The 56,727-nt window shown below is 53.7% G+C and carries 57 protein-coding genes (1 of these 57 only partly in view); 39 read left to right on the forward strand and 18 right to left on the reverse strand.

What is annotated here, in order from left to right:
- Positions 1 to 97: 97 nt before the first annotated feature.
- Positions 98 to 1,324 carry an MFS transporter gene (locus C162_RS04630; RefSeq protein ID WP_200869183.1) on the reverse strand — a complete coding sequence of 409 codons (1,227 nt, stop codon included), beginning with the start codon at positions 1,322 to 1,324 and terminating at the stop codon, positions 98 to 100.
- Between the two features lie 23 nt (positions 1,325 to 1,347).
- On the reverse strand, positions 1,348 to 2,526 hold the full coding sequence (locus C162_RS04635) for a serine hydrolase domain-containing protein (protein ID WP_235218352.1): 1,179 nt from the start codon (positions 2,524 to 2,526) through the stop codon (positions 1,348 to 1,350).
- A gap of 172 nt (positions 2,527 to 2,698) precedes the next feature.
- Between C162_RS04635 and C162_RS04640 the strand changes: the two genes are divergently transcribed.
- The 5 genes from C162_RS04640 to C162_RS04675 all read left to right on the forward strand — a co-directional run bounded on the left by C162_RS04640 (position 2,699) and on the right by C162_RS04675 (position 7,375).
- Positions 2,699 to 3,157, forward strand: a complete 459-nt coding sequence (locus tag C162_RS04640) for an Lrp/AsnC family transcriptional regulator (RefSeq protein ID WP_036691783.1) — start codon at positions 2,699 to 2,701, stop codon at positions 3,155 to 3,157.
- Between the two features lie 140 nt (positions 3,158 to 3,297).
- On the forward strand, positions 3,298 to 3,618 hold the full coding sequence (locus C162_RS04645; RefSeq protein ID WP_036692208.1) for an ArsR/SmtB family transcription factor: 321 nt from the start codon (positions 3,298 to 3,300) through the stop codon (positions 3,616 to 3,618).
- Positions 3,619 to 3,641: 23 nt separating this feature from the next.
- Positions 3,642 to 4,154 (forward strand): SRPBCC domain-containing protein, encoded by a 513-nt coding sequence (locus C162_RS04650; RefSeq protein ID WP_036691785.1) that lies wholly within the window; start codon positions 3,642 to 3,644, stop codon positions 4,152 to 4,154.
- Between the two features lie 268 nt (positions 4,155 to 4,422).
- Positions 4,423 to 6,153, forward strand: a complete 1,731-nt coding sequence (locus C162_RS04660; protein ID WP_036691790.1) for an Imm51 family immunity protein — start codon at positions 4,423 to 4,425, stop codon at positions 6,151 to 6,153.
- A gap of 850 nt (positions 6,154 to 7,003) precedes the next feature.
- Positions 7,004 to 7,375, forward strand: coding sequence for a RidA family protein (locus C162_RS04675; RefSeq protein WP_036691799.1), 372 nt, complete (start codon positions 7,004 to 7,006; stop codon positions 7,373 to 7,375).
- A 106-nt stretch (positions 7,376 to 7,481) separates the two neighbouring features.
- Here C162_RS04675 and C162_RS04680 read toward each other — a convergent pair whose 3' ends face one another.
- Positions 7,482 to 8,615 carry an SMP-30/gluconolactonase/LRE family protein gene (locus tag C162_RS04680; protein WP_036691801.1) on the reverse strand — a complete coding sequence of 378 codons (1,134 nt, stop codon included), beginning with the start codon at positions 8,613 to 8,615 and terminating at the stop codon, positions 7,482 to 7,484.
- A complete protein-coding gene (locus C162_RS04685; protein ID WP_036691804.1) occupies positions 8,615 to 9,415 on the reverse strand; it encodes an SDR family NAD(P)-dependent oxidoreductase in 801 nt (266 codons plus the stop codon). The genes C162_RS04680 and C162_RS04685 overlap by 1 nt, the downstream gene beginning before the upstream one ends.
- Before the next feature lie 195 nt (positions 9,416 to 9,610).
- On the opposite strand from C162_RS04685, the gene C162_RS04690 reads away from it, so the two are divergent.
- Together C162_RS04690 and C162_RS04695 are read left to right on the forward strand one after the other, a co-directional pair.
- Positions 9,611 to 10,306 (forward strand): TetR/AcrR family transcriptional regulator, encoded by a 696-nt coding sequence (locus tag C162_RS04690; RefSeq protein ID WP_179090425.1) that lies wholly within the window; start codon positions 9,611 to 9,613, stop codon positions 10,304 to 10,306.
- Complete coding sequence (locus C162_RS04695; RefSeq protein ID WP_036691806.1) at positions 10,303 to 11,049, forward strand: nucleotidyltransferase family protein; 747 nt, start codon at positions 10,303 to 10,305, stop codon at positions 11,047 to 11,049. The genes C162_RS04690 and C162_RS04695 overlap by 4 nt, the downstream gene beginning before the upstream one ends.
- Before the next feature lie 66 nt (positions 11,050 to 11,115).
- Here C162_RS04695 and C162_RS04700 read toward each other — a convergent pair whose 3' ends face one another.
- On the reverse strand, positions 11,116 to 12,771 hold the full coding sequence (locus tag C162_RS04700; protein ID WP_036691809.1) for a cellulase family glycosylhydrolase: 1,656 nt from the start codon (positions 12,769 to 12,771) through the stop codon (positions 11,116 to 11,118).
- A 123-nt stretch (positions 12,772 to 12,894) separates the two neighbouring features.
- On the opposite strand from C162_RS04700, the gene C162_RS04705 reads away from it, so the two are divergent.
- The gene (locus tag C162_RS04705; RefSeq protein ID WP_036691813.1) at positions 12,895 to 13,290 is read left to right on the forward strand and encodes a hypothetical protein; all 396 of its coding nucleotides are present in this window, start codon (positions 12,895 to 12,897) and stop codon (positions 13,288 to 13,290) included.
- A 166-nt stretch (positions 13,291 to 13,456) separates the two neighbouring features.
- Positions 13,457 to 14,524, forward strand: a complete 1,068-nt coding sequence (locus C162_RS04710) for a polysaccharide deacetylase family protein (RefSeq protein WP_036691816.1) — start codon at positions 13,457 to 13,459, stop codon at positions 14,522 to 14,524.
- A gap of 109 nt (positions 14,525 to 14,633) precedes the next feature.
- Here C162_RS04710 and C162_RS04715 read toward each other — a convergent pair whose 3' ends face one another.
- Positions 14,634 to 15,905 carry a sensor histidine kinase gene (locus C162_RS04715; RefSeq protein ID WP_036691819.1) on the reverse strand — a complete coding sequence of 424 codons (1,272 nt, stop codon included), beginning with the start codon at positions 15,903 to 15,905 and terminating at the stop codon, positions 14,634 to 14,636.
- Positions 15,905 to 16,582: a response regulator transcription factor gene (locus C162_RS04720; RefSeq protein WP_036691822.1), complete on the reverse strand. Its 678-nt coding sequence runs from the start codon at positions 16,580 to 16,582 to the stop codon at positions 15,905 to 15,907. Before C162_RS04720 ends, C162_RS04715 begins: the two co-directional genes overlap by 1 nt.
- A gap of 169 nt (positions 16,583 to 16,751) precedes the next feature.
- Between C162_RS04720 and C162_RS04725 the strand changes: the two genes are divergently transcribed.
- Genes C162_RS04725 through C162_RS04735 form a run of 3 tightly spaced genes read left to right on the forward strand, consistent with a single transcriptional unit; the run spans position 16,752 to position 20,412 of the window.
- On the forward strand, positions 16,752 to 17,495 hold the full coding sequence (locus C162_RS04725; RefSeq protein ID WP_036691824.1) for a polyphosphate polymerase domain-containing protein: 744 nt from the start codon (positions 16,752 to 16,754) through the stop codon (positions 17,493 to 17,495).
- Entirely contained in the window at positions 17,488 to 18,171 is a 684-nt protein-coding gene (locus C162_RS04730) for a DUF4956 domain-containing protein (RefSeq protein ID WP_036691827.1), read from the forward strand. Before C162_RS04725 ends, C162_RS04730 begins: the two co-directional genes overlap by 8 nt.
- A gap of 27 nt (positions 18,172 to 18,198) precedes the next feature.
- Entirely contained in the window at positions 18,199 to 20,412 is a 2,214-nt protein-coding gene (locus C162_RS04735; protein ID WP_036691830.1) for a carbohydrate-binding domain-containing protein, read from the forward strand.
- A 74-nt stretch (positions 20,413 to 20,486) separates the two neighbouring features.
- On the opposite strand, the gene C162_RS04740 is transcribed toward C162_RS04735, so the two are convergent.
- A complete protein-coding gene (locus tag C162_RS04740; protein WP_036691833.1) occupies positions 20,487 to 21,401 on the reverse strand; it encodes a phosphatidate cytidylyltransferase in 915 nt (304 codons plus the stop codon).
- Positions 21,402 to 21,519: 118 nt separating this feature from the next.
- On the opposite strand from C162_RS04740, the gene C162_RS04745 reads away from it, so the two are divergent.
- From C162_RS04745 to C162_RS04755, 3 genes are all read left to right on the forward strand, one after another.
- On the forward strand, positions 21,520 to 22,065 hold the full coding sequence (locus C162_RS04745; protein ID WP_036691837.1) for a hypothetical protein: 546 nt from the start codon (positions 21,520 to 21,522) through the stop codon (positions 22,063 to 22,065).
- A 76-nt stretch (positions 22,066 to 22,141) separates the two neighbouring features.
- Positions 22,142 to 22,624 (forward strand): DinB family protein, encoded by a 483-nt coding sequence (locus C162_RS04750; RefSeq protein WP_036691839.1) that lies wholly within the window; start codon positions 22,142 to 22,144, stop codon positions 22,622 to 22,624.
- Positions 22,625 to 22,935: 311 nt separating this feature from the next.
- The gene (locus tag C162_RS04755; protein WP_036691842.1) at positions 22,936 to 23,811 is read left to right on the forward strand and encodes a phosphotransferase family protein; all 876 of its coding nucleotides are present in this window, start codon (positions 22,936 to 22,938) and stop codon (positions 23,809 to 23,811) included.
- Positions 23,812 to 23,872: 61 nt separating this feature from the next.
- Here the strand turns inward: C162_RS04755 and C162_RS04760 are convergent, their stop codons facing one another.
- The 3 genes from C162_RS04760 to C162_RS04770 form a co-directional block, all read right to left on the reverse strand.
- Positions 23,873 to 24,760: a diacylglycerol/lipid kinase family protein gene (locus C162_RS04760; protein WP_036691844.1), complete on the reverse strand. Its 888-nt coding sequence runs from the start codon at positions 24,758 to 24,760 to the stop codon at positions 23,873 to 23,875.
- Between the two features lie 189 nt (positions 24,761 to 24,949).
- Positions 24,950 to 25,867 (reverse strand): catalase, encoded by a 918-nt coding sequence (locus C162_RS04765; RefSeq protein ID WP_235218353.1) that lies wholly within the window; start codon positions 25,865 to 25,867, stop codon positions 24,950 to 24,952.
- Positions 25,868 to 25,936: 69 nt separating this feature from the next.
- Entirely contained in the window at positions 25,937 to 26,422 is a 486-nt protein-coding gene (locus C162_RS04770) for a GNAT family N-acetyltransferase (RefSeq protein ID WP_036691845.1), read from the reverse strand.
- A 149-nt stretch (positions 26,423 to 26,571) separates the two neighbouring features.
- Here C162_RS04770 and C162_RS04775 point away from each other — a divergent pair, with 149 nt between their 5' ends.
- Positions 26,572 to 26,913, forward strand: coding sequence for a zinc ribbon domain-containing protein YjdM (locus tag C162_RS04775; protein WP_036691846.1), 342 nt, complete (start codon positions 26,572 to 26,574; stop codon positions 26,911 to 26,913).
- 249 nt (positions 26,914 to 27,162) lie between these two features.
- Here C162_RS04775 and C162_RS04780 read toward each other — a convergent pair whose 3' ends face one another.
- Positions 27,163 to 28,203, reverse strand: coding sequence for a C40 family peptidase (locus C162_RS04780; RefSeq protein WP_036691848.1), 1,041 nt, complete (start codon positions 28,201 to 28,203; stop codon positions 27,163 to 27,165).
- A gap of 249 nt (positions 28,204 to 28,452) precedes the next feature.
- Here C162_RS04780 and C162_RS04785 point away from each other — a divergent pair, with 249 nt between their 5' ends.
- The gene (locus C162_RS04785; RefSeq protein WP_268748796.1) at positions 28,453 to 29,058 is read left to right on the forward strand and encodes a TetR/AcrR family transcriptional regulator; all 606 of its coding nucleotides are present in this window, start codon (positions 28,453 to 28,455) and stop codon (positions 29,056 to 29,058) included.
- Positions 29,059 to 29,128: 70 nt separating this feature from the next.
- Complete coding sequence (locus C162_RS04790; protein ID WP_036691852.1) at positions 29,129 to 30,553, forward strand: DHA2 family efflux MFS transporter permease subunit; 1,425 nt, start codon at positions 29,129 to 29,131, stop codon at positions 30,551 to 30,553.
- Positions 30,554 to 30,584: 31 nt separating this feature from the next.
- Here the strand turns inward: C162_RS04790 and C162_RS04795 are convergent, their stop codons facing one another.
- Complete coding sequence (locus C162_RS04795; RefSeq protein WP_036691854.1) at positions 30,585 to 31,019, reverse strand: MarR family winged helix-turn-helix transcriptional regulator; 435 nt, start codon at positions 31,017 to 31,019, stop codon at positions 30,585 to 30,587.
- Between the two features lie 121 nt (positions 31,020 to 31,140).
- Between C162_RS04795 and C162_RS04800 the strand changes: the two genes are divergently transcribed.
- The 10 genes from C162_RS04800 (at position 31,141) to C162_RS04845 (ending at position 41,245) form a co-directional block, all read left to right on the forward strand.
- The gene (locus C162_RS04800; protein WP_036691856.1) at positions 31,141 to 31,725 is read left to right on the forward strand and encodes an NAD(P)H-dependent oxidoreductase; all 585 of its coding nucleotides are present in this window, start codon (positions 31,141 to 31,143) and stop codon (positions 31,723 to 31,725) included.
- Between the two features lie 130 nt (positions 31,726 to 31,855).
- The gene (locus C162_RS04805; RefSeq protein ID WP_036691859.1) at positions 31,856 to 32,710 is read left to right on the forward strand and encodes an SDR family oxidoreductase; all 855 of its coding nucleotides are present in this window, start codon (positions 31,856 to 31,858) and stop codon (positions 32,708 to 32,710) included.
- Between the two features lie 181 nt (positions 32,711 to 32,891).
- The gene (locus C162_RS04810; RefSeq protein WP_036691862.1) at positions 32,892 to 34,520 is read left to right on the forward strand and encodes a copper amine oxidase N-terminal domain-containing protein; all 1,629 of its coding nucleotides are present in this window, start codon (positions 32,892 to 32,894) and stop codon (positions 34,518 to 34,520) included.
- Positions 34,521 to 34,777: 257 nt separating this feature from the next.
- Entirely contained in the window at positions 34,778 to 35,869 is a 1,092-nt protein-coding gene (locus C162_RS04815; protein ID WP_036691865.1) for an iron-siderophore ABC transporter substrate-binding protein, read from the forward strand.
- On the forward strand, positions 35,866 to 36,906 hold the full coding sequence (locus C162_RS04820) for a FecCD family ABC transporter permease (RefSeq protein ID WP_036691868.1): 1,041 nt from the start codon (positions 35,866 to 35,868) through the stop codon (positions 36,904 to 36,906). The genes C162_RS04815 and C162_RS04820 overlap by 4 nt, the downstream gene beginning before the upstream one ends.
- A complete protein-coding gene (locus C162_RS04825) occupies positions 36,903 to 37,934 on the forward strand; it encodes a FecCD family ABC transporter permease (RefSeq protein WP_036691869.1) in 1,032 nt (343 codons plus the stop codon). Before C162_RS04820 ends, C162_RS04825 begins: the two co-directional genes overlap by 4 nt.
- Positions 37,934 to 38,734: an ABC transporter ATP-binding protein gene (locus C162_RS04830; protein WP_036691872.1), complete on the forward strand. Its 801-nt coding sequence runs from the start codon at positions 37,934 to 37,936 to the stop codon at positions 38,732 to 38,734. Before C162_RS04825 ends, C162_RS04830 begins: the two co-directional genes overlap by 1 nt.
- 402 nt (positions 38,735 to 39,136) lie before the next feature.
- The gene (locus tag C162_RS36850; protein ID WP_256706539.1) at positions 39,137 to 39,421 is read left to right on the forward strand and encodes a LytTR family DNA-binding domain-containing protein; all 285 of its coding nucleotides are present in this window, start codon (positions 39,137 to 39,139) and stop codon (positions 39,419 to 39,421) included.
- 14 nt (positions 39,422 to 39,435) lie between these two features.
- The gene (locus C162_RS04840; protein WP_036691878.1) at positions 39,436 to 39,870 is read left to right on the forward strand and encodes a DUF3021 family protein; all 435 of its coding nucleotides are present in this window, start codon (positions 39,436 to 39,438) and stop codon (positions 39,868 to 39,870) included.
- A gap of 139 nt (positions 39,871 to 40,009) precedes the next feature.
- A complete protein-coding gene (locus C162_RS04845) occupies positions 40,010 to 41,245 on the forward strand; it encodes an alpha/beta hydrolase family protein (protein ID WP_051493239.1) in 1,236 nt (411 codons plus the stop codon).
- A gap of 26 nt (positions 41,246 to 41,271) precedes the next feature.
- On the opposite strand, the gene C162_RS34100 is transcribed toward C162_RS04845, so the two are convergent.
- Positions 41,272 to 42,099 (reverse strand): GNAT family N-acetyltransferase, encoded by an 828-nt coding sequence (locus tag C162_RS34100; protein ID WP_051493240.1) that lies wholly within the window; start codon positions 42,097 to 42,099, stop codon positions 41,272 to 41,274.
- A gap of 95 nt (positions 42,100 to 42,194) precedes the next feature.
- Entirely contained in the window at positions 42,195 to 43,298 is a 1,104-nt protein-coding gene (locus C162_RS04855) for a GIY-YIG nuclease family protein (protein ID WP_036691881.1), read from the reverse strand.
- 205 nt (positions 43,299 to 43,503) lie between these two features.
- On the opposite strand from C162_RS04855, the gene C162_RS04860 reads away from it, so the two are divergent.
- From C162_RS04860 to C162_RS04910, 11 genes are all read left to right on the forward strand, one after another.
- Positions 43,504 to 44,325, forward strand: coding sequence for a MerR family transcriptional regulator (locus C162_RS04860; RefSeq protein WP_036691883.1), 822 nt, complete (start codon positions 43,504 to 43,506; stop codon positions 44,323 to 44,325).
- Positions 44,326 to 44,466: 141 nt separating this feature from the next.
- Positions 44,467 to 46,458, forward strand: a complete 1,992-nt coding sequence (locus C162_RS04865; RefSeq protein WP_036691885.1) for an FAD-dependent oxidoreductase — start codon at positions 44,467 to 44,469, stop codon at positions 46,456 to 46,458.
- A 76-nt stretch (positions 46,459 to 46,534) separates the two neighbouring features.
- The gene (locus tag C162_RS04870) at positions 46,535 to 47,080 is read left to right on the forward strand and encodes a hypothetical protein (protein ID WP_036691887.1); all 546 of its coding nucleotides are present in this window, start codon (positions 46,535 to 46,537) and stop codon (positions 47,078 to 47,080) included.
- A gap of 160 nt (positions 47,081 to 47,240) precedes the next feature.
- Positions 47,241 to 48,662, forward strand: coding sequence for a hypothetical protein (locus C162_RS04875; protein ID WP_036691889.1), 1,422 nt, complete (start codon positions 47,241 to 47,243; stop codon positions 48,660 to 48,662).
- Between the two features lie 90 nt (positions 48,663 to 48,752).
- Positions 48,753 to 49,034 (forward strand): hypothetical protein, encoded by a 282-nt coding sequence (locus C162_RS04880; protein WP_036691893.1) that lies wholly within the window; start codon positions 48,753 to 48,755, stop codon positions 49,032 to 49,034.
- A gap of 161 nt (positions 49,035 to 49,195) precedes the next feature.
- Positions 49,196 to 50,044, forward strand: a complete 849-nt coding sequence (locus C162_RS04885) for an EcsC family protein (protein WP_036691896.1) — start codon at positions 49,196 to 49,198, stop codon at positions 50,042 to 50,044.
- Between the two features lie 47 nt (positions 50,045 to 50,091).
- Positions 50,092 to 51,276, forward strand: coding sequence for a nitric oxide synthase oxygenase (locus tag C162_RS04890; RefSeq protein WP_051493241.1), 1,185 nt, complete (start codon positions 50,092 to 50,094; stop codon positions 51,274 to 51,276).
- Between the two features lie 52 nt (positions 51,277 to 51,328).
- Positions 51,329 to 51,880 (forward strand): TetR/AcrR family transcriptional regulator, encoded by a 552-nt coding sequence (locus C162_RS04895; RefSeq protein ID WP_036691898.1) that lies wholly within the window; start codon positions 51,329 to 51,331, stop codon positions 51,878 to 51,880.
- Between the two features lie 97 nt (positions 51,881 to 51,977).
- Positions 51,978 to 52,334, forward strand: coding sequence for a nucleotide excision repair endonuclease (locus C162_RS04900; RefSeq protein ID WP_036691900.1), 357 nt, complete (start codon positions 51,978 to 51,980; stop codon positions 52,332 to 52,334).
- A 193-nt stretch (positions 52,335 to 52,527) separates the two neighbouring features.
- The gene (rlmN, locus tag C162_RS04905) at positions 52,528 to 53,616 is read left to right on the forward strand and encodes a 23S rRNA (adenine(2503)-C(2))-methyltransferase RlmN (protein WP_036691903.1); all 1,089 of its coding nucleotides are present in this window, start codon (positions 52,528 to 52,530) and stop codon (positions 53,614 to 53,616) included.
- A 33-nt stretch (positions 53,617 to 53,649) separates the two neighbouring features.
- Complete coding sequence (locus C162_RS04910; protein ID WP_036691905.1) at positions 53,650 to 53,937, forward strand: DUF6509 family protein; 288 nt, start codon at positions 53,650 to 53,652, stop codon at positions 53,935 to 53,937.
- 440 nt (positions 53,938 to 54,377) lie between these two features.
- On the opposite strand, the gene C162_RS04915 is transcribed toward C162_RS04910, so the two are convergent.
- From C162_RS04915 to C162_RS04925, 3 genes are all read right to left on the reverse strand, one after another.
- Positions 54,378 to 55,130, reverse strand: coding sequence for an esterase family protein (locus C162_RS04915; RefSeq protein WP_036691908.1), 753 nt, complete (start codon positions 55,128 to 55,130; stop codon positions 54,378 to 54,380).
- Between the two features lie 13 nt (positions 55,131 to 55,143).
- The gene (locus C162_RS04920; RefSeq protein WP_036691910.1) at positions 55,144 to 56,313 is read right to left on the reverse strand and encodes an ATP-grasp domain-containing protein; all 1,170 of its coding nucleotides are present in this window, start codon (positions 56,311 to 56,313) and stop codon (positions 55,144 to 55,146) included.
- Positions 56,314 to 56,409: 96 nt separating this feature from the next.
- On the reverse strand, positions 56,410 to 56,727 hold the 3' portion of the coding sequence (locus C162_RS04925) for a MarR family winged helix-turn-helix transcriptional regulator (RefSeq protein WP_036691913.1). It continues 114 nt past the right edge of the window; only the last 318 of its 432 coding nucleotides appear in the window; its start codon lies beyond the right edge, outside the window — the gene reads right to left on this strand; it ends in the stop codon at positions 56,410 to 56,412.

Below are 56,727 nucleotides of genomic sequence, written 5' to 3' on the forward strand. Positions count from 1 at the left end.
TTGAAGCAGAACAGCCGGGAGGATGGATTCCCGGCTGTTTAGGTATTATACAGAAGATTAGTCAGTACATGAAATGAGGAGAAACGGCGTGGTAAAGTTAATCGTTGCGATGAATATCTATGCTTCCGGGAGGAAATCCATGTGTTCTGCTGCGCCTTGCTATCCATAAGGAAAGAACCAGCAAGACAAACAACGCCCAAGGAAATGTCATAACACCCGTTGTTTCGAGAAGAATTCCACCAATTACACCGCCCCCGCCAATGGCCAGATTCCATGCGGTTACAAGCATGGATTGCGCTACATCTGCGCTCTCTCCGCCAGCTGTGGCCATTGCTGTTTGCAGCAGCGTAGCTGCTCCTCCGAACGTTAAGCCCCATACAGCAACTACCAGATAGATCACCGAAGGTTTGCTGCTGCCTATGCTGAGCAGGACAGATGCCAATGCAAATGCAGTGAGGCTAATCAGAACCAACAGCCTCAGGTGACGATCAATCCAGATACCGGTTAACCAGATGCCAAGAAGTGCTGTAATACCGAAAATAAGAAGCACCAAATCCACGATCCCGGGCAGCCCGGCCTGAGTAAGGAACGGTGCTATATAGGTATACAGGATATTATGGGCCAATACCCAGGCCAGCACTACAAACAGGACCGGCCGCACTCCAGGCCTTGTGAAGACCTTACGTAGAGGAGGACGATGGTCTGCAGCTTCTCCCGGATAATCCGGCAGCTTCCAGAGTATCCAAATAGTCAGCAGCAGAGCGAACAGCGACAAGACGCCAAAGATATTACGCCAGCCTGCAAGGTCACCCAAAAACGTTCCGGCTGGCACGCCAAACGCCAAAGCAAGCGGTGTTCCCGCCATTGCAATAGCCATAGTCCGTCCCTTAAGCTGCTCCGGTACCATGCGCCGTGCATAACCTGCGATCATTCCCCACAGGACACCAGCGGACACACCTGCGAAGAAACGGGACGTTAGCGTCAGGGGATAGCTCGAAGATAAGGCAGTAACGGTATTGAATATGAGAAAACCAAGGATGCATACTAGCAGCAAGGGTCTCCGCCTCCAGCCGCGTGTTGCCGTGGTCAATGGAATGGCGGCGACTAACGAGCCCAGGGCATAGAGGGTAACAAGCTGACCTGCCATGGCCTCTGTGACTCCAAGCCCCTTACTGATCTGAAGCAGGAGCCCGGCGGGAATCGTCTCAGTCAGAATACAGATAAACCCGGTCATCGCCAGGGCAAGTAACCCGGCCCAGGGAAGGCGTACGGAAGCAGGAGAACTGGAGCTCTGTTGCGGGGAAGCAATGGTGCTGCTGCTCATCCCGGCGTTCTCTTTGGTATTGTTCATGACGGGTCCAATCTGCCATAGATGGCATTACACAGGTCAACCGTGAACGGACCCGACATGCCCTCCAGTGCTGTATTGGTGAATGCTACCACGCTTAGTCGCTGCTTGGCATCGACGAACCACGAATGGCCATAGGTACCGCCCATGCGCCATGTGCCTAGGGACTCTGCAGTATCTGCAGCAGCAGGATCTTTAAGCACTGTGAATCCCAGGCCGAAGCCTCGTCCCGGCCAGAAGGGCATGGAGAGGTCACCAATCTGGTTGGTAGTCATTTCGCGGACCAGCGATTCCGGCAGCAGGGGCGCCCCGCCCTTCCGCAACGTCTCCAGCAATTGGAGGAAATCTCCGGCGCTGCCGATCATACCGGCTCCCCCGGAAGCATAGGCAGTACTGTCTAACGCCCGGCTCGGGGCGAGCCGGAATCCCGCCGTTCCTTCTACAAAGGCCAACCTGTCCGGATTCTCCATAGGCCGCAGGCCCGGAACATCATCGGCGTAAGCGGTGGCCAGCCGCTGCGGTTCCACTGCAAGGAAGCCGGTATCCTTCATGCCGAGTGGCCGGGTCACGAGCGTATCTATGGCTTCATTGAGCGTGGTTCCGGTAACCCTTGCGATCACCGCCCCCAGCACATCTGTTGCGATAGAATATCTCCACTCGGTGCCTGGCGTATAGAGGAGTGGAACAGACGCTAGCCGCTTCAGATTCTCTTCAAGCGTGATACCAGACTGATCCATGCCATCGGATACCCCGGCCTGCTCATAGGAGCCGCCTTCTTCCTGAAAGAAGCGGTAGGTTAGACCAGCGGTGTGCGTCATTAGGTGGCGTATCGTGATTTCCGCCCGCTTGCCGTTCTTCAGACGTGGCTGAAACTCCGGCAGCCAGCGGTCCACCCGCTCATCAAGCAGCAAGCGGCCTTGGGCCACTAGTACCAGAGCAGCTGTTGAGGTAATCGGCTTGGAAACCGATGCCAGCCGGAATAAGGCATCCTCCCGCATGGGCTGCTTCAGTTCACGGCTTGCAAGGCCGGCAGCCCGGCTATACAGGAGCTTCCCATCTACTGCTACCTTGATGACTGCGCCCGCCAGGCGCTTGTCGGTAAGCGTCTGCTCAATAACTTTATCAATGCGCGCCGGGAGGCGGTCTGGATTAATCGTGTTCAAATACTGTGTACTCAACAGTTATCATCCTTTCACTATAGTTAAAGCAAGGTTTGCTTTACTAATGTAAGTATATTATATAAAATAAGTTAATCGGCTTACATAGGGCAACCAAGCTATACTAGCCGTCCGGCGATTTAAAACAAGGCAGATTGCACAAAGTTCCTTAAAATTAAAGGAGTTGAATGGAATGGACCATACGGATAAGCAGATTCTGTTTCATCTTCAGAGCCAAGCGAGAATATCTATGACGGAACTCGGGAAATATGTGGGCCTATCACAACCCGCAGTGACAGAAAGAGTTAGACGTATGGAGGAAAATGGGGTAATCAGCGGGTATCGCACCATAATCTCACCGGAGAAGATTGGAAAACATGCGGCTGCCTATATGCTGTTCCACTCCAGAGAATGTACTGCCTTCATGGAATTCTGCCGCTCCTCTCCGGAGGTCGTTGAATGTTACCGGATCAGCGGAGAGCACAACTATCTGTTAAAAGTAATGACCGATTCCACGCAAGCCTTGGAGCAATTCGGCAATGAATGCGATAAATACGGGAACTATACGATTCTAATTGTGATGTCATCGCCCATAGACCATAAATATCTTATTCCTTCGCTGGAAGCGGCAGGCGTTAACCTGCTCGAATAGACAACAAGTAATGAGAAGCAAAAGAGCAGCAGAAGCCGTCTGACAATTTTAAAATATTCCTTGACGGGAATATTCCCATTAGGGTATATTGTGCATGTACCCGAAATACTAAAAGGCTTGATTAAAGGAATGCTGAAATGATGGACACAACGACATTTAGCGCACTTGCTGAGCCTACGCGGCTGCGGATGGTAGAGATCCTGAAAGACGGGCCGATGAGCGTAGGCGATATCGCCGAGCGGCTCACGCTCCGTCAGCCTCAGGCCTCGAAGCATTTGCGTGTGTTGCTGGAAGCCGGACTGGTTGAGGTGGAAGCGGCGGCTAACCGCCGGAACTACAGGCTGCGTACGGAGCCGCTGAAGGCTATGGATGCCTGGCTGGAAGCTTACCGCAGGCTGTGGAGTGAACGCTTCGACAATCTGGATGACTATCTGCGGCAGTTACAGTCCGAAGACAAATGAATGACTATCAGGAGGGATTAGGAATGTCTGGCACAATGATTTCCCGAGTAGAAGGTCTTGAGCTGGTTCTGGAACGTGTATTCGATGCCCCGCGTGAGCTTGTATTCAAAGTATTTTCTGAGGCAGAGCATCTGAAGCAGTGGTGGGGCCCGCGCGGCTGGATTGTTCCCTTCTGCAGCGTTGATTTTCGTCCGGGCGGTATTTGGCATTACTGTATGAAGTGTGTCGATGAGAAGCAGGGGGAATTCTTCGGAATGGAATCCTGGGGCAAGGGCGTCTATCATGAAATTACTGATGGCGAGAGCTTTGTCTACACCGATTACTTCTCGGATGCCGAAGGCAATGAAACCGAAGGGATGCCGTCTACTTTGGTCAGCATGATCTTTGAAGAGACGGAGGGAGGCGGAACGAAGCTGATCAGCCGCTCGAAATATGAGTCTGAAGAAGCGCTCCGCACTGTCATGGATATGGGGATGATCCAGGGAATTACCGAAACCTGGGACCGTCTCGGGGAGCATCTGCAGTCGATTCAGTAAATTGCCGGAATGTATAGGTATGATATTATAGGGGGCTGTTCTGATGCCGGATATAGGCAGGGACAGCCTCTTTTTGGTATAGAAGCCGAAGCTAAAGCCCCGTTTTGCGGGGTTATTTTGAGCCGGGAGATATCTATGTTAACCGGGGCCTGTTTAATTTCCCGATTTTCCGGTGAATGGGTAATAGTGAATGAACTGACGGCAAGCGCGCCTGCGGAATTTGGGGATGGGCTTGTTTTGCAGTGTCCAAACAGGGAGGCTAAAAGGTATGGATGAAGCGTTGCTGGCACAAGTGAAGCGTTGGCATGACAAGAATGAATTTCAGCAGATTGTGGACCGTCTTCTGGAGATTCCGCCGGAGGCAAGAGATTATGAATGTATCAGCCAATTGGGCAGAGCCTATAACAACCTGGGAGATTACGACAAAGCGCTGGGGCTACTGCTCAGCATTGCAGAGGAAGGCAAGGCGGATTCGCTGTGGCATTTTCGCACAGGGTACTCCTACTATTATCTGAAGCAATACGAGCAGGCTGTCCAAGCGTTTGCACGTGCAGACGAACTGGAGCCGGGAGACGGAGATATTCAGAATATGCTGGAGTACAGCCGGGAAGGCTTACAGCGTGAGGCCAGAGAGCAGGCCAGGCGTGCTGAAGCGATACATAATGCTAAATTGCTCAGAGAGAGCGGCGGCAGAGACCTTGGGTCTTTCCTTGATTTCTGTGCGGATTTCTGGGAGGACAGCGACTATGCCTTGAAGGAGTATGTCTCTCCGCTGCCCAGTGACGAGCTGATTGCTTCAGTCGAGCAAGAACTGGGCTATAAGCTGCCAGCTTCTTACATTGCCATGATGAAGCAGCATAACGGGGGGATTCCGCGGAATACTTGTTTTCCGGTGAATGAATCTACCTCCTGGGCGGAGAACCATGTCGCGATATCAGGAATAGCCGGAATCGGCCGTGACAAAAGCTACTCCCTCTGCGGAGACCTGGGAAGCCGCTTCATGATTGAGGAGTGGGGTTACCCCGATATTGGCGTGGTCTTCGGAGACTGTCCTTCTGCCGGACATGATGTCATCATGCTGGATTACCGCCACTGCGGGCCGGAGGGTGAACCTGAGGTGATTCATGTGGATCAGGAGGGCAACTATGAGATTACGTTCCTGGCCCCTGACTTCGAGACCTTTATCCGTGGGCTGGTGAACGATGAGGTGTTTGATACCTCGGAAGAGGATAAGGAGGATGACCTGAAGACAGTGGCGTCCGGTGCGTTCTCACCGCTGCTGCAGGAGCTGTGCGACAAGGTTACGGAAGTGGACGATATAGAGGGCATTATCCGCAGGATCTGCACCGCCATTGTGGAGGAGAAGGGCCATTTCTCTCTTCATGCGGACGAGCGGTCCACCTTGATGTATGATCTGCAATTCTGGCTCTATACCCGCGTCTACCCGAATACGAGCCGTGACCAATATCTTGAGGTGTATTCCAAAATGATCGCGTTCGGCGGTGAATTCAGCACTGGCGGATATGCCCCGGGCTTCATCACGGACTGGCTGGACGACCGTGTCCGCCAAGGCATGATCGTGAAGACGAACGGGACACTCCGGTTCACGGATGAGGCAAAGGAACAGTTATTGAAGAAGCTGAAGGAGGCGGAATCGGCGGGAGCTGCGGATCTGAAGCCTTTCATAATCGTGGAGCAGGATAACGGCGGCAAGTCCGTGATTCTGAATGCAGGAAGCTATAAGACGGAGGTATTCGCCGCACGGGAAGACGAGGGCTTCGAGGGCAACGGATATGATTGGGCCTCTCTGGCTGCGGTCTTCCTGGAGGAGCAGATGCCTGAGCTATCCGGAATTGTCCGCTTCGATCCGGAGGCCGGTATGTTCTGCGCCTATTCCTCTGACGGTGAGGCACTGGTCAAGTTCGCCACTGCCTTCAAGCGGGCCTGTGAGGATGACGCGCTCATCCGCGATCTGTTCTCGCGCGCGGAGCTGGATTAGGACGAATCAGACGGGGCTGCCTGTATATGGGCAGTCCTGTTCTTTATTAATTGTGAAATAAGTTTAAGGAAAGTAGAGCAATACCAATGATAAACATAATAATTGCCAGTACTCTTACCATTATAAAATAGGAGGAGGATGGCTCTCTGCGTGTCTTCCATCCTTGCAGAAGCTCCCAAGACTTAAAGGGGAATATTGCTATTAACAGAGCTCCGATAACCCATACAACCAAAAATACAGTTGATATTGCTGAGAAAATAATCATTCCACTCGGAGAGCCCATAATACTCCTCTTTTCTCAAAACCGATTTCAGTTTACTAAGCGGCATCCTTTTGGGTTTGGATTCATCGGGCATCTTTTTTTTCGGAGCTATCCAGGGTAGCCAGCACTTCCCGATTGAAAAATTCCGCTCTCCACGCTCAACTGCTCCTATGTACGCATCATCCAAGTTAGATATTGACAGCATGTCTGGAGCAGGTCGTTTTGAAGCTTCCTGAAACACCGTGTGTGGAAGTCTAAGGTCAGATGGACTTCTTTTTCAGTAAAAGAAAGAGAATGCCGCCAATAATAAAGCCGCTTATTACACCAGCCAATACAGATTTGAGAATACTGAGTGCAATGTCCATTCCCGTACTGTCAGGCGGCGATATGATATTCATAATGAAAAGAAAGCTGAACAGGATGGATGTAATCAGAAAAGACTTTGATTTTAGGAATCGTTTCATGGTTCTCCTCCATTCATAAGTATTTCTCAGTTATATATGATAATGTAAGACTTTTTGCATACAGATGTCTATTTTTTCCTGCTATACTGGGTTTATCTCAGGCGACAAGGGGACAAGAACCAGTATGGGCGGGATCACCAGACATGATGTGAATGAGGAGTATGCATACTCCGGTTTAGTAGAGGCGGGGGATTTTATTTTCCTGAGCTTCTGTGTGGGCAATGTGGGCGGAACGGTGGAAGAGCAGGTGGAAGGTGCGCTGAATGATATGAGTGATCGTCTCGGACAGGTGGGACTTACACTCACAGATGTGGTGAAAGTGGACATTCTGCTGCGGGATGTGTGGGAGATTCCGGTTATGGAAGAGGTATTCAAGCGCAGATTCCAAGGCAAGTACCCTGCCCGCAAAACGATCTCCACCGAGTTCGCGCATGTGGGCGGTCCGGATGGACTTAAGGTCCAGATCGACGGCATAGCATACCGACCGCGCGTGTAGCGGGGGGAGGATAAGCTCCGCAACAATCATACGCCCAGCTCCAACTGCAACAGCAGCCCCTCCTGCCGGAGTGGGCTGCTGTTTGGGTTGCCTCAATGTAACAATCTTACGGTTTCAAAAGCACCCGGTGAACCCCTTGGCTTCCGCCCGGTGCCGTTCCGAGATATAAATATCCTCCCTGGCTTACGGCAGTGGTGATCCCGTACAAGGTCCCTTCCGGATCATGCCAGCTGCTCACAAGCTCGCCTTCGGGGCCGTATTCTGCGACAAGTCCGTGCTTCACCGGGGCACTTGCTCCATTTAACAGGGACTGTGGCACCTTGGACATCGTCGCTGCTACCCAGGGATGACTATGCATGTAATCGGCAAAAGCCAGACGGGTTGTGAATACTCCTACCCAGAAATGTCCCTGAGCGTCGCGAGTGATATTGTCCGGGAACCCTGCCAGATTCTCCGCGAAAATATCCGAGGTGCCTTGCTTGGGCCCCTTCAGCCAGTATCGGGTCAGCTGGTAATGGTACGATTCAGCAACAAGCACGAAATCTTCTTCAGCAGACAATGCGACCCCATTGGCAAAATATAAATCCTTCAGCAGAACGGTGGTCTGCCGGGTCTGCGGATCATATCTCAACAACCGTCCATGCGGTTTGTTCTCGGCGATCTCTTTGAACATGACCTTGCCGTAGTTAGAGGTATCGGAGAAATAGATCATTCCGTCCTGCGCGATGTCCAGCTCGTTCGCCAGATAGATCGGCCCTCCGTCCACTTCAGTGGCCAATACTTCAATCTTCCCATCCTTGTCAATCGACAGCAGTCCCTTCTGAATATCCGCCACAATCAAATTTCCGGCAGCATCGAATTTCAGCCCGTTAGGTGTTCCCTGGGTATCGGCGAACACTTCGGCTGGCTGCGCCTTACCTTCCGCATCGAAGGCTACTCTGTATATTTTGCCGTCAGAGTCGCCCGTGTACAGCAGCCCCGCAGCATCAAAAGTGATAAATTCCGGGAACTTCGCGCGATCTGTCACAAGCTCTGCGGAGCTAAGCTTGCTGTTCTCTTTCCAAGGGCCCTCCTGCTCAAAAGAAGGGGCGGCAGGTGCAGACCATACGGCAGGCTCTACCGGGGCTGGCATCAGCAGGAATCCGGCGATTCCCAGCACGATTATTCCGAGCAGGATCAAGCTCCATCTGCGGATATGCTTACCGGCGGACCGTTTGCGTTGATTAGTTTCTGTAGACATTACACATTCTCCTTAGGGTTTGTAGGGCGAAGCATACCACCGACCAAGCGCAGGCTTTGTCTGCGGGTCATGAACCGGGTAATCTGGGCACTCAGGTAATTGCGGAGCCCCGGAACAACGTACTGTTTTCCTCTGGCCATAGCGCGCAGTGTAAGGGCCACTACCCGCTCCGGTGAGTCCTTCGCGCCGCCGACAGAGGCATCCTCCGTGCCCACCACGTTGAAGAAATTGGTCTCCGTCGAGCCTGGACACAGGGCGAAGAATTGGACGCCGCGATCACGATTCTCCCAGTAGAGGGCATCGGTGAAGGACAAGACAAAAGCTTTGGTCGCCCCATAGACGGCCATATAAGGCAGCGGCTGAAAGCCTGCGGTAGACGATACATTGATCACAGCGCCTGCTCCTCTGTGGAGCATTCCGGGAAGGAAGAGATGCGTCATATCGACTACAGCGGCTACGTTGAGCATGACCTCTTCATGCTGGCGCTCGCCGGAGACCTGCTCGAACAGGCCATGGGTGGCAAAACCCGCATTGTTCACCAGCAGATCGATATTCAGGCCAAGCTGCTGGCATTGCTGGTACAGCTCTCCGGCAGCGCCTTCGAGCGATAGGTCCTTGGGAATCACCCGGCACTGAATTCCATGGCTTCGGGTCAATTCGGCTGCGAGTGCATCCAGTTTGACTTTGGATCTGGCTACAAGCACCAGATGACTGCCCTCCTTGGCTAATTGTCTTGCAAACTGTTCTCCGATTCCCGAAGAGGCTCCGGTGACCAATGACCATTTCCCTTTAATATTCATTTTTACTTCTCCTTCTGAATCAACGTTTTGTTTTGGTAACAACGTTACCTATGTGAATCATAGTAACCAAAACATCACGCGTGTGTCAATCTAATTTTTTCACGTAAGGGTTCAATTGACATCCTAGGTGCGAATGTTTAGAATTCCTGTTAGAACCCGGCAACCTTGTTGCTGGTCAATAACATTGATAACCGAATGAAGGTGATTCCTATCCATAACGAAGACAAGTCCTCGCCATCCACGGGCCGGACACTGAAGACCTATCAGGAAGCCCGCCTGCAAAATACGGAGAATCTCCGTAAGCTTGTGGTGGATGCGGCCGCGGCCATTCTGCAGGAAGAGGGGCCGGAGGCCGTCACTGTACGCAGAGTATCGCAAAGAATGGGCTGTTCCACCAAAATTATCTATAGTCTATTTGTTAATAAAGAGGGGCTGGCCCAGCAGTTATATCTTGAAGGTTGTAAGCTGCTGGCCCTGCGGTTTGAAGAGGTGCCGCCGCATGCTGACCTGCAGCAGCATCTGCTGGAACTGGGCGAAGCCTTCTGGCAGTTCGGACAGGATTACAGCAGCTACTACAAGCTGATGTTCGGAGGGGCTTTTGCCGAGTTCAAGCCGGATGCGGAGAGTATGCAGGGAACGTTGACCGCCATACGCCGACTACAGGTTCTAATCATTACCGCCCAGCAGCAGGGGCTTATTTCGGACAAGGAAGAGACCGGGGCTCTTGTCGCCGCCATATGGTCCTCGCTGCATGGTGTAATCCACCTATACATGGGCGGGTTCCTTGGAGATGCCGTAGCCGCCCATACTGTATACAGGCAAACGATGGAGCTGCTGTCCAGAGCCTTATTCGCAGCATCCACACCAGACAGAGGAGCGGATCGAGGATGATCGCATTAATCTTGGCTGCGGGGTATGCCACCCGTCTGTATCCGTTAACGCTAGACACCCCGAAGCCGCTGCTGCCGGTGCAGGGAAGCCGGACGATTCTGGATCTGCTGGCCGCGCGGCTGGAGGTGCTGGAGGAGATTTCCGAGATTCTTGTGGTGACGAATGAGCGGTTTTTCCATGCTTTTGAACAGTGGGCCGGGCAGTACCAGGGGAACAAGCCGGTTCGTATCCTGAACGACGGCACTTCTTCTCCTGAGGGGCGGTTAGGCGCGATTGGCGATATCCAGTTTGTGCTGGAGCGGGAGCAGCCGCAGGAGGATCTGCTGGTGCTGGCAGGCGATAATGTGCTGGGCTTTGGCCTGGCGGGGTATTTGGACTATTTTCACAAGGTGGGTACAGACTGTATTCTGGTGCGGACGGTAGATGATCCGGCAGAGCTGCGCAGTATCGGCGTGGCGGAGCTGGATGCGCAGAATCGGGTCTTATCCCTTGAGGAAAAGCCGCAGGCGCCCCGCTCCAACATTGGTGTATTCGCGCTGTACATCTACAAACGGTCTACGCTGCCGCTGTTCTCCCGTTATCTGGCTGAAGGGGGCAACCCGGATGCGCCGAGTTATTTTCCCGAATGGCTGCATTCCCGTCAGGAGATGCGGGCCTACTATACGGAGGGCACGATAGAGGATGTCGGCACCCCGGAGGCCTATGCACAGATGCGGGCGAGGCTGGAGGAACAGGCAGAGTAACCTGGGTTAAAAATCAAAAAAACGCACGGGCAGAGGGCGAACCTCTCTATACCCGTGCGTTTTGTTTTACGGCTCTATGCCGTAGATCAGCGTGCCGTTATGGTATACAGTGATCCGGTCATTGGCAGTGAAGCTGGTCAACAGCGGCCGGAAGGAGTAGTCGTTAGCCTGGCTGTAATTGGCATAGTTATCCTTGTGAATACGGAACTGGATCTCACCGGTTGAGCCGGAAGCAGCCAGGCTGCCTGCCCCGTCCTTGAAAGAGATTTCAGCGTAGGCATCGGCATCGGGGACCGGAACCGCGAGCGGAACGATGGTGGTCTGGATATTGTTTTTGCCGACGACGGCGTAGTCAATCTCCATGGTGTGTGCAGAGCTGCCGTCCTGGGTGAACCAGTAACGGATCGTGAATTGGCTGAGCGGGACGGGAACGGTGGAAGTACTCTTCAGCTGGAGACTTGCCCGGATGGAGCCCACATTGTTGCCGGTCTCATCACTGCGGTAGAGCGGAGTGGCGGTTACAGGTCCTGTCCCGGGGCCGCCGGGCTCCTCAATAGGAGGGAAGGTGACCGTCTTCATGATCCGGTTCAGCATGAGCTGCTTCGGCCGGTTCCAGGTTGCCCAGTCATCCTGCAGCAGACCGCCGGTATCCCCGCTGTTGGGGTTCAGTGTCCAGTAGGTCCAGTAGAGATCATTCGTGCCGATGTAATCGACTAGTTTATTTTGCCACTTCCCTTCCACCGAGAGGGTGTCCACGCTGCGGCCTCCGAATTCACCCATGATTAGAGGGGCGATGTTCTCTTTGCTGATATAACCCCAGGTCTGATCCCATATCGCAGGCAGGTTCGCCGGAAAAGCAGGATCGCTGAACCACGGCTGCTCCGCCACCCCGGGACCGTAATCATGCGGGGAATAGACCACTTGATTCGGAACGGTAAGCGTTACCGGATAATTCCGCACCCCGGTGAGGTTGCCGCCCCACCAGTACTTGCTGGTGTTACCCTGCACATTCTGCTCGATCCCTTCGACGATGATCAGCCAGTGCGGATTCACTGCAAGGATTGCATTCCCTGCCCGCTGGGCCGCGAGCCGCCAGTCAGTGCTGAGATCACCGGTCCCCCAGCTTGCCGGGCCATGAGGCTCATTATGCAGGTCGGCACCGATTACCGTAGGATTATTCGCATAACGTGCAGCCAGCATCACCCAGTCACTGATCCAGCGGGATTCAGGATATGCGGCCGTATACCAGAGCGTCGACTGCCCGCCGGAATCGGGGCGGTGCCGGTCCAGGAAGATTTGAATGCCGCGCTGGCCGGCTTTTTCGATTAAGGTATCCATAATTTCGATGGGAGTCAGACCGGCCAGGTCCGGGTTTTTGGCATAATCAATGCTGTTGGCCTGGGAAGCGGGGTCGAACATTTGACTGCTGAACGGCAGGCGAATCAGGTTGTACCCTTCTGCGCGGACCTGATCGAGCACATCATCCATGGAACGCGACCATAATCCGTGCGGGGAATAGTTCGGCGTCTCGAAGCCAAACCAGTTCAGTCCGTTGAACACGGCCGGGTTCCCCTGAGAATCTACAATCCGGCTGCCCGAGGTGTGATAAAAAAGCTTCGTTGCCCCCTCAGCCTTCACCGGCTGTCCGGCAATAGCGGCGGTACCTGCAAGCAGTGTTAGAGCCAAAAGCATTTTCCCCAGTGTCCTGAAACCAAAGGTCATTCATCTTCCTCCTCGTATATGGTTCTTGATAAAGTCGAACTTTATATCATACGGATAAAATGAAAACCTATTCATCCCGGACAGGTCTTAATTATGGAAAATTATTGAATAAAGGAGGATCTTATGCCAGAACTGCATAATCAGGATTTGACATCTTCAACGTATATTAATATTGATTTCATCTACCATATACCTGAAGATATTGAAGGCAGTAAACTCAATATCACTTTTATACATGATGAGAAGATGGTGAAATCCTTTACATTAGGCTGGGCTAATATCACTTTAAATGCCTTTATTGATTTACTGAAGGACTTTCCCGGAGAATATACTGGGGAATTTACACATTCTGATGAGTCCTTTGGAGTGCAGTGGGTTCATGAATATGGCACAGGTTCGTTTATTCTCTATTTCGAACATCAAAGCTTATTTCTTCCTCCGTTAAAAACCAATAAAGAATTTCTTTTGCAATTTGCAAATGAACTTGAACAAGCAAAATTAACTGCTCCATCGTTATAGCTGAGATTGTTTAGCACAAATTACAAGAATCGCATCTAGCTTAAAAAGGGAATAATTGCTATAATTACTAATGTAAGCGATTGACTTCAACGGAGCGAATACATACTGTTACAGCCTTAACGGGTACAGTCAGGAAACTATTCAAGCCGAGAGGGGAATTAGGAGAATGTTTAGAATGAAAGCTATACAATGGGCAGCTATCGGGTCGCTTGTCGTGTCTTTATTTGTGGGGTCGCTGGCGGTAGGCGGGGAGAAGGTGTTCGCCGCCGATTGCTCGGCCGGCTATGTAGCTCTAACGTATGATGACGGGCCGAATCCAAGCAACACGACGAACCTGCTGAATGCTCTGCAGCAGAATGGCCTGCGCGCCACGTTCTTCAATGTCGGGCAGAATGCGCAGAACAATCCTTCGCTCGTACTGGCCCAGAAGAACGCAGGGATGTGGATTGGCAACCATTCCTGGTCGCATGCGAATCTGACCCAGGTGGGCAACTCCCAGATTACATCGGAGATTACGAATACCCAGCAGACGCTGCAATCCATTACCGGCACTGCTCCGAAGCTGTTCCGTCCGCCGTACGGGGCGACTAACGCGACTCTCAAGTCCATCGAGGCCCAGAATGGCCTTACTGAAGTGCTCTGGAATGTGGATTCGCAGGACTGGAACGGAGCGGGAACCGCCCAGATCGTGGCTGCTGTGGGCACGATGAAGAATGGGGATGTCATCCTGATGCATGACCAATACCAGACCACACTCCAGGCGGTACCGCAGATTGCACAGAATCTCAAGAACCGTAACCTGTGCTCAGGCATGATCTCGCCGTCCACCGGCAGGGCGGTTGCGCCAGATGGCGGCAATGGTCCTGGCCCCGCTGCAACGAAGGTAGAGGCGGAGAACATGACTAAGGCGGGTCAATATACTGCTAACATCAGCTCACCCTTCTCCGGAGTTGCCTTGTACGCGAATAATGATTCCGTGAAGTACACCCAGAATTTCACCAGCGGCACCCATAATTTCTCCCTGCGCGGGGCCTCCAATAACGCCAATATGGCCAGGGTGGACCTCAAGATCGGCGGGGTGACGAAGGGGACCTTCTACTATGGCGGAAGCAGCCCTGCGGTCTATACGATCAGCAATGTCAGCCATGGAACCGGCAACCAGGTGATTGAGCTGGTGGTTACCGCCGATGACGGGACTTGGGATGCTTACCTTGATTATCTGGAAATCAATTAAAGCAACAATACTGAAGGGGGTGCCCCAGCCAGCTAGCGCATAGCTGACGGGGCACCCCCTTTTATAGCCCAATCCTTCTCTGTCAGTCTTCGGAGCTGCTGCAGCTCCCTCAAGGCAACTGCACATAGAATGTCACGGACTCTCCGGCTACACTCTTCGCATAGATTTTCCCTTTATGCTGGTCCACAATGGACCTCGCGATAGCCAGACCCAGGCCGTAGCCGCCCTGCTTGCGCGCTCTGGAGGTATCCGTACGGTAAAAGCGGTCAAAGATCCGCGCCAGATGCTCTGCCGCGATGCCTTCCCCCGTATTCGAAACGGAGAGGAGCACATCGGTGTTCAGCTTATAGAGCGAGATGTGTACAGAGCCCTTGGGATTCGTATATTTCACTGCGTTATCCAGCAGAATCATCACCACCTGCTTGATCTGCTCGCTGTTGCCTGGCACGGTAAGGTCCGGCTGGATGTCATAGTCGAGAGAGAGATTTTTCTCGAAAATGACCGCCTCCATGGTCAGAATAATATTCTCTACCGCCTCGCTCATATTGAACCGGCTGTGGAGCTTCCCGGTCCGGGAGTCATCCATCTCCGTCAGGTACAGCAGATCGTTCGTCAGCCGCGTCATACGCTCCGTTTCGGACTTGATATACTGCAGCCATTTTGCCTGATTGCGGATCGTATCCTCACTGTTCGCCAGCAGTACATCCGCGTTGGTGTTAATAATCGTCAGCGGCGTCTTCAGCTCATGGGAGGCGTCGGCAATGAACTGCTTCTGCTTGTCAAAAGCCTCCCGTACCGGCGCAATCGAGCGCCCCGCAAAGTAGCGGCTGGTGAAGTACAGGATGACCAGTGTCAGCAGGCCGACAGCCGCGAAGGTATAGATCAGGTTCGTCAGGATCTGCTGCTGGGCGGTGATGTCCATGAAGACCAACTGTTGTCCGCTGCTTGCAGGCTTCACCATGAAGATCCAGCGGCTGCCGTCCAGTGTGAACTGGCCGGTGTCCTTGCCCTGGCTGAGCGCCTCCTTCAGCGCGGCGGTATAGAGTTCATCGTCCATAGTGAACTTCGATTCCTTGCCGGTCAGCGTGCCGTTGGCATCGGTCTGCACCTTGAAGGAGACGGAACGCTCCGGCTGGTAAGGGTCGATCGGCCCCTGGCCCGCGGGCATTGCCCCGCCGCCACCGCCACCTGAACCGCGCGGGCCTTGTCCGTCGCCCGGACCCCGCTCTTGCATGTCCGCAATCCGGTGGAGCGCCATATAGATGTCTGCCTGCACATTGCGGTACGTGAAGATGTAGATGGCGGCGAAGGCCACCAGCATGATAATGGAGATGGTGACCAGATTGACAATCAGGAACCGGGTTCGGAGTTTATTGAACATCAGGCACTCCCCTCCAGCACGTACCCTACGCCCCTAATCGTGCTGATGCGCACCTCCGAGTTCAGGAAGGTCAGCTTTTTACGCAAAAAAGAAATATAAACCTCCACGTTGTTATGCTCCGCATCGGAATCGAACCCCCATAGCTTCTCAATGATCTGCTCCTTCGAGGTGACCGCCTGCTTCCTTAGGATTAGCAGCTCCAGCAGCTCCGTCTCCTTCAGATTCAGCTTCATCTCCTTGCCCTTCACCGTCAGCTTCGGATTAACCGTATTCAGCTCCAGATCCCCGAACTTCAGGGCATCGTCAGGAATCACCTCGCCCTTACGCCGCAGGGCAGCCCGGATACGGGCCAGCAGCTCCTCTGAAGCGAACGGCTTGGCGATATAATCGTCAGCTCCATGATCGAGTCCAGTCACCATGTCGGTGATCTCTCCTTTAGCTGTAAGCATGATGACCGGTGTGGAGATTCCGTCCTTGCGCAGCGTCTTCAGCACGCTGATTCCATCCAGCTCCGGCATCATAATATCCAGCAGCAGCAGGTCATAGATCCCGCTCTGCGCATAATCAAGACCGGCTCTGCCGTCATGCACCGCGTCTACCGAATAATTGTGTTTTTTGAGGATTTGGGTTAAGGCCTCCGCCAGATGGACCTCGTCTTCAACGATTAATATTCTCATGGGATGGCTCATCCTCTTCTTAAGTAATGGATTTGCTGCTGATGCCATTATATCAAGGGGACCTTTAATCAACCTTAATCCATTTAAGATTCACTAAAGGTTCGGAGGCTAAGATACATTCATAAGCAAGCGGCACCACTCATTACTCCCCTGAAAGGAACTGATCCCCATGGCTATTGAGGTCTTCAACCGTTACGAGAACAAGTATCTGCTGGACCATGAATCCTATCTGAAGCTCTATCATGAATTGCTGGAATATATGGAGCCTGATGCATACAACAAGCAGCACGAATATTATTCCATCACCAATCTGTATTATGACACCCCGCAGAATTCCTTGATCCGCAGCAGCCTGGCGAAGCCGAAGTACAAGGAGAAGCTGCGCATCAGAGCCTACGGCATTCCTGAAGGCGACACCAGGGTCTATCTGGAGATCAAGAAGAAGGTGCTGGGTCTGGTCAACAAAAGAAGAACCCCGCTGAAGCTGGATGAAGCCTATGCATTCATCGAGAGCGGCAGAGAGCCTGAATTCGCGAGCTATATGAACAAGCAGGTGATCGAAGAGATCAAGTACTTGCTGACCCGCTATGATCTGCAGCCGAAGCTCTATCTGTCCTATGATCGCAAGGCTATGTTCTGTAAAAATAACCGCGATCTCCGCATCACCTTCGATACCAATATCCGCTGCCGCCGGTATGATCTGAAGATGGAACATGGCGTGTATGGCGAGGAGCTGCTGGAGCCGGGGCAATGGCTGATGGAAGTGAAGGCGGAGAAGACCATTCCGGTCTGGCTGGCCAAGATGCTGTCGGAGCATCAGATGTACCGCACCAGCTTCTCCAAATACGGCAACGAATACAAAAAAATGCTGCGAAACAGCCAATCAGAAAGAGAGCGTGTCCGCTATGCTTGATTCGATATTTTCCGTAGCTGAGTCTACTTCAGAACTAACATTCATGAATGCTGCTTTAACCATCGTCATCGCCATTATCCTCGGCGGGCTGATCAGCTTCACCTACATGAAGACGAGCCCTGCCGGATACTCACAGAGCTTCACGCTGACCATGGTTCTGCTGCCGGTCATTGTAGCGATTATCATCCTGCTGATCGGCAGCAATGTGGCCCGGGCCTTCAGCCTGGCGGGCGCCTTCTCGATCATCCGGTTCCGAAGCGCCCCCGGTGATCCGAAGGATATCACTTTCGTTCTGTTCACTATGGCCTCAGGGCTGGCCTGCGGGGTAGGGGCCTTCGGTTACGCGGTCTTTTTCACCCTGATCCTCTGTATTCTGATGACCGTGCTTAACCGTACAGGCTTTGGACTTAAGAAGACAATGCACAAGACACTGAAGGTAACGATCCCTGAGAATCTGGGCTATGAGGAAGCCTTCGCGGAGGTTTTCAACACCTTCAATGTGGCCTACGAGCTGAAGAAGATCAGAACCACGGAGCTGGGCAGCCTGTATGAGCTGGTCTACGCTGTAACGATTGATGAGCAGACAAGCCAGAAGGAGCTGCTGGATGCCATCCGCACACGTAACGGGAACCTGGATCTCTCACTAACCATGGCACCTGTCATGAACGAATACTAATCCGCTACAGGAAGGGAACGATGACTGATGAAGAACAGATTAACAACCGGGAAAATAGGACTTATGCTGCTATGCACCGCAGTCATGTCGGCATGCAGTGCAAAAGCAGCTACGTCATCCGATACAAGTAACAACGTGAATACAACAGTTGAGGCCGTTCAGAGCAGTACCTCTGCCGCCGGACAGCCGGCAAGTGTGAAGACAGCAGATCTTGTGACCTGGGAGGAAGAGGATGCAGTAACCGCCTGGACGGCAACAGATTCGACCGCTATAACCCTGGCTGGAACAACGGCTGCAGTTGATGGTGCCGGCGCTACGGCGCAAGAGGGCACAGTGACCATTACGGAGGCAGGCACTTATGTGCTTAGCGGCACACTGAGTGACGGCCAGATTATCGTAGATGAGCAGTCCAAAGGGACCGTAAGGCTGGTACTGAATGACGCTCACCTGACGGACAGCGATAATGCCCCGGTCTACATCAAGGAAGCCGGCAAAGTGGTCATCACCTTGCAGGAAGGGACGGATAACAGTGTGACGGATGGAGCTGCGTATGTGTTCGCTGAAGGAGCTGAGGATGAGCCAAGCGCTGTGCTCTTCAGCAAAGCCGACCTGACGATTAACGGCACCGGCAAGCTGACGGTTACCGGCAACTATAACGACGGCATTACCAGCAAGGATGATCTCAAAATTGTGTCCGGCACGCTTGAGGTGAAGGCAGCCGATGACGGCATCGTCGGGAAAGATATGATTGCCATTCAGGACGGCCATATTACAATTCATGCCGAAGGCGATGGCCTCAAGTCAACCAATGACAAGGATGCCGCTAAGGGCTTCATCGCCATTGCCGCCGGAACCTTCGACATTACGGCTGCCAATGATGGGATACAAGCGGAGACGGCCGCAGTCATTGATGGTGGCACCTATACGATGGTAACCGGCGGCGGCTATGTGAATGCCGAAGTGAAGACCGGCGATCAGGGAGGGCCGGGAATGGGCGGCGGCGGCTTCGGCCAGCGGCCGGAGGACGGTAGCTTCCCTGCTCCGGGAGAAGACGGGGGTACACCGCCTGCGATGGATGCTGCGCCAGCGGCCGACCAGCGCCAAGCAGCGGAGAGTGGCACCGCAGGCGCAGCACAGTCAGACACCGCAGCAGCGGCGGAGACGGAATCCGTCAGCGCCAAAGGGATTAAAGCAGGCGGCGACCTGACCGTGAACGGCGGAAACTTCACAATAAATTCCGCCGATGATGCACTGCACAGTAACGGAAACATCAGTGTGACAGATGGAGAATTCCAGATCACTACAGGCGATGACGGGATTCATGCCGATGCTCTGGTCTCCATATCGGGCGGCACCGTCAATATTACGAAGAGCTATGAAGGGATAGAAGGGGCGGACATCACCATATCCGGCGGTGATATTCATGTGACAGCCACGGACGATGGCGTCAATGTGGCCGGAGGCAACGATACCAATGCAGCAGCAGGAACACAGGCACAGGATTCGTTCAGCAGCACCGGCAGCAACCTGCTGACCATTAGCGGCGGCACCCTGACTGTAGATGCCGCAGGCGATGGCCTGGATTCCAACGGCTCGGTAACTATGACCGGCGGCACCGTCATTGTGAATGGCCCCGAGAACTCCGGCAACGGCGCTCTGGATTATGACGGAGCCTTCAACATCACAGGCGGATTCCTGGTAGCCGCAGGTGCATCAGGAATGGCACAGGCTCCGGGCGAAGACTCCGGCCAGTATTCGGTAAGCGTGGAGTTCGCAGCAACCCAGCAGGCCGGAACGATGGTTCATCTGGAAGACGCTGACGGTAAGGCTGTTCTGACCTTCGCTCCGGCAAAGAGCTTCCAGACCGTAGTGGTCAGCACTCCAGAACTGAACGGCGGCTCTTATACCGTCTATACCGGCGGCAGCTCTACCGGAACAGCAACAGACGGATTGTATACCGGCGGGACGTACAGCGGGGGCAGCAAATTCGTTGCTTTTGACATCACCAGTCCGGTGACCTGGGTGAATGCATCGGGTGTAACCACAGGCGGAAGTGGTATGGGCGGGCCGGGGGGCGGCGGCTTCGGCGGTAGAGGTAACAGAGCCGGAGGCGGACCAGGCGGAGAGGGAGGAACGCCGCCTGCGGACGCTGGTACTACGAAGCCAGCCGATGCAGGCACCACGAAGCCGGCAGATGCAGGCACTACAGCTCCAGACAGTGCAGGTACAAGCACGAATTAAGCGGGACAGCATAGCAGAGACTATCCATTAACGGATAGTCTCTTCTTTTGCACATTAAGGGCTGTGATCAGCGGCTACATGAAGTCGAAATAGTAGCGGATGACATGGAAGAATACCGGTGCGGTGTAGGCAAGACTGTCTACGCGGCTCAGGTAGCTTTTTTGCAGCGCTGCGAATTTGTCGTCATCCCCGATCAGCAGATCCCGCTTGAGTACGGAGACTGTCAGGCTGCCGAAGAAGCCGCTGAGACTGATCAGCATGCCGGAGAGATAGCCAAAGGCCGGATTCAGCGGTGTAAGATGAGAATAGCTCAGGTACGAGACTGCTGTAGTCACCACGAACGCGCAGACGAAGCCTTCCCAGGTCAGGTGGGGATTCGCGGTCGGGACGATCCGGTGCTTGCCGATGTAGAGCGAGGCCAGATAATGCACAGCATCATTGAGCTGGGTCAGCACCACCAGGAAGAGAACCAGCCCTGCGCCGTATTCCGGCGTGGCGAACTGGAAATAGGCCAGATGGCTAAGCCCGAAGACCATCAGCATCAGTCCCCACTGCACCGCGCTGACACCGCGCAGGAAGCCGAGCGTTCCCTTGTTAATCAGCCGGGGAATCGGCAGCAGCAGGAACACATAGACTGGAATGAAGATAATGAACATCCCGTACCACTCAATGTAGATCCAGTAGAACTGCAGCGGAATGGACAGGTACGCCCAGAGGAACAGCCTGCGGTCTGCTTTTCGGGTGCGGATCATGGAGAAGTATTCCTTAAGGGCGAAGAAGCTCAGGACCATCAGGGACAGCAGGGACACGACCGAATTGGACAGGGTAGCCAGGCAGAAGATGAACAGCATGCCCCACCAGGTTCGGATGCGGAAGCCGATTCCGGTATAATCCTTGTCCTTCTGTAATTTGCTGACCACAAGATACAGCACATGGATCACCGATAGAGCTGCAAAGATCAGAACTAGTGTGAATAAAGAACGGTTCATTACAATCACCAACTTGTCTCGGGTATCATTTCAATATAGGAATTTTATGCTAAAATAGATAGAGCGTCCAGCTTATTATGAAGCAAAACAACCGACTTGATAAGGGGAAATATTGTAAATGTCAGCAGATCCATCGGTGTACATCATGCTCACCAATACGGGAACGCTGTTCACGAAGCTCATTCAGGGGTATACCAAAGCGCCGTATAATCATGCCTCGATCTCGTTTAACAGGGAGCTGTCCGAGCTATATAGCTTTGGAAGGAAGCATCCGGCCAATCCGCTGAACGGCGGGTTCGTGAAGGAGGATATTCGCACAGGTACCTACAGTAAATATCCAGAGACGACTTGCGTCATCTACGAGCTTCAGGTTACGGACCGTGAGGTTGAGAAAATGAAGCGGGTGCTCCAGGTCTTCATCCGCAGCCGCCAGAAGTATCTCTACAATATCCTCGGCGTCATCGGTATTGCACTCAAGGAGCCGGTGGAGTTCAGTAACTCGTATTTCTGTTCGCAGTTCGTTGCCGAGATTCTGGAGCGCTCGGGCATTAAGCTGTGGAACAAGCTGCCTGCACTCGTCACCCCGGATGACTTCCGGCAGAGCGACCGGCTGCATCTGGTCTATTACGGCAAGCTGAGCGAATACAAGCCCTCCAGCCAGTAGAGAAGTCCTCGTTCCCGGTAGGGAAGGGGGCTTTACTTAGAATATAACGGAATGCGGAGTAGAGGAGAGTGAAGGAATGATTCATGCCAAGGATGTGCTTGCCAATCAATTGCTGGCCGGGGCCAACGATCCCAGCTGGCATCTTCCCTATATGCAGGCTGTGGAGGACGTGACCGAGGAGGAAGCGTTCTGGAAGCCCGGTGAAGGAGTCAACAGCATAGCTGAGCTTACCCAGCATTTGCTGTACTGGAATGAAGCCTGGCAGACACGGTACCGCGAGGGGCATATGGACGCTGTGCCTCCGGTTAAGGATAATAACCTCAGCTTCAGGCTTCCGGCAGATATTGCGTTCAGTGAGCTGCGCGGAAGGCTGCTGCAGGCGCTCTTGAACTGGCAGAGTCTGTTGTCTGAGGAAGGGCTGGAGGAGCAGGTGAACGGGTTCCCGGTACCGGCTGCATGGTGGGAGATCATTAGCAATGCGGCAACTCATAATGCCTATCATATCGGTCAAATGGTGTTGATCCGCAAGCTGTACGTCCCGTTCAGGCCACAAGCATAAGCACCGTCCAGGGCAGGTATTGGCTGTGCGTAGGGACCGCTAAGAGGCATGACCCAAGCAGACTGGCCGGGATTCTCTTGCCGGTCTCTTTGCTGTACAGAGAGGGCTGAAGCCTAGAGCTGCTTGTGCAGAATAGCTTAATCTGTAATGAAATGGAGCATGTGATATTCTTGAAATATAAGGATTTATACGTTGCACACGATAACTTATCCTTCTATTTCTCGCTGAAACGGTGCCGTCCCTAAAAGGATGGCAAAGTCGTTTTCACTTGGCATAGGGTCTACTGAAGGGAAAAGAGAGGGATTCATATCATGATTGAGAACATCATCAGAGGTCTGGAAGCAAGATATGCCTGCCGGCTGGAACGGCTGACAGGGGGATATACGAATCTCACCTATCTGATGGCGGGGGCGGAGCCGCCGCTTGTAGCCAAAATAACAAATCTGTCCAATGAAGACACTCTCAATGAGGTTCAGGTGATGCGGCTGGTGCAGGGAAGCTGTGATACCCCGGTGGTGCATGAGGTGGCGGAGATGGAGGGGATGCGCATCATCATCATGGACTGCATGCAGGGCGGGAACGCCCAATCCGTTCTGGATGCCAGGGACTGGACAAGAGCCGGGCGGATCTACAGCAGAATGGGGCAGCTGCTGGCTGCCCAGATTCATTCCCGCCCTTATCAGCCGCAAGAGACAGAGATCCGGCTCAGCAACAGATCTGCACTGAGTCAGGTGATTCAAAAGCTGGAATTCATCCCCGCCGCTCTCGGCAGGCAGTCGCTTCACTTTCTGTCTGCGGCGGAGGCCGGGGAGCTTCCGTGGGTCCTGACCCATGGCGATTACGGAGTACATAATCTGCTCTGTGAAGGCGATGATCTGCTGCATGTGCTGGACTGGGAATGGGCGGAATGGGGCAGCCCGCTGAATGATGTAGCCTGGGTCTGCTGGTTCACGAAGCATCATTATCCCGTACAATCCGTGCTGCTTAACACGGCCTTCTTGCAGGGCTATCTGTCTGTTAACCCGCTGTCCTTCACGCCGCAACAGATGAAGGCGGCGAGTCTGTACAGGGTATGGAATATCCTGCACCGCCTGCAGATAGCGCCCAAGGAAGTGCAGCGTGAATGGGTCAGACGTCTGGAATGGACACTGGATGAGGACTTCGCAGAGCTGCATGGAATCAGTTGAGGAAGAGGCTTGTCCCGGCTTCCTGTACCCTGTATCCTGTAGCCTGGAGTGCCTTAGTCGGTCATTCCTCCGGCACCACGACCTGAATATGGCGCGGAATGGTGCTTAAGCGGATCGGCAGCTGCGGACCTTGCTCGCCATCCACATTCGTCTGTACTGGCTGAGTGGAGCGGACGGAGACCTCCTTGGCTGTGAAATAGATGACATCCTTATGATTCCGCAGATTGCCGAGCAGCAGGGAGATGCTGACCGTAACGGAATTCAGCAGGTGCAGGTCCTTGACGATGAAGCAATGGAGCAGGCCGTCATCTACAGCGGCAGCAGGAGCAAGCTTCTCGAAGCCGCCTACGGAATTCGTCAGTGCAGCAATGAACAGCGGGGAGAGGCCTTCCCAGATCTCCCCGTCGTGAGTAATCGTCAGGGGATGTGCAGTATTGCTGGCCAGCTCCTTAATGCCCTCTTTTAGATAAGCAAGGAACCCGAGCCGGCTCTTGTCTTCGGAGCTGACCGAGGAGAGGGAGCCTGCCAGAGAGCCTGCGGCTACCACATTGACGAACAGCCGGTCATTCAGCCGGCCCATATCGACTCTTCGGGTCCGTGGCGAAGCCAGGCTCTGGATTGCCTCTTCAGGAATAAGCGGAATCTGTAGCGCGCGGGCGAAATCATTGACAGTGCCCATCGGCACAATGCCAAGTGTGGGGCGGTGCTGCTGATCTGTAAGGCCGTTCATCGTCTCGTGGAGCGTCCCGTCTCCTCCAATGGCAACCACCAGATCATAGCACTCGGCGCATGCCTGGAGGCAGAAGGCGGTTGCATCTCCTTCCCCTGCGGTCTCCTGGACGGTTACCTGATACCCTGCGCCTTGCAGCACCTCTTCCGCTGCTCTGATATAATCCCGCGCCTCTGCCTTGCCGGACGACGGGTTCATGATGACCATGGCCTGCTGCATACTGCACTCCTTTCTCTTGTAACCGGATTAATATCCATTAACCAACTAAGTATAGCGTTTGAATCAAAAGCGCCAAAGGGCGCAGTGTCCCTTTGGCGCTGGGCCGGTATAAATCTGTCGCAGCAGGCAGCAGCTACCTTCCTTCGATCCGCCGTCCATAAGATTCGGCGTAGGCCGCGCTGCGGAACCTCAGAATCGGGTCATCCGAGAGGAGCATGCCGGTTGTAAGGATCGTAGGTCCATGAGCAGATCTTTCGGATCGGGGCAGATCTCTGAAATATGCAGCCGCCCGAGATCGATTCTCCGGCGCTCTCCGGGCCAGGCACGGGTAGGATCATCCGTAGCATCGCCTTCCTCTCCAAGAACAGCGACCAGTTGGAAGATGGCCGGCTCATCCTTGAAGCGCAGCTCCAGCTCATCCTCCAGATAGCGGTCCGGTTGCTGCGCTGCCTCTTCCAGCGTCAGTGTGCGCACACCCGTCTCGGGAACCCACTCGAACCGGACAGGCCGCTGCCTGCCTTCTGCATTGACCAGCATATAAGCATGTATGCAGTAATAGTGGCATTCGGCGTAGCTGGCAGGCGGCTTCAGCCGCCGCACAGCGAGCAGGGCCTCCTTGCTCTCGCTGAAGTGGCTGACAATTTCCTTCATCAGCTCAATCGGTCCGAGTGTTCCGGTCCGCAGCCGGTGGGCCATATGTACAATATCGATGAAGGACTCCGGGGTCCGCGCAAAAAAGACAGGGACGGTCACTCCAACCAGATTCGTCACCTCGCCATCCGGCAGGATGAACTGGACAGCCATCCCCTTGGCAGGGGAGAGCAGATCCGCAAGTGCTGGATCGGTGGAACTGCCTGAGAAGCGGATAATGGTATTCACCTGCTGCTCCTGAAGGTGTTCCGCCTCCGTGAATTCCTTCCCCAGTCCGCTCGGCCGGAAGAAGCCGCGGCAGCAGACTCCCGCTGCATGGGCGCGGCGGTATCCGGGATGCACACCGGACAGGTTCTCGATCGCGTCTACAGCCTTGGCGGCAAGCCCTTCAGCCTCAGCTTGCTCCCCTGCCAGCAGTTGTCCGGCTAAGTCAGCTTTATTCTTGCCCTCATTCACGCTCGTATCCCTCCCGCATATCCATTGAAATGGAATTATCTACATCCTAATTCTTACCACACCGGCCATTCATCTAAACTGCTTCTCATAAACATCCACTTCGTTATTGTGGTTATCGGTCGCTCTTCTGACCGGGGCGAACCCGTTTCGGGTCCAGAAGGCCTCCCCGGCCTTGTTCTCCAGCTGAACGGCTAGTCTGACGGCGCTGAGGCCATGATTCCTGAACATTCGCTCCAGCTCATGTACGGCGGTTTTTCCGATCCCCTGCCGGCTGTATTGCCGGTGAATCACCAGCAGGCCGATCCACGGATAATGATCCGCGCTATAGTCAGGCAGGTAGGTGATCAGACCGGCAATCCGGTCATGGCTTCTGATGTATAGCATTTTCTCCCCCATGGTGAGGTTGTTGCGGTTCTCCTCCTCCAGCTCCAGAGGTTCCAGATACGCCTTATGCAGGACCATCTGGTTGAATTCAGGCTGAGAGTTCAGGATGGCGGCCTGAATATCCAGACTCTCCGGCGCTAACGGGTCCAGTACTGGTTCTAACCAAATCATATCATCACCCGCTTATAATTAGTTATAAATCTAATTAGATATTAATATAATAATATGATCTTATCAACTACCATGCGCAGGAATATGCTAAAATAAAGCAGACTTACCCAATACAACATGCATTAAGCAGAAATGGAGATTATTAATCAATGAATGAATTACCGAATTGCCCGCAATGTGGCTCTGTGTATACCTATGAGGATGGAGCGCTGCTGGTCTGCCCGGAGTGTGCACATGAGTGGTCTCTGGATGCAGCGGGCGCAAGTGGCGATGATGAGAAGGTAGTGAAGGATGCTAACGGCAATGTCCTGGCTGACGGAGACACCGTAACGGTGATTAAAGATCTCAAAGTCAAAGGCAGCTCGTCCGTTCTGAAGATAGGCACGAAGGTGAAGAATATCCGTCTGGTGGACGGCGACCATGATATCGATTGCAAAATCGACGGGTTCGGCGCAATGAAGCTGAAATCGGAGTTTGTGCGCAAGGCCTAGCAAGAAACAGCAAGAAGCGGGTGCGAAGAGATGGAAATAGGGCACTTATTTCTGGCGGAATGAAGTCATATGAAGAAGCAGTTGGAAAAAGTACACCTAATTCACCGAATCTTATAGACTCGGCTGCGTTTGGTCAGATTAAGTGCCTTTTTTCCAACTGTTACTCCTGAATGGGGCATTTGCTTAGGCAGCAAGTGTAGAAAATCCAACTGTTACCGGGGACCGCTGAATTCCCGCCCGCTCTCCCCGCTATAGAATCCGCCGTGCGGTAACAAACCGCTGCTTCCACTTGCTGCTGAAATCCTCCATATGTACACCCTGCTCCTTGGAGTAGGTATGCAGAATCCGGTTATTTCCGGCGTAGATGGCTACATGTCCGATGTCGAGGCCCCTGGCGGTGAAGAAGAGCAGATCTCCGGTGCGCAGCTCGTCCAGGCCAACCTTCCGGCCTTCCTGAGCCTGATCGTAAGAGACGCGGGGAAGCTCAATCCCAAGCGTATCCCCGAATACACGCTTCACAAAAGAAGAACAGTCGAACGTATTCGTCTGGTCAGGAGAAGCGCCAAATTCATAAGGGGTATTCAGATATTTCTTACCTGAAGCAATCAGGGCTTCCCCTTGCTTCTGCAGCAGGGAAGGGCTTCTGTAATCCGTGAATTTCGGCTTGGAAGATACATATCCTCTCATATGATCTGCGGTCCGCACCTCCAGCCAGAGGGCATCAACCTCACGGATGACATGGACCTTGCTTCCGGCGGGCAGCAGGCCCAGGCTAGCCGCACTGCTCCCGGCATCCGGGGTGCTGCGCAGGTTGACCCCCCAGGTGACCGAGGTCTCATAGGCGGACGCCGAGGAGATAAGGACAGAGCCCGAAGCCGGCTCCCAGCTCACCTCGCTGCCCAGGGCTTCACTGACGAAGCGCAGGGGAATCATACTGTAGCCTTGCGATAGTTGTCCCGGTACCGTCAGCTGGGTGGTCTTCCCGTTCAGCAGAGCTGTGGACGAGCCTAAGGTATAGGTAAGTGCAGTGCCGCCTTTGACGGCAGTTACGGTCTTGCTTGCATTGTTCCAGGAGAGCTCAGCCCCCTGGGCTTCGAACAAGCCGCGCATGGGGACCAGTACAGTCCCGCCGATATTTAGCGGCCGGGTCTCCGGCTGAAGCTGCTGCCCGTCAAGGTAGATGGAGATGGGCTGGGGTGAGGGTGCTGCATCTGCATGGGCATAACCGCCCACCGTAGCGGTCAGGGCCAGTCCTAGCAGAGACAGCAGCATAGTCGTTCTTGTTGTCATGGATTCATCACCTTTTGGATAGATTTAACTCTCTCCAGTTAGACGCGATTGGTGTGAATTGGTTTTGTGCCAATTGTTGGTAACGTATCGCAGACAATGCTGTAAGAGCCCTGCTTGACGTCCGCCAGGATGCAGATTATAATCTAACCAGTTAGTTATAAATAAGAATAGGGGGTAACAACCATAACCACAACAGGGAACAAACGCAGCGCCAAAATCTACGATGCCGCCCGGACCCGGGGCGTTATCCTGGATGCAGCCGAGGAGATCTTTGCCGAGTCCGGCTTCTCAGCGGCACGGATTGATGCCATTGCGAAGGCTTCCGGGTATAACAAAAGCCTGATCTACCAGTATTATGGCGACAAATTAGGGTTGTACACGGAAGTGGTCAAGCGGGCGGACCAGATTGGCGAACAGATCACCGGCTCGTTCATCAGCGAACTGCTGAAGGATGAGCAGCTACTGAAGGACCCGTCCGCATTCAAAAATTTCGTGGAATACTGGACCCGTCAGACGGTCTCCTTCCTGCTGGAGCACCGGAGTTACCTGAGAATCCTGTTCTGGGAAGCTGCAGAGGGCTGGAAGACCTGGAATCAGATTCCCTATCGTCCGGACGATGACCCTCAGATGCATGAAATTGCTCTGGCCGCCCAGAGGAACGGAATTCTCCGCCCGGATCTGGACCCGGCGCTCTTTCCGATGCTGATCATGAACATAATTGCAATGACACTGCAGTCGTCTTCAAGGTTTGAGCACTTGTTCGGCAGTCTGGACTCTCCGCAGGTTAGAGAGCAGACCACCCGGCAGATCGTGCAATTTATTATCCATGGCGTCATGGAGCCGTCTTTATTGTAAGGGCGGTTTTTTTAAAGATAAATATAAACAACTAGTTAGTTTTAAAAGTACAGATAGAGGAGGAGCAGAGATGGAGAACGCACCAAAGGGAACCAATCTAATCATGGCTATTCTAATTATCGGGACAATGGCGGGGCTATTGAATCAATCCTCGCTGAATACGGCACTGCCTAACATTATGGGTGAGTTCCAGTTGTCTGCGAGCACCGTGCAGTGGTTAACGACCGCATTTGCACTGGTGACGGGTATTGTTGTTCCGATTACAGCTTATCTTATTCAGCGCTTCACGACGAAGCAGGTATTCGTCTTTGCGATGGGCATGCTGAGCGCGGGTACGCTTCTGTGTGCGGTTTCCCCGAGCTTCGGCCTGCTGCTCACCGGAAGAATTGTGCAGGCGGTCGGAGTGGGCATTATGCTTCCCCTGGTCCAGACCCTGACGTTCATTCTCATCCCGGTAGCCAAGCGCGGGTTCACGATGGGGCTGATCGGGCTGGCGATTAACTTCGCTCCGGCGATCGGACCTGTGCTGAACGGCTGGCTCGTGGAGGATCATTCCTGGCGCTTGTTGTTCTATATTCTGGCTCCTTGCTCGCTGCTGCTTACGCTCCTGGGCGTGTTTCTGGTGAAGAACGTGACGCCACAGGTGAAAAGCAAGGTGGATGCAATCTCCATGACCTTATCCTCGCTCGGCTTCGGCGGTGTGTTGTACGGATTCAGTGTCTCCGGCAGCAAAGGTTGGGGAAGTACGGAGGTGCTGATCTCCCTCGCGGTCGGGTTCATCGCGCTCTGCCTGTTCGTGTGGAGGCAGTTGACGATGGAGAATCCGCTGCTGGAGCTGCGGGTGTTCACCAGTCCCTCGTTTACCCTGGCTACGGTAATCAGTATGATCCTGATGATTATCATGCTGAGCGCACAGCTCCTGCTGCCGCTCTATATGCAGACCATGCTTGGCTATTCCGCGCTGAAGTCGGGTCTGATGCTGCTTCCAGGTGCGATTCTGATCTGTATTATGTCCCCTATCGCGGGGAAGATTTTTGACAAAATAGGTGCCAGAACGATGGTAATCACCGGAATCAGCCTGACGGTCATCTCTGCACTGTTGTTCTCCAATCTGACGGAGCATACGTCCTATACGTTCCTGATGGTGGGCTACTCCCTGCGGATGATCGGTGTCAGCCTGACCCTGCTGCCTGTCGTCACCAGCGGAATGAATTCTCTGCCGCCTGCTCTGATCCGTCATGGTATTCCTGTGAACACTACACTGCGTACTGTCGCTGGTTCCATTGGGACGGCTCTGCTTGTTACTATAATGACCTACAGCGGCGGCGGCCTGAAGCAGACAGGCGATGTCCATAGCTTAATTCACGGGATGAATGTGGCTTCTATGGTTACGACAGGAGCCGCAGTGGTTGCACTGATCCTGTCCTTGCTCATCAAGCGAAAGGAGGCTCCTGCGCCTGCGGAGATTGCAGCGAAGGGCGTTGCTGTGAAATAAACGCTCATAGAATGCAGGGCAGCCCTTACCCTCAGCTCAAATAAAATACCTTCTGCTGCAAGAGATCGAGCGCCTGCTCGGTCTCTTTGCGTTCCTCAGCGCTCAGAGCCGCAATACGCTGCTCGAACCGGACAGCGATCTGTCCGAAAGCCTCATTCATCAACGACTCGCCTGCGGCGGAGAGCGTAATTCCCTGTCTGCGGCGGTCAGCGGGGTCGGTAATGCGGGTACATAGCCCTTTTTCGCTGAGTTTCTTCAGCTCTCTGCTGGTATTGGGCATTGACATGTTCATGCAGTCGCTGATCTCGCTGAGGGTAACAGGCTGGCTGACGGCGATGTATTCGACAATCTTATATTGCAGCGGCGTTAAGCCGTCTGAGTTCACATCTTTGGAAATATCGTTCGTTATTTGATGGACGGCGGCAGTGAAGGCTATAAATTTCTGAAATAGATGGTTGTTGTCCATAAGATCACCTCAGAGGTCACGATACCAGAATAATTATCAAAAAACAATTATCATTTGACAAGTAATTTACGGCTGTGCTATGTTTTGGTTATCAAATGACAACTAAAGGGGAATACCACTGATGAATACACTTGTGATCTACACCCATCCGAACCATAAGAGCCTGAGCTATGCCTTCCTGAAGGAAGTGCTGCGCGGCAGTAAGGAGAATGCCAAGATTACGGAAGTGAAGGTGCTTGATCTGTACGAGACCGGATTCGATCCGGTCCTGGTGTTCAATGAGAATCGGCGCAGACGGGATATGTACCGGGAACCGGAGCTTGCAGAGTACAGGGAGCAACTGCTGTGGGCCGATCAGATTGTGCTGGTCTATCCGATCTGGTGGGGACGCCCGCCAGCGATGCTGATGGGCTACATCGACAGGATGTTCGCATCGGGCTTCGCCTACCGGGATAAGGGCGGACTTTTGCCGGAGGGGCTGCTCAAGGGGAAGAGCGTGATCTGCATCTCAAGTATGAAGGGGCCGACCCACTACCCGCTGCTGTGGCTGGGGAACTCACATAAGATACTGATGCGCAAAGCCCTGTTCAACTTCGTGGGTATCCGTAAGGTGAAGTTTTTCGAGTTCGGTAATATGGAGAGCAAGAAGGGGAAGCAGAGCAAGAAGCTGGAGCAGATCTACCGCTATTTCAAGACAGTTGGCTGAGGCCGAAACATTTGGTTTGACATTCGGCTAACTTGTAACTACAATGGTTACATGATCAGTAATTACCGCTGTCAACGTGAGCTTTGATAGCCGGGATTGAAATACAACAACCCAAATGGAGGAATGAAGAATGAAGATCGCATTAACAGGAGCAACAGGCAAATTTGGTTCCATCGTAGCAGAGACTCTGTTGAAGACCGTACCCGCTGAGAATATTGTAGCCAGTGTCAGAAACCCGGAGAAGGCAGAAGCATTGAAGGCGCTCGGCGTCGATGTCCGTCATGGCGATTTCGATCAGCCGGAGACGCTGGATACCGCCTTTGCCGGAGTGGAGCGCCTGCTGATCGTCTCGGCTGACGGCGACAACGACACCCGTATCCGCCAGCATAAGACGGCTGTAGACGCCGCTGTCCGTGCAGGTATAGGCTTCATCGTCTACACCAGTGTAGGCGATGCCGAGAACAGTTCCCTGTTCCTTGCGCCGGTACACCGTGCCACAGAAGAGTTCATCCGCGAATCCGGCATTCCATATGCTTTCCTGCGCAACAACTGGTACTTGGAGAATGAAGTCGGCTCCATTCAGGCTGTGAAGGCCGGCGCTCCTTGGCTGACCTCAGCCGAAGACGGCAAGGTAGGCTGGGCTACACGCAGCGATTATGCTGAAGCGGCAGCGGCTGTCCTGGCCGGAGAGAGCCGTGAGAGTGTCATCTACGAATTGTCCGGTACTCCGCTTACCCAGGCAGAGCTGGCAGCAGTGGTCGGCGAGGTACTGGGCCAGGAGGTGGCCGTGCAGCAGGTGGATGACACCGCGTATGCGAAGATTATGGCAGGTGCAGGCGTGCCGGAAGCGGCGCTGCCGATCGTAGTTGCCATTCAGGCAGCCATCCGTGATGGTGCGCTGAATATCGAGAGCGGCGACCTTGCGAAGCTGCTGAACCGTCCGCTTACCCCGCTGAGTGAAGGTGTACGCGCGTTGCTGGCGTAACTCAATCTGCAAGCAGGTTATATTATTACAAGAGGCTGCCCGTTCCGGTATTTGATACCGGCGGGCGGCTTTTTTTTGCGGGATAGTGATCCAAACCTGAATTCGCTGCGTTTCAGTATATGTACAGACAAACAGGCAACGTGAACAACACATATTACACCAATCTAAGGAGTGAAGTGAGATGAAGATGAAGAAATTAGTCGTTCCGATGTTAAGCTTGACCCTGATGATCCCTGCGCTGGCAGGTGCGGAGGCAGCCCCGGCAGCCGCGATGATGAAGGCTTCGGTGAATACACCGGCTGCCGAGCTGAGAGCGGGCCTGGATTATTTGCTCTCCGAGCATTTCACCCTTGCCGTAACCGCAATGACGAAGGCCTATGACGGTACCAAGGATGCGGCATCGGCCTACCAGGCGCTTGATCAGAACGCGCTCGATATGCAGCCCGCCATTGCTTCACTGTACGGCGATGCAGGCGCGGCAGAATTTGAACGGATTTTCCGTGCACATAACAAGTACACCGACGATCTGGTGAAGGCGACGAAGAACAAGGACACCGCAGCCGTCAAAGCTGCAGAAGATAAAGTAAGCGGCTTTGTAGATGAGTTCGGGAATTTCCTCGGCACGGCAACAGAGGGCAAGCTTCCGGCAGCTGCCGCGAAGCAGGTTATCCGAAGTCATGAGAACCATGTCCAAGAAGTGTTCGAGGATTATGCAGCCGGTGATTACAAAGGCGCGTATGAAGCTTACCGTAAGGGTTATGCAGAGATGTTCGGCATCAGCAAGGCCTTGTCCAGTGCGATTACTATGCAAATGCCTGCTAAATTCGAGAATACCAAGGCAGATACCAAGGCTGCTGATCTGAGATCCGCACTCAACCAGTTAGCGGGTGAACACTTCGCCTTGTCCGTCCTGCAAATGCAGGAGCAATATGACGGAAGAGCCGCTTCCAATGCACTCATCGGAGCCGAAGCCATGAATACGGCAGACTTCAAAGCAGCGATTGCTTCCATTTATGGCGCAGAAGGGGCAGCGGCTTTTGAGAAGATCTGGGTTACGAATCATGTGAATGCCCAGGCTGATTTTGTAACGGCAGTGAAGAACAATGATGCAGCGGCAAAAGCAGCAGTAGAAGCGCGTATTGCTGGCTTCACCACTGAATTCGCAGCATTCCTTGATTCGGCTACAGCAGGCAACCTGCCGAAGTCAGCGGGGCAATCCGCATTGACCACTCACGAGAATCAGGTGCAGCAGGTGCTTACGCAGTATGCAGCGGGCAACTATGACGCTTCTTACAAGACGAACCGTGAGGGCTACAAGACGATGTTCGGAGTAGGCCAAGCGCTAGGGAATGCGATTGTTACGCAGTTCAATGACAAGTTCCAGGATGCAGCAGCACCCGCACCTGCAACACCAGCAGATCCTGCTTCCATGACGAAAGTCTGGATGAAGGTGGGCAGCGGCGTCCTGAACATTAACGGACAAGTCACTCAAATGGATACCAAGCCGTTCATCTGGAGCGGAATGACCTACATCCCGCTTCGTTACCTGAGTGAAGGCATCGGAGCGGATGTGAAATGGGACAAACAAGCTCAGCAGGTTACCATTAAGGCAGGCAACGACACACTGGTGTTCTGGATGAACAAAGACTTCATGGAAGTCAACGGCATGAGAAAATCCGTCGGTGCCAAAGTCTTTGTGAACGACGACAACAGAACGGTTGTCCCGCTCCGCTTCATTACAGAGCTTCTTGGCTGGAATGTACAATGGGGCACAGCCGACCGGTCCATCACATTGACTAAGAGCATGTAAGCTAAGGTATTCCAAGCTCACTTTTCACAGTAGACAGTCCCACAAGCGGCTCACTTTAACTAGTGCCGCTTGTGGTTTTTGTTGTGGGGAGGATGCCAAAAATTGTTGGTTCCCTGCTCGGCCATTTGCAAGCGGAACCTAACTTTTACATTGACAACCTGTCCCATCACCTATATATTTAGCGATAATGATTCTCATTATCGTATAAAGTTGCATGAAACCACAAAATACATATTCAGATAAGGAAGGGTCCGCACATGAACAGCACCAAAAAGTTCTCTTTCAAGACATTATTCATTCCATTAGCACTAACTATAGCGCTGGCAGGCTGCTCCTCCAACCAGTCGAATTCAGCAGCTTCATCTTCACCGGCACCGGCAGCAGCTGCAACCACCGAAGCGGCAAGCACAGAAGCACCGGCGGCGCAGGATGCTGTGACATATCCGATCACCATCAAGCATGCGCTTGGTGAAACTGTAATTAAGAGCAAGCCGGAACGCGTAGTTACTGTGCAATGGGCTAACCAAGATGTGGTTCTGGCCCTGGGCGTTGTCCCTGTAGGCTTCTCGGCTGCGAACTTCGGTGTGCAGGATGGCAGCGGGCTGCTGCCTTGGACCGCAGATAAGCTCAAAGAGCTGAATGTAACGGATCCGAATGTGTTCCAGGATACTGATGGTCTTGATTTCGAGGCGATCTCTGACGCCAACCCGGATGTTATTCTTGCCGCGTACTCCGGCCTAACGAAAGAAGATTATGAGACACTGAGCAAGATCGCTCCAGTGGTAGCCTACCCTACAGCTGCTTGGGCTACGACATGGCGTGAGCAGGTGCTACTGAACGCAGAAGGCATGGGTATGAAGCCTGAAGGCGAGCAGCTCATCAAGGATACTGAAGCCTTAGTTAACGACAAGCTGAGCAAATATCCGCAGATTGCCGGCAAAAAAGTAGTCTGGGTCAATTTCTCCGCTGAGGATTTGTCGAAACTGCATATTTATACACCAGTAGACTCCCGGGTCGCATTCCTGTATGAGCTGGGGATGACATATCCCGAGAGCATTACCAAACAGATTACAGACCCTACCAGCTACTCGCTCAGCTTAAGCTCCGAGAATGTGGAAGCCCTGTATGATGCAGATCTGATCGTAGGTTATGGCAATGACGAATTGCTTAAGACGCTTCAGGCAGATTCACTGATCGGCAAAATCCCGGCCATTGAACGGGGATCGGTAGCTTTTATCGACAGTGATACTCCGCTGGTTGCTGCCGGAACACCGAACCCGCTGTCCATTGCGTATACGATTGATGAATACCTTGCCTTAATTGGGGGAGCTATTGATAAAATAAAATGATGAGTTCACCGGTTTCGGGCGATAACAAGCTAAAATTGCATATGCCGAAGAATTTCATCCTGGTGCTGGTGAGCTGCATGGTCCTGCTGGTCCTGTGCATCATTGCCTCACTGGTACTGGGAGCCCGTCATGTAGGCTGGAATGAGCTGATGGATGGGCTATTCCGTCCAGAGGTGGACAGCTATGGGGCAAACGTGGTGCGCAAGCGGATTTCCCGGACGGTGTTCAGCCTGATGTGCGGCGGAGCGCTTGGTGTATCGGGAGCCTTGATGCAGGCGGTGACCCGCAACCCGATTGCCGATCCCAGCATCCTCGGGGTGAATACGGGGGCCTCTTTGTTCGTGGTCTGCGGAATTGCATTCCTGAACATAAGCACTGCGGGCCAATATATATGGTTAGCCTTAGCCGGAGCTGCAATTACAGCGGTATTCGTATTCGGAATCGGCTCGATGGGGCGTGGCGGAGCCACGCCCATTAAGCTCGTTCTGGCGGGTGCTGCGATTAGCGCGGCTCTGTCCTCTCTGGTTACCGCCATCATGATTCCGCGCGCTTACGTCATGGACCAGTTCCGGTTCTGGCAGGTGGGCAGCGTGGGTGCGGGGACCTGGAGCGGCATTACTACCTTCCTTCCGTTCCTGCTGATCGGCATACTGATTGCCTTTATTACAGCTCCGGCCCTGAATGCGCTGGCCCTGGGCGATGATGTGGCGACCGGCCTCGGGGTCCGCACAGGGACACTGCGGCTTACCGCCGCGCTGGCCGGGGTATTATTATGCGGAGCAGTGACAGCATTGGCTGGACCTATCGGGTTCATCGGCCTCTTGTCCACTCACGTAATCCGTCTGATCCTCGGCTCGGACCTGCGGTTCGTAATCCCGATGTCAGCGGTCACCGGGGCTATTATCCTCACGGTCTCCGATGTAGGCGGCCGGCTGATTGGCAGCCCCGGAGAACTTGAAGTCGGTGTGGTCACAGCCTTTGTAGGGGCACCGATCCTAATTCTATTAGCGATGAAGTCGAAAGTGCGATCCTTATGAGAAATGAAACGATTGAATTCATTATGGCGGGCAGACGTCAAAGACACCGCCGGGGCCTGATTGTAACCAGCCTGCTTGCAGTACTTGCCTGTGTACTGTGCTGCGCGATGCTTCTACTCGGGAATACCATCTATCCGGCCTCTGAGGTCATCCGCGCACTCTCTGGCGAAGAACTCCAGGGTGTCTCGTTCGCCGTGAATATTATCCGGCTGCCGCGGATGCTGGCGGGTCTTTTTGCCGGATTCGCCTTCGGTATGGCCGGGTACACCTTCCAGACGATGCTGCGCAACCCGCTGGCGAACCCGAATGTCATTGGCATTACTTCCGGATCAAGTGCGGCGGCGGTATACTGCATCGTGATCCTGCAAGCCAGCGGAGCTGTAGTCTCTGTTGCTTCGGTAATCGCTGGCCTTGCCACTGTGCTGCTGATCTACGTGCTCTCCAGGGGAAGAACCTTCTCTATCGGGCGGTTAATTCTGATCGGGATCGGCCTTCAGGCGATGCTGGATGCCGTGATCTCCTACCTGCTGCTGATCGGCTCCGAGAAGGACATCCCTTCAGCGGTCCGCTGGCTGACCGGCAGTCTCAATGGCTCACAGATGCGCGAGCTTCCGCCGCTGGTGATCATCGTGCTGATCTGTTCGCCAATCATCATCCTGCTGGGCAAGCATCTGAGTATTCTGGAGCTGGGGGAGCAGTCGGCTACCTCGCTTGGAGTCCGCACAGACCGGACCCGAATCGCACTGATTGTCAGCTCTGTCTGCATGGTGGCGATTGCTACGGCTACTACCGGACCTATTGCGTTTGTCTCCTTCCTGTCAGGGCCGATTGCCAAAAGACTGGTGGGTACAGGCGCCTCCAGCATCATCCCCGCAGGTCTGGTCGGCGTGAATCTGGTCCTGGCGTCCGATCTGATTGGACAATTTGCATTTGAGTACAGATTCCCTGTAGGCATCATTACCGGATTACTCGGAGCACCTTATCTGATCTTCCTGTTAATCCGCATGAATCGAAAGGGAGAGTTATAATGAACAAGGCACATGTGTTTGGAGCTGAGCAGTTGATAGCGGGCTATGAGAATAAGACAATTATTCATGGGATAGACCTGGTGATCCCGGATCATCAGATCAGTGTGATTATCGGCTCCAACGGCTGCGGGAAATCCACCCTGCTCAAAACCATGGCTAGGCTGATCAAGCATACCGCAGGCCAGGTGACGCTGGACGGCAAGCCGATCTCGCAGATTCCAGCCAAAGCGCTGGCCCGGGTGATCGGACTGCTGCCGCAATCCCCGATTGTGCCGGAAGGGATATCGGTTGCCGACCTGGTGGGACGCGGCAGATTTCCGCACCAGTCGCTGCTGGGCGGCTGGTCCAGGAAGGATTACGAGGCTGTGGCCGAAGCGATGGAGATTATGAATATTACCGAATTCGCTAACCGTAATATTGATGAGCTGTCCGGCGGCCAGCAGCAGCGGGTCTGGATTGCAATGGCCCTGGCCCAGCAGACCGATATCCTGTTCCTGGATGAGCCGACCACCTTCCTGGATATCACCTATCAGGTGGAGATCCTGGACCTGCTCACCGATCTGAACCGCAAGCACGGAACCACCATTGTCATGGTGCTGCATGATATTAACCTGTCCGCCCGGTATGCCGACCATATCTTTGCACTGCATTCCGGCAGGCTGGTCGCGGAAGGTGCGCCCGCAGAGGTTATCACAAGCCTGCGGGTCAAAGAGATCTTCGGACTGGAATGCACAGTCATTCCTGACCCTGTCTCCGGTTCCCCGCTGGTCGTGCCCAGAGGGCGGTATCATAACAACTAAGTTTATATAAGGCTGTCCGACCGGTCCAACCGGAGGGCAGCCTTTTTTGAAATAGAATTTATATGTTTCACACGATAAGTTATCCTTCTATTTCTCGCTGAAACGGTACCGTCCTTTAAAAGGACGGCAAAGCCGTTTCCACTTGGCGTACCTGTGTAGAAGTTATATTTGTCGTATGGGAGCGGTTCCCGTATCATGTACATTAATTAGGCAACAGACCTTCAAATCTGAATTATCGCAGGTGATCCTATCCGAATTTCTATTGAGCATATCAGCAGGGAGCAGCAAGAGGAAATCCTCATCAGATGCTATGAAGCAACTGAAGAGATCAGTCAGATTGTACATAAGCTTAAGGCAGAGACTCTTGTCCTCCTGGGGGTACAGGAAGAGCGGGTCAGCCGCATCAAGCTCAGTGATGTCTATTATTTCGAAGCCGTGGACGGTAAAGTATTCGTCTACAGCGAGAACCAGGTGTATGAAGTGAAGCAGAAGCTGTATGAACTGGAGGCACTGTGCCGGGACAAGAACTGTTTTCGCGCCTCCAAATCCACGATTCTGAATATCGCCAAGATTGAGAGCGTGCGTCCATCCCTCAGCGGCCGGTTCACAGCTCTGCTTGATAATGGGGAACGTGTAGTCATTTCAAGACAGTATGTGCCCGTACTGAAACAAAGACTTGGATTATAAAGGGGGATTACAGCATGAAGCGTTCAGAGGTTGCCAAAGACATCATCCGCGATTTTCTGGTTATCTTCGCATCCATCATCATAATCATTACGGTGCTGCGGCAGATTTTTATCCCGGAACTCGCCTTTGACCTGATATCCATCTATACGATTATGGGCTTCTCCCTGCTTGGAGCATTGACAGGCTTGATGTTGTACGCTCCTGAAGAGGTAAGCGAGCGGGCGATGCGTGTTAGGATCGTGATTCATTTTCTCCTGCTGGAGCTCCTGCTCATCACCCTTGCCAGCCTGATTGGAGCTGTGGCCAGTGTATCCGCTGCACTTCTGTTTGCCCTGCAAATCGCTGTAGTCTATGCCATTGTCCGTCTGCTGTCCTATGAGAAGGATAAGAAGGAAGCGGGGCAGATTAATGAACGGCTGAAGGCGGTGAAGCAGGAAGTCCGCGAGTAATCATGCAGTTAACTACCCACTTAATGGTGATTTTGTGCATCTTATTGCCCTGTAGCTACAGCTTACCGTAAATGGGTATACACCCTTTTCGCAGTTTTTTATGATGAGATCATCACCTGACGCGAAAAGGAGAATCCCTATGCACAGCCGCATTAAGCTCATAAGCTGGATTAGAATTACCCTGTTTATCGTTTTCGTTATTCTGACATGGTCCCCCGTTATCGATTGGAGCTTCAGTTGGGTATTACTGGCGGTATTACTGTTTATTTTTGCGCTGAAAGGCTCGGTGGATCTGATCCGCAAGAAGACAGACGTGAGACCGTTCAGGCGTTCAACCCGGGTGTGGAAAAGGCTGCTAACCGCTGTGGCGCTGCTAATCGCACTTATCCCGCCCATTCTGTTCCCGCAGTACCGTGCACCTGAAGTGACAGGGGAATATGAAGTCAGAACGGCTGTCTACACCTATACAGACCCTACCCGAGTGGAGGAGTTTACAGATACGGGGGAGCACCGGCGGGTGAATGTGGAATTCTGGTATCCGGGCCATGCGGAGGGCACGTATCCGCTGATCGTCTTTTCTCATGGAGCCTTCGGGGTTAGAGAGAGCAACGCTTCAACCTTCACGGAGCTGGCCAGTCACGGCTATGTTGTGGTATCCATCGATCATCCTTACCATTCTTTTTATACACAGGGTGTGGACGGGAAGGTCACTATGGTTAATGCAGAATATATGCGGGAGGTTAACGATTCCAATAAGGACGGAGTATACACCGTAGAAGAGCTGTATGGCCTTACGCGTAAATGGATGAAGCTGCGCACCGGGGATATGAATCTGGTAATCGATCATATCCTGGAGAAAGCCGCCCGTAGCGGAGACCCCGTGTACCAACGCATAGATACGGAGCACATTGGCGTAATCGGCCACTCTATGGGTGGTGCGGCAAGCGTCGCGCTTGGCCGGGAGCGCGGCGATCTGGATGCTGTTGTGAATCTGGATGCCCCGTTCTTCACAGAACTGGTATATGACCGGAAGATCAATGATCTGGTTGCCAAAAATGAGCCCTACCGCGTACCGCTGCTGAACCTATATACGGACGATGTGTGGAGACAGCTCGGCAAGAACTCAGCTTACGCAGCGAATAACACCGCCAATCCGAACTTTAAGGACGCGTATACCGTTCATTTTGAGGGGGCCAAGCACTTAAGCCTGACCGACCTGCCGCTGTTCTCACCGATACTTGCCAATGTGCTTCAACACGGACGGGCGGATATCGATAAGTATTACTGTATTGAGACGATGAATAGGCTGATTCTTGAATTCTACGACTATACGTTAAAAGGCACCGGGCCGTTTGCGCCGCAGGCGGTGTATTAAGAGTAATACAGCCTGCCGCAATGTGCCTACAAGGTGATCCCGGGAAACATAGTTTTCTGCTCCACCCTAGTGAATCCTAAGGACCGGTAGAGTGCTACTGCGCGGGTGTTCAGCTCCCAGACCTCAAGTCTGATCAGATTCATCCCATTTGCCAAGAAATAATCAAAAATATAATTTATGATCACCTTGGCAATGCCGGTTCCCCGGGCTTCTGGCATAACATAGAGCGTTTCAATATAACCGTAGCCATCTGCCGCCCAAAAGGTACAGCCTCCCAGCAGCCTGCCGTCCCGCCCAAATGAAAGATTGTGGAAATGGGGATGTCTGCCTTGCTCTGCAAGTGTGTCCAGATTGAGCGGGGTGATGAATATGGTATCGTAACGCTCTTTGTAGACTATCCGTCTGTCCGCTGAATGAAGGTCCTCCGGCTGGACGGTTATCTCTTCCGGCAGGTTGTAAGTGAAGCCTTCCGCAATAGAGGCCTCCATAATTATGCTGTAATCCGCTTCGAACTCGGTCCCTATGTAAAAGTCACGCTGCTTCTGGTCTGCTTGGAATTCGCCGTAGATTCTGGCGGTTAAATCCGGCCGTAATGCCCGCAGCTCTCTCGCCCGGATCAGCACTTGGTTAAACAGCTCCCGGCTAACTTCCTGCTGTGCAATTTCATCCGAATGTTCAGCGGGGTCAACGCTTATATAGATCAGATACGGGGTGTCCGGTGTCTGGTGATGATTGATCGCCGGATAAGTATAGGCACTGCCCAGGTAATCTCCTTGCTCACCCAAAGCAATGAAGATATTCTCTCTGCTGTTCCCATACTGGTCTGCTTCCGGATGAATAATCTGTATGTTCATCAATGTCCTCCTGTATTCAATGAATCGTCAACGATCATACAATTATGACATGATTCATCAGGGGGCTGATGGTAGAGTTTCTCTATAATCAATTGCTACATATCCAAGACAGAGGACTGAACCAGTTCCGCTATCCCTTCCGCTAACCCCGTCACACCCTCATCGTCCAGCCACTCCGGCGGGACGAGCAGATAATGGCTGGAGCTGCTCTTCAGGTAGCTGTAGATGATCTGGGCCTCGTCGATCTTGTGGCGGCTCATCTCTTCCGTAGCGGCGGTCAGGCTGCTGCTGCGGAAGACCTCCCGGGCGGATGCAGCGATCCTCCCGGTGAGCTGCCCTTCGTTCAGCGCGTCTCTTGCCAGCAGGGTGCGGTAGAGGATCACGCTGCCCTTGATAAGGATCAGCTTATGGGACTGATCGTCCACTGGCTCCAGCACGATAATATTCTTGTTCGCTCCGGTGAATTCAATCACCTGCTCCTTCTGCAGCAGCGAATGGACGGCCCCCAGATAATCGCGGAATTTGGCGGCGGTCTCGAAGTCGAACCGCAACGCAGCGTCCTCCATCCGGGCTTCCAGTCCGGCCACAATCACGCTGTCTTTGCCTTCCAGTAAGCAGATTATCCCGTCTATGACGGCTTCATACTGTGCCACAGCAGCCTCCCCGCCCCCGCACATGCCGATGCATAAGCCCAGCGAATGGTTCAGGCAGCGGGAGCTGCGGGAATGAGGGCTGCTGCACAGAATGCGCTGTGATTCCTTGATGCCCAGCACAGCTCTCTCCACCGTACTCCGGCTGGTATAAGGGCCATATACGAGGCTGCCCGCCTCTGTACTTGGCTCGTAGCCAATCTCAATCTGCCGGTAAGGCGCCTTATCCACAATGGAAATATAGCTGTAGGCGAGCGGGTTTTTCATTTTGCGGTTATACATCGGCTTGATCTCTTTGATCAGCTGGCATTCCAGCATGAAGGCCTCCAGCTCCGTATCGGTCAGCCGGTAGTCCAGATCGCGTATATGCTTAACCAGCTGCTTCACCTTGGGCGAATGTCCCTTATTATTATAAAAATAAGACTGGACCCGCTTCCTCAGCTGCTTCGCCTTGCCGACATAAATCACATGACCCAGGCCGTCCTTCATCAGGTATACGCCAGGCGTCAAGGGTAGGCCAGCGACCTTGTCTGTTAGCTGTGCGGGCATGACAGCCGCCTCCGTTCGTCAGTTTCTTCCGTATCTGTCAAGTATAGACCATACCGCCGTCACCTGCGACAGGAAAAGCTCTTCCCGGTCCTCCGGCAGAAGCTGTGTGACATAGTCCACAATGTCTCCCGGCCAAACCCTCTATCATTAACTACATGAACGACAAGCATGAGCGTATGTGATCAAGTAAGCTGGGGGGCTGCTGATGAAGTATTCGATCGGTGAATTTGCATCCATTCTTGGAGTGACGGCAGATACACTGCGCTTATATGAGAAACATGATATTGTCCGGCCGATGAAGGATCATCATAATAACTACAGGTATTTCGACGATCTGGATGCACGGAATCTATTGACGAGCAGATGGTACCGGAGCATGCAGATTCCGCTTCAGGATGTGGCCGGGCTGATTAAGGACGCGCCGTGTGAGCAAGTGATGGAGTCGATTGCCGCTGCGGGTATGCAGCTGGAGGAGGAGATCCGGCGCAGCACGCTGCTGCTCGGCAAGATTCAGGAGATTCAGGCGGAGCTGATGCAGGTCAGCGCATCCCTATATACGTGCAAGATGAAGCAGGTGCCGGGCATGTACCGGATTCAGCAGACGAACAAGAATCATTTGCTGCACAAGGAGGAGCTCAAAGACACGGTCCAGGCGTGGATGGAGCTGCTGCCGTTCACCTTCTACTCCTTCCGGGTTGAGAATAAGGCAGGCGAATGCGTCTGTGGACTAGGGGATCTGGAGTATAGCTGGGGACTTGGCCTGCTTGCGGAGGATCAGGTGAAGCTTGGCGTTAGCCTGAACGACAGTGTGGAGGTTCTGGAGCCGGCGACCTGCATCTCTGCCGTTATTGTCAGCGGCCACGAGGATTACCTGGAGCGGGGAGCCTTCGGGTTCATGCTGGAGTATGTGGAAGCAAGGAATTATAAGATTAGCGGGGATATCAGCGGTAAAATTCTGTTCACCGAGCGCACGGGTAACGGCAGCAAGACGTATCTGGAGATTAATATTCCGGTAGAAGGGGAGTAAGCGTCCGCCCTACTTTGAGAAAAGATTCACATATTGTTCATTGACCTTGGTACTGTACCAAGGTTTACACTGTGTGCGGTAGTAAGCAGTCCTAATAGAGAGAGAAACGGGGCTGCATTAACCACACAGGGGGAGAAATTGATGCGTAAGCAAGCAACAAAACAGGTGTTTCTATTCACCGCATGTCTGGTATTGGTCCTGTCGCTCCTAAGCGGCTGCAGCGGTAACAATTCCGCCGCACCGGCAGCTTCAGAGCAGCCGTCCGCTTCGCCGCAGGCGTCACAGCCAGCGGATACAAGTGCTGTACCGGCAGACTTCAAAGCGGGAACCTATAAAGCAGAAGCTGAAGGCAAGGACGGCAAGATTCAGGTTGAGGTGACTCTTGACGATCATTCGGTTATTACCGGAATCCATGTGGTCAGCCAGAACGAAACCGCTGGAATCGGGGTGGAGGCGATCAACAAGGTCAAGGAGGAGATTCTATCCGGCCAGACCCTGAATATTGATGCCGTCAGCGGTGCGTCCGAGTCCAGCAAGGCGATTCTGACCGCTGTGGAGGATGCGCTTAAGCAGGCGGGCGGGAATGTGGAGGCTTTTAAAACAAAGGCTGTAGTGAAATCGGGAGAAGGTAAGACCGAGCAGCTGTCGGCGGATGTTGTCGTTGTGGGAGCAGGTGCTTCGGGTGTATCGGCAGCGGTATCAGCAGCGGATAAGGGCGCGAAGGTAATCCTGATCGAGAAAACAGCGACGATCGGCGGCGCGAGCAACCTGTCCTGGGCGGGCAAATTCTACAACTCTTCGGCCGCGCTAAGCAGCGGGCTGAAAGTAGAAGTCGAGAAGGAGATTGCTGACTGGATCGTGAACAACCACTGGCGCGTGGATGCGGCGGCGATCCGCCAGTACGTCACGAAGTCGGGCGAGACCTATGACTGGCTGACCGGCAAGGGCTATACCACCACCTTCCTGAACTTCGCCGGGGAACAGCTCCATATGCTGCCTCCTTATGAGACCCGTCAGGAGCTGCTGCGCAAGATGCTTGCAGCATCCGTAGAGAAGGGCGGCGGACAGGTGATCACGGAGGCCACTGCACAGAAGCTGATGACGGGCGCTAATGGAGAGGTTACCGGAGTCGTGGCCAAGAAGTCTGACGGAACTACCCTGGAAATTTCAGGAGCTAGCGTTGTAATGGCTACCGGCGGTTACGCCGGGAATAAAGAGATGGTTAAGGAAGCTTTTGGCTTCGAAGGCGTGAACGGCGGGCTTGGGCAGAACATCGGCGAAGGGCTGAAAATGTCCTGGGAGATCGGTGCGAAGGTGCCGGACAACTTCGGCGGGCAGATGCTGCACCAGACGCTGGCCAGAGCTACAGACAAGCTGAAATCACAGTACGAGCCGTTTGAAGCCAGCTATCCAATGATGCTGTCTTACCTGCCAACTCTGATGAATGTCGGCCCTTCGGGTGCGAGATTCAGAGATGAGGCGGCGACGCTGACGGCGGTTGCGGCAGCGAATACCAGTGCTTTTAACGGAGCGTATCATCTGGTTATTGTCTCACAGGCGCAGTTGGATGCGCTTAAGACCAAGGGAATGAAGGGGCTTCAGGCACCTAAGCTGCCGGGTATGCCGCCGGAATTCTATGCCTCTTATAAAGACAAGTTCACGCTGGACCAGCCATGGAAGGATGCCGATAAAGTCTTCGAATCCATGGTAGCGAACGGCGACGGCTTCAAGGGCAATACACTCGAGGAGCTGGCGAAGAATGCTGGGATGGACCCTGCGGTGTTTGCCGCTGATTTCAAGCTCTATGAGGAAGCAGCGAAGACAGGCACCGATACGGAGTTCGGCAAGGCGAAGGAATATCTGGTTCCTATGGGCAGCAGCGGACCGTATTACGCCGTTATTGCCGAGATCAACAATCTCTGTTCGGTGGGTGGTCTGCTGGTCAATACCAAGTTCCAGGTGCTGAATGATAAGCGTCTGCCAGTCAAAGGACTGTATGCCGTGGGCGTAGAGTCTGAAGGGGTGCTATTCAACGATACCTATGTAGGCAACGGCGTTGGACTGGGTTACTCCTTCACCTCCGGGCGGCTCGGCGGCGAGGATGCGGCTGCGGGGGCATTGGCTAAGGAATAGCCCTTTATAAGTAATTTTCCTCTTTTTGCCGATAAAGAGTTGTCCTGAACTTTACGCGCGAGAAGAGGAACGTTCGATGTATATTCCCATATCACGAATCAACGCCGCTTCGCTGACCCGCTCACCGCAACAGGCGGAACACACTTCAGCCGGGTCATCTTCACTCAGCTTCCCGGAGATGATGGCGGCTGTGGGAGCGGCAATTGAGGATCAGGCACGCAGAATCAAGGCAAGGTACGGTCTGTCCGTCCGCATTATGGCGGTAGCCAAAGACGGCAGCAAGGGGGAGAAGACTGATGCAGGAGACCGGAGGGATCAGCGAGAGCTTGTAATCGCTCCGAATATTCTGCAGCAGATGAGCAAAGATCCTGTGATGCAGCGTAAGGTATATGGCTGCCTTGACGAGTATGTGCGCGAGCCGCACCCTTCGCCCGGCCATAGCCTGATCGTTTACAGGGACGGCACCTCCACTCTTCTTCCTGCCGCCGCAAGACCAGCAGCAGTGCAGGAGATTACCCATCTACATACCGGGCAACCGGAAATCGCGGGCAGCTTATACGATCAGGACATGCTGAAGCAGCTCGCGTTCCTCCGGGCCAGGAGAGCAGGCAGGCACCGGTAACAGAATGTAATCCGCAAATAAGATCCCTGAATCCATGTGATGTGGAGGCGGGGGTCTTTTTGTAAGGTCTTCGCGTCCCTGAGGGGAACAATAGCCTATCCTCCTGCATAGCATATAGCACCTGCTTGCTATTTGTAAGTGGAAAGGGGGCGCATGGCTAATGAGTATCCAGCTTACTGCGATTCATTGGGTGTATCTGGTGTTTATTGTGTTCATTCTGGCGCTGCTGATCAAGCGGCGTGATACAACTATGATCTGTGTGACCGGGATTCTGGCGCTCGGACTGCTGGCAACGGCGACGCTCAGCGGGTCGGTGTCGGGGATTTTTAACTCTTTTGTCTATGCGACTAAGGAGCTGCTCGGCACCATAATGATTATCTCCATTATCGTGGCGATGAGCCGGATTCTGATTATAACAGGCATCAATGAGACGATGGTATCGCCGCTCACCCGGTTCCTGCGCACACCGGCGATGGCCTACTGGGGAATCGGGCTGATAATGATGGTAACCTCGTTCTTCTTCTGGCCTTCCCCTGCGGTAGCGCTGGTCGGGGCGGTTCTGCTGCCGGTGGCGGTCCGGGTCGGCCTGCCCGCGTTGGGCGCAGCGGTAGCCATGAACCTGTTCGGGCACGGGATCGCCCTCTCCGGCGATTATATTATTCAAGGCGCTCCTAAGCTGACGGCGGATGCCGCCGGTCTTCCGGTGTCGAGCGTAATGCAGGCCAGTATCCCGCTGGTTGTTGTTATGGGGATTGTCACTACGGTCAGCGCATTCTGGATGATGAAGCGGGACCAGAAGAACGGCACCTGGAGAGACGGCCTGGTCTCTTCCCCGGGAGCAGCAGAGCCGCTGGCTGATGCGGGGACGGATGATGACCATCCAGTCTTCATGAGTGACCGTCTGCGCAAAGGGCTGGCCATTGCCATTCCGCTGCTGTTCCTGCTGGATGTGATCGGCATGTTCGTGCTGCATCTGCAAGGCGGCGATGCTACCGCTCTAATCGGGGGAACCGCTGTGCTGATCCTGATTGTCATTACCCTGCTGGCCCATCACGGCCAGGGGCAGGGGCTGGAGAAGATCACCGCCTACCTCATTGAAGGCTTCACCTTCGGCTTCAAGGTCTTCGGGCCAGTCATCCCGATTGCCGCCTTTTTCTATCTGGGCGACGCCGCCTTCACCGAGCTGTACGGCAAGGTGCTGCCGGATGGCTCGCACGGCATCGTGAACGACCTGGGCGTGGCCCTGGCGAATCACGTGCCGCTGAACGGGGCGGTAGGCGCCGTAACGCTGACGGTGATCGGTGCGATCACCGGCCTCGACGGCTCCGGGTTCTCCGGCATCTCGCTGGCCGGCTCGATTGCCGGGCTGTTCGCCGCCGCGATCCATTCCGGCGCGGCAACGCTGACCGCCCTGGGGCAGGTGGCCGCCATCTGGGTCGGCGGCGGCACCCTGATCCCGTGGGCGCTCATTCCCGCCGCTGCGATCTGCGGCGTCAGCCCGTTCGAGCTGGCCCGGCGCAATCTGAAGCCGGTCCTGCTGGGCCTTACGGCCATGACGATTGTCGCCATGTTCCTGGTGTAGGCGATTCTGAGCCGGGATCGCCGCATAAGATTGCGCTCTCCAATCCATCCTAGAGAGGAACAGAAACCGAGATGGAGGGGGAAGGATTTTATGAAGCATTACGAATCCAGTCTGCGCACCAACAGTACGGTGGATCAGGCGCACGATGCGGTGACGAAGCTGCACAACGCTGTAACCCAGGCTTCGAGTCATCCGACCGGGCAGATGATAGATCAGGCAGAGAGCAGTCTGGAGCATGCAGAAGAAGCCGTGCGCCATGCCCCGGAAGGTTCAGTCGGCAGACAAGGGGTCGAGCTGGTCCAAGAGAGACTGGAGGAAGAGAAGCGCAGATTGTCTTCGCTGGATGAGCAGGCAGGCGAATCCCAAGATTAAAGCCTGAACCGGGCTAAGGTGAACCGGCATTTTCGGAGTTGATCCGGGAATGCCTGTTTGCTGTTGATGGGATCCGGGGCCCGGATATGGGGCCTCTGCAATCATTTGTTATGAAATAGGTTATAAGGTAATGACGAGACCATTCAGGGGAGGTACATACTATGCCAGAAGCAGACAACACCGGTTCATGGAGTCCTCCGGAGACACCGGAGATGCTGTATGCCGCACTTAAGGAGATTACCAAGTGGGAGAAAGAGCAGAATAGGCTGATGATCTGGGACCGGATTACCCGGCTGCCGTTCAAGCTGCTTGATGCAATTACGCCAAAGGTTATCCACGATAAGGTAGGCCGGCTGCTCGATGAACTGGGCGGCTACATCCAGAACGGCGGCAACTATCTGGTGGCCGGGCGCAAGGTGGGCAAGCTGATGAATGAGACAAGCAGGGCAGCAGGCGCTCCGGAAGACGGGCCGTTCCCGCTGGCTGTGATGGATGCAGTGGCTCTGAAGCTCGCAGAGCGGAGCTGGAATACGGCTACGGCCCAGGGGGCGACTACGGGCTTCGGCGGGATTTTTACACTGGCTGCCGATATTCCGGCTGTGCTGGGCCTCTCTTTGAAGGCGATTCAAGAGATTGGTCTCTGTTATGGCTATGATCCGACCGATAAGGCGGAGCGGATTTTCACCGTGAAGGTGATGCAGTTCGCCTCCTCCGATGTAGTGGGGAAGCGCACGCTGCTGAAGGAACTGAATCTGCAGGCGGGCGGAGACGGCAATATTCTGGCCGCAACCAAGGAGGCCGTCTCAAGGATTCAGGGCTGGAAGGAGGTAGTGACCGTATACCGTGACAATTGGGGCTGGAAAAAGCTGCTCCAGACTGTTCCGGTCGCAGGCATGTTCTTCGGCGCTTACCTTAACCGGAAGACGCTGGAAGAGGTGACGGAGGCTGCTCGGATGCTCTACCGCAAAAGACGGATTATCTCCAGACTGGCAGAGTTGGAGCAGAGATGATACGCTGAGGGTACTGCATCAGGGACCGAATGGATAGGAGAGAGAGGATGAAATACACAGTTTCACAGCATAACACTCAGGAGTTGATCCGGCAGGCGGAGTCCTTCATTATGGCCTGCTATCAGGAACTGGGGTTAACTGAGGGTGAACGGGACCTTCGTCTGGCGGATATACGGGAAGAGGTGCAGCGCACAGGTACATACAGGCATACAGGAGAAGAGCTGACGCACGGGGCAAGGATGGCCTGGCGTCATAACAGCCGCTGCATCGGAAGACTGTTCTGGCATTCCTTAGATGTGATTGACGCCCGCGGAGCAGAGACTGTAGAAGAGGTGGTAGAGGCGCTGCTGCATCATATGAAGCATGCGAATAACGGCGGCCGGATACGGCCGGTCATTACCGTCTTCCGCAGTGAAGAGGAGCAAGGCCGTGCCATGCGGATCTGGAATCATCAGCTCATCCGCTATGCCGGTTATCCCGATAACGGGAAGCATCCGCGTGCCGGTGATCCGGCTTCGGATGAATTCACTGCAGTCTGCCTTAAGCTGGGCTGGCAGGGCACGGGCGGAGATTTCGATATTCTGCCGCTCGTGATCAGCATCGGCGGGGAGGAACCCCGCTGCTTCCCTATCCCGGCAGGACTTGTACAGGAGGTGCCGCTCAGCCACCCGGAGATTCCGCAATTCAGGGAGCTGGGCCTGCGCTGGTACTCCGTTCCGATTGTCTCGGACATGTGCCTGGAGATCGGCGGCATCCGTTACCCGGCAGCGCCATTCAATGGCTGGTACATGGAGACGGAGATCGGCTCGCGGAATTTCGGCGATACGGACCGCTACAACCGTCTGCCTGCGGTGGCAGAACTGCTGGGACTGGACCGATCAACCAATACTTCGCTGTGGAAGGACCGGGCGCTGCTGGAATTGAACCGGGCCGTTCTCCATTCCTTCAAGCAAGCCGGGGTCAGTATTGTGGACCATCATACAGCCGCAGACCAATTCGTCCGCTTCCAGGAACAGGAGCAGCAGCAAGGGCGGGAAGTGTCAGGCAAGTGGGGCTGGCTGATTCCGCCGATGTCGCCTTCCTCCACGCCGATCTGGAATGACAACAAGCTGCGTGATTTGCAGCTAAGTCCGCGCTTTGTCTACCGGAAGAAGCAACAGGCGGACTCTGGACAGCTTGAAGCTGCGGAACGGAAGGGCTGTCCTTTTCATCAGTCCATGAAGAGTGATTGATTAATAACATATCGTTGCGGGAGCGGATGCTTCGGCATAAGGGGAGGCCTATATGAATAAGCAATCCGGTAAGACCCGCTCACCACAGGGAGATGAGACCCTTATTGTGAATCGCCGGGAGCAGATCTTGGAGGCGGCGGTGATTGTTTTTGCCGAGTATGGCTATTACCGGGCAACAACCGCCCAGGTGGCGGAGAGGGTGGGAATCTCTCAGCCGTACATCTTCAAGCTGTTCAAGAACAAGGAAGAGCTGTTCATTGCTGCGCTGGAGCGTGCGTTCGAACAGGTTCTCCGTACTTTTGCCGGATTTCGCGCCCCCAAAAAACAAATGCTAGCCGAAGCCATCCAGTTATATGAGCACCTGATGGAGACTCATCCGAACGAGCTGATTCTGCAGGTGCAGGCAAGCGGCATCCGGGATGAAGCAATCCGGCAGGCCATGCAGGCTGGAATGCAGGAGGTGACACGCCATATGGAGGACAAGTTCACCGCTGCCGGGTTTGCGCATCCTGAGGTGAAGGTGAGCACCTTCCTGGCTAACGCTATGCTGTGCAATATGGCTCTTACGCTGGGTATGCCGGAATTGAAGCCGAAGCGTAAGTAAGTTATGAACCGGCGGCAATTTGCACAAGATAGAAATAGTCACGTTACCCATTCTATGATACTATTTATTTCTATATCCAAAGAGGAAGTGAAGCTTAATGATCAGCATTACCATTCCGTCACCGGAAGTTACTATTTACAAGCAAGCTAACCCTGAGCTGAGCCATATTTACGGATTCACCGATTTCCACCTGATTACCCGCGAAGCCGGGGGCATCTTCATGTTCTACAATGATCAGGACGAGCTGTTGTTTGTGGGTAAGGCCCGCAAGCTGAGACCGCGGATCAAGAAGCATTTCGAGGATAATGTATCTGTGATGAAGCCCCACCGCGATGAGGTTACCCGCATCGAAGTCTGCCTCGTCGAAGATCCGGTGGACAGAGAGATTTATGAGACCTACATTGTGAACAAGCTTCGCGCGAAATACAATGTCGAGAAGGTTCTGTATAAATAAGGTTTGACGGAAAAGGCGTGGTCCCTGCGGACTGCGCTTTTTTGAATTTCCCTGCTCCAAGCGCTCAACTCCGCAGCGTTTCCTCTTGTTTTAACTAACGAAATTTGAGACAATAAGGTATTGTTGCTGCTAATGTCCCTGTCAAGGTAAAATAGATAGGTTGAACTTTAATGTTTTGAAAAGAGGATATGAAATGAATAAAGAATCCATTTATGGATTGACTTTGGAAGAGTTAACGGCATGGCTGCTGGAGCATGGGCACAAGAAATCCCGGGCCACTGCGGTCTGGGAATGGCTGTACCGCAAGCGGATTACCAGCTTCGCCGAGATGGACGGAATGAATCAGGAATGCACAGCGCTGCTGGAAGAGCATTATGTGTTCCAGACGATGGAAGAGCATGTGAAGCAGGAATCAGCCGACGGTACAGTGAAGTTCCTCTTCCGCCTCCATGATGGCAACCTGATTGAGACAGTGCTGATGCGGCAGAAATACGGCTTGTCCGTATGTGTCACTACTCAGGTCGGCTGTAATATCGGATGCAGCTTCTGTGCGAGCGGACTGCTGGCGAAGAGCCGGGATCTGACCAGCGGCGAGATTGTGGAGCAGATTATGAAGGTTCAGCATTATCTGGATCAGGCAGGCCACGGCCAGAAGGTCACCCATGTCGTGGTTATGGGGATCGGCGAGCCGTTCGATAACTTCCGGCATCTGCTGAACTTCCTGATTACCATCAAGGATCATAAGGGTCTGGCGATTGCCGGCAAAGGAATCACCGTATCCACCAGCGGCCTGGCGGACAAAATCAGAGAATTCGCCGACGCCAATATGCAGGTTAATCTGGCGATCTCGCTGCATGCCCCGAATAATGAGTTGCGGACACAGATTATGAAGATTAACCGGGCCATTCCTATAGAGAAGTTAATGCCGGCGATTGATTACTATCTGGAGAAGACGAACCGGAGAATCACGCTGGAGTATATCCTGCTGAAGGATATCAATGACCGCGAGGAGCATGCGCTGGAGCTGGCTGAGTTAATCGGAGACCGCCGCCAGTTGGCGAACGTCAACCTGATTCCGTATAATCCCGTGGATGAGCATAGCCAGTATCAGCGGAGCGAGCGGGAGTCGGTGCGTGCGTTCTTTGATACGCTGAAGAAGCAGGGCGTCAGCGTCAGCACCCGGTTGGAGCAGGGCGTCGATATTGATGCGGCCTGCGGCCAGCTGCGCAGCAAGCAGATCAAGAAGATCAAAGGCAAAGCCGCAGATACTGTGTTACAATAATCTGGCAGTGAATTGAGAAATGAGGAATGCAACTTGTTGACATTTACAAGCTACACCGTGGAGAACGTAAGAGATCCTTTTAATATTCTAAGCGGCAAGCGATATGAGTTCGTCGTGAATATTGATGTGCCGGAGGATGATGAGCTGTACGTGGAGAACGGCGTGTCCGCCCGCGTGATTGTCAAAGTGGAAGAAGAGCAGACAAGCTTGGTCAGCTACGATCTGCTGGAGACCTCCTCAGGCCAGCTGCTCGATTTCGATATGGAAGAAGATGAGGAAGCGGCGCTGCTTCAGTTCTGTTCGGAGCATGTACCTGCATAGTAAGAGGCGATAGTGGTCTCAAGAAAAAGGAACTGCTGATTTCAGCAGTTCCTTTTTTGATGCTTGATTCGCAGAGTACTTAGTTGCTGAATGTGGCTGAGGGTAGCCGCGAGGAGCAAGAGTGAACTTGGTATGCTGAAAAACGAGTACCATCGGTTGCTAAAAGCGGCGTATGGCCCAAATGTATTTGAAAAACAGTATACATTGTGCTCACATGCAGGCATATGGCCCGAATGTATTTGAAAAACAGTATACATTGTGCTCACATGCAGGCATATGGCCCGAATGTATGTGAAAAACAGCATACATTGTGCTCAAATGCAGGCATATGGCCTGAATGTATGTGAAAAACAGCATACATTGCAGTGGCGCGCAGGTAATCCCATTCATCCGGTAGGATGATTTTATTCAAATCAATTCGCGTTCAAGTCACAGCCTCACTAGCCCAAGCAGCCTTCCACATAATAATGAATCTGCTTGTTCCACCACGGCCAGTCATGGCTGACATCATGGCCCCAGTAGTCGATCCGGGCCGGAATGCCCTTCTGCCCCAGCACCTCCTGAAGCAGCCGGGTCTCATGAAGCATCTCGTCCTCATAAGCCCCTTGACCGACACAAGCAATAATGGTGCTGCTGCGGTACTGGTTCAGATAATGCTCATCCGTCAGGCCCGGCAGGTAATGCAGCGGTGAATTGAGATAGACGTTCCCGCTCATATAGTCGCCGAAGAAGTAGTAGGTGGAGTAGACGCCGCTCAGGGCGATCAAGGTATCGAAATAGTGCGGATAACGGAAAAAGAAGCTGGCGCCGTAATAAGCGCCCATCGAGCAGCCGGAGATCAGAATGCGCTGGTCGGTCCCGCCGTTATTCTGTTTGCTCTCATGGAGGATGCCGGGAATCAGCTCATACGCAATATATTTGTCATACTGCTCATGACGGTGTATCCGGTCCTCGTTGTTCCAGTGGGTGGAGAAGAAGGTCTCCTCATCCAGACTGTCACAGGCCCAGATCTGCAGCTTGCCCGCTTCAATGAAGGACGAGAGCGTATCGATCATGCCCGAATCCTCATATTGATAAAAGCGTCCAAGCGAGGTGGGGAAGACGAGCATCGGTTTGCCGGCGTGGCCGTATATTTTGTACTCCATGTCTCTGCCCAGGTTGTGGCTGTACTCCTTATGGTAGCTTATCCTCATCCGTTAACACATCCTATCCCTCTTCTTGTTGAATATAGCCTCTAATGTCTCTGACCTCCGAAAGCTCGGGGGAACGGAACTGATAAGCGCGGTTGCCCATCGCTCTGCTGAAGACCTCTTCAATCTCGTCATAATTGACAATCTTCCCGCCGAATTCACGGTAGATGTCCTCATGGCTGTGAGCGTAATGCTTATGATTCTTGCGGCTGGCATAGCCGGTATAATATTTGCCTTCGTATGGACCGCCAACCTCATTGTGCACAACCATGCTGGCCCATTCCTTATACACATTGACATCATAGGCGAAGTTAATCGCATCAGTCATCCAGGCGCCGGGCGGACGCATATTCACTTCCAGGGCAATGATCCGGCCATCCTTGTGCGATTTGAACAGCTCGATATGGAAGAACCGTTCCCGGATGTCAAAAGCCTGCAAAATGCTCCGCCCTGCCTCCTCAACCTCCGGACTGATCTCCCGCAGACAGAAGTAGTAGAGGTGGTTGTCCGTATTGACGACATCCATCACACTGTTCTCGAACAGGTGGCTGACCGCGAAGCGCACATTCCCGTCCCTGTCCACCAGGCCGTCATAGGTGAGAATAACTCCGTCTATGAATTCCTCAATAATGAAGGCTACATCCTCCGGCTTCGTGTCAAAAAAGTGCTGGAGCTCCTCTTCGTTATTGATCTTATACGTATTACTGGCCCCGGAGCCAAGATCGGGCTTCACCACCAGCGGGAAGCCGGCGCTCTGGATGAAGCTCTCTACGCTGTCACGCGTTGTACCGGTGGAGAACTGGACAGTGCTTACCCCGCTTTTGCGAAAAAACTCCTTCATCTTGGACTTCTGCTTGAGATTATGGACGAAATCCGACTTGGTGCCATAGATGTTGAAGTCCGTACGGATGGCGGCATCCTGCTCCAGCCAGTATTCATTCAGCGACTCGAAGCGGTCAATCTTGCCGTACTTATGGGTGAAATAGCCAACAGCCCGCAGAATCTCCTCATAGCTCTCCAGATTGCTTACCTTATAGTATTCGGTCAGTGCCGATTTCAGCTTGTCCTCCAGCTGGTCATAGGCTGCATCGCCAATTCCAAGCACCGTGGCCCCCTGCTCCCGCAGATGCGTACAGAATTCAGCGCTGTTCTTGGGGAAATGCGGGGAAAAGAAAATAAAGTTCATGCAGACCGGCCCCTTTGACTAAAATATAATTCCGAGTTGTTTTGTATGATTAATTCAATCTACCAGCTTCGCCAGCATCCGTCAATCCTCTTTGTGCTATTTTTGCTGCAGGGTGCGGTTGAGCCGGGCGAGCAGTCCGCTGAAGAGTCCGCAGTCCTCCGGGGACCAGTCCTCGAAGATCTCCCCGTAGCGCGCAAGCCGGATGTCCCGGGCCTCGGCGAAGGTCTGTGCACCAAGCGCAGTAAGCTGAAAATAGCTGGAGCGCCCGTCCTGCGGATCCGGCACCCGCTCCACATAGTTCTTCGCCTCCAGGACGCTTGTCTGTCTGCTGATGGTAGAGGTGTCAAGGCCGAATTGTTCGGCTAGCGCCTTAACGCCTACCTTGTCGTGCGTCGACAGATGGTGGAGCAGGGT

The organism is Paenibacillus sp. FSL R7-269 (genome assembly GCF_000517865.1).
Classification (GTDB): domain Bacteria; phylum Bacillota; class Bacilli; order Paenibacillales; family Paenibacillaceae; genus Paenibacillus_AQ.

Excerpts from the sequence above, each read along its gene's own strand:
- C162_RS04640 (WP_036691783.1), top strand. The coding sequence starts at position 2,699 with ATGGACCATACGGATAAGCAGATTCTGTTTCATCTTCAGAGCCAAGCG.
- C162_RS04890 (WP_051493241.1), top strand. The coding sequence starts at position 50,092 with ATGAAATACACAGTTTCACAGCATAACACTCAGGAGTTGATCCGGCAG.
- C162_RS04790 (WP_036691852.1), top strand. The coding sequence starts at position 29,129 with ATGGAGAACGCACCAAAGGGAACCAATCTAATCATGGCTATTCTAATT.
- C162_RS04760 (WP_036691844.1), bottom strand. The coding sequence starts at position 24,760 with ATGCAGCAGGCCATGGTCATCATGAACCCGTCGTCCGGCAAGGCAGAG.
- C162_RS04755 (WP_036691842.1), top strand. The coding sequence starts at position 22,936 with ATGATTGAGAACATCATCAGAGGTCTGGAAGCAAGATATGCCTGCCGG.
- C162_RS04900 (WP_036691900.1), top strand. The coding sequence starts at position 51,978 with ATGATCAGCATTACCATTCCGTCACCGGAAGTTACTATTTACAAGCAA.
- C162_RS04675 (WP_036691799.1), top strand. The coding sequence starts at position 7,004 with ATGGGCGGGATCACCAGACATGATGTGAATGAGGAGTATGCATACTCC.
- C162_RS04815 (WP_036691865.1), top strand. The coding sequence starts at position 34,778 with ATGAACAGCACCAAAAAGTTCTCTTTCAAGACATTATTCATTCCATTA.
- C162_RS04855 (WP_036691881.1), bottom strand. The coding sequence starts at position 43,298 with ATGCCCGCACAGCTAACAGACAAGGTCGCTGGCCTACCCTTGACGCCT.
- C162_RS04845 (WP_051493239.1), top strand. The coding sequence starts at position 40,010 with ATGCACAGCCGCATTAAGCTCATAAGCTGGATTAGAATTACCCTGTTT.
- C162_RS04725 (WP_036691824.1), top strand. The coding sequence starts at position 16,752 with ATGGCTATTGAGGTCTTCAACCGTTACGAGAACAAGTATCTGCTGGAC.
- C162_RS04780 (WP_036691848.1), bottom strand. The coding sequence starts at position 28,203 with ATGACAACAAGAACGACTATGCTGCTGTCTCTGCTAGGACTGGCCCTG.
- C162_RS04705 (WP_036691813.1), top strand. The coding sequence starts at position 12,895 with ATGCCAGAACTGCATAATCAGGATTTGACATCTTCAACGTATATTAAT.
- C162_RS04870 (WP_036691887.1), top strand. The coding sequence starts at position 46,535 with ATGTATATTCCCATATCACGAATCAACGCCGCTTCGCTGACCCGCTCA.
- rlmN (WP_036691903.1), top strand. The coding sequence starts at position 52,528 with ATGAATAAAGAATCCATTTATGGATTGACTTTGGAAGAGTTAACGGCA.
- C162_RS04840 (WP_036691878.1), top strand. The coding sequence starts at position 39,436 with ATGAAGCGTTCAGAGGTTGCCAAAGACATCATCCGCGATTTTCTGGTT.
- C162_RS04920 (WP_036691910.1), bottom strand. The coding sequence starts at position 56,313 with ATGAACTTTATTTTCTTTTCCCCGCATTTCCCCAAGAACAGCGCTGAA.
- C162_RS34100 (WP_051493240.1), bottom strand. The coding sequence starts at position 42,099 with ATGAACATACAGATTATTCATCCGGAAGCAGACCAGTATGGGAACAGC.
- C162_RS04860 (WP_036691883.1), top strand. The coding sequence starts at position 43,504 with ATGAAGTATTCGATCGGTGAATTTGCATCCATTCTTGGAGTGACGGCA.
- C162_RS04720 (WP_036691822.1), bottom strand. The coding sequence starts at position 16,582 with ATGAGAATATTAATCGTTGAAGACGAGGTCCATCTGGCGGAGGCCTTA.
- C162_RS04875 (WP_036691889.1), top strand. The coding sequence starts at position 47,241 with ATGAGTATCCAGCTTACTGCGATTCATTGGGTGTATCTGGTGTTTATT.
- C162_RS04880 (WP_036691893.1), top strand. The coding sequence starts at position 48,753 with ATGAAGCATTACGAATCCAGTCTGCGCACCAACAGTACGGTGGATCAG.
- C162_RS04710 (WP_036691816.1), top strand. The coding sequence starts at position 13,457 with ATGTTTAGAATGAAAGCTATACAATGGGCAGCTATCGGGTCGCTTGTC.
- C162_RS04775 (WP_036691846.1), top strand. The coding sequence starts at position 26,572 with ATGAATGAATTACCGAATTGCCCGCAATGTGGCTCTGTGTATACCTAT.
- C162_RS04715 (WP_036691819.1), bottom strand. The coding sequence starts at position 15,905 with ATGTTCAATAAACTCCGAACCCGGTTCCTGATTGTCAATCTGGTCACC.
- C162_RS04685 (WP_036691804.1), bottom strand. The coding sequence starts at position 9,415 with ATGAATATTAAAGGGAAATGGTCATTGGTCACCGGAGCCTCTTCGGGA.
- C162_RS04735 (WP_036691830.1), top strand. The coding sequence starts at position 18,199 with ATGAAGAACAGATTAACAACCGGGAAAATAGGACTTATGCTGCTATGC.
- C162_RS04795 (WP_036691854.1), bottom strand. The coding sequence starts at position 31,019 with ATGGACAACAACCATCTATTTCAGAAATTTATAGCCTTCACTGCCGCC.
- C162_RS04865 (WP_036691885.1), top strand. The coding sequence starts at position 44,467 with ATGCGTAAGCAAGCAACAAAACAGGTGTTTCTATTCACCGCATGTCTG.
- C162_RS04750 (WP_036691839.1), top strand. The coding sequence starts at position 22,142 with ATGATTCATGCCAAGGATGTGCTTGCCAATCAATTGCTGGCCGGGGCC.
- C162_RS04800 (WP_036691856.1), top strand. The coding sequence starts at position 31,141 with ATGAATACACTTGTGATCTACACCCATCCGAACCATAAGAGCCTGAGC.
- C162_RS04690 (WP_179090425.1), top strand. The coding sequence starts at position 9,611 with ATGAAGGTGATTCCTATCCATAACGAAGACAAGTCCTCGCCATCCACG.
- C162_RS04810 (WP_036691862.1), top strand. The coding sequence starts at position 32,892 with ATGAAGATGAAGAAATTAGTCGTTCCGATGTTAAGCTTGACCCTGATG.
- C162_RS04660 (WP_036691790.1), top strand. The coding sequence starts at position 4,423 with ATGGATGAAGCGTTGCTGGCACAAGTGAAGCGTTGGCATGACAAGAAT.
- C162_RS04915 (WP_036691908.1), bottom strand. The coding sequence starts at position 55,130 with ATGAGGATAAGCTACCATAAGGAGTACAGCCACAACCTGGGCAGAGAC.
- C162_RS04770 (WP_036691845.1), bottom strand. The coding sequence starts at position 26,422 with ATGATTTGGTTAGAACCAGTACTGGACCCGTTAGCGCCGGAGAGTCTG.
- C162_RS04825 (WP_036691869.1), top strand. The coding sequence starts at position 36,903 with ATGAGAAATGAAACGATTGAATTCATTATGGCGGGCAGACGTCAAAGA.
- C162_RS04680 (WP_036691801.1), bottom strand. The coding sequence starts at position 8,615 with ATGTCTACAGAAACTAATCAACGCAAACGGTCCGCCGGTAAGCATATC.
- C162_RS04695 (WP_036691806.1), top strand. The coding sequence starts at position 10,303 with ATGATCGCATTAATCTTGGCTGCGGGGTATGCCACCCGTCTGTATCCG.
- C162_RS04885 (WP_036691896.1), top strand. The coding sequence starts at position 49,196 with ATGCCAGAAGCAGACAACACCGGTTCATGGAGTCCTCCGGAGACACCG.
- C162_RS04745 (WP_036691837.1), top strand. The coding sequence starts at position 21,520 with ATGTCAGCAGATCCATCGGTGTACATCATGCTCACCAATACGGGAACG.
- C162_RS04630 (WP_200869183.1), bottom strand. The coding sequence starts at position 1,324 with ATGAGCAGCAGCACCATTGCTTCCCCGCAACAGAGCTCCAGTTCTCCT.
- C162_RS04820 (WP_036691868.1), top strand. The coding sequence starts at position 35,866 with ATGATGAGTTCACCGGTTTCGGGCGATAACAAGCTAAAATTGCATATG.
- C162_RS04805 (WP_036691859.1), top strand. The coding sequence starts at position 31,856 with ATGAAGATCGCATTAACAGGAGCAACAGGCAAATTTGGTTCCATCGTA.
- C162_RS04830 (WP_036691872.1), top strand. The coding sequence starts at position 37,934 with ATGAACAAGGCACATGTGTTTGGAGCTGAGCAGTTGATAGCGGGCTAT.
- C162_RS04740 (WP_036691833.1), bottom strand. The coding sequence starts at position 21,401 with ATGAACCGTTCTTTATTCACACTAGTTCTGATCTTTGCAGCTCTATCG.
- C162_RS04645 (WP_036692208.1), top strand. The coding sequence starts at position 3,298 with ATGGACACAACGACATTTAGCGCACTTGCTGAGCCTACGCGGCTGCGG.
- C162_RS04650 (WP_036691785.1), top strand. The coding sequence starts at position 3,642 with ATGTCTGGCACAATGATTTCCCGAGTAGAAGGTCTTGAGCTGGTTCTG.
- C162_RS04895 (WP_036691898.1), top strand. The coding sequence starts at position 51,329 with ATGAATAAGCAATCCGGTAAGACCCGCTCACCACAGGGAGATGAGACC.
- C162_RS04730 (WP_036691827.1), top strand. The coding sequence starts at position 17,488 with ATGCTTGATTCGATATTTTCCGTAGCTGAGTCTACTTCAGAACTAACA.
- C162_RS04700 (WP_036691809.1), bottom strand. The coding sequence starts at position 12,771 with ATGACCTTTGGTTTCAGGACACTGGGGAAAATGCTTTTGGCTCTAACA.